The organism is Streptomyces sp. NPDC051561 (assembly GCF_044454195.1).
Lineage (GTDB): Bacteria > Actinomycetota > Actinomycetes > Streptomycetales > Streptomycetaceae > Streptomyces.
In genome coordinates this window covers 57,672-115,342 of the sequence record NZ_JBITDM010000005.1, presented here as the reverse complement: position 1 = coordinate 115,342, position 57,671 = coordinate 57,672, and the positions used below count along the sequence as shown (strand labels likewise).

Genomic DNA, 57,671 nt, shown 5'->3' with positions numbered 1-57,671 from the left:
GTGGGGGAGCACAAGACCTTCGGCTCGGAGGAGAACGAGGCGGTGGTGCTGGCCGCCGACGGGGCCGAGACCCCGGTGCCTTACGGGCCGAAGGAAACTCTCGCCGAGGTCGTGTGGGACTTGGTCGTCCCTCGACTCGGCTAGAACCCCCAGCAGGACAATTCGGCTCGCCAGGGGTTCGAAACACCGTGAAATCGGGGTATTCGAACCCAGGTGCGGCTTGATTTCGGTGCCGTGCCGGGTAGTGCCGCCGGTCACACCACTCCCATTCGGCGAGACACGTGGTCCATCAGCCAGGCACGACAGATAAAGTGGTGGCGGATCGACGCCGGGCGCAGCTCCCGGCCGGTCCGCCAATGATCAGCCAGCAGCCGCTGCAACCCCAGGGAGCGTTGTGTCCCGTCGTCTGTTCACCTCGGAGTCTGTGACCGAGGGCCACCCCGACAAGATCGCTGACCAGATCAGCGACACGATTCTCGACGCGCTCCTCCGGGAGGACCCGACTTCCCGGGTCGCCGTGGAGACCCTGATCACGACGGGCCTCGTGCACGTCGCCGGTGAGGTCACCACCAAGGCGTACGCGCCGATCGCTCAGCTCGTGCGCGACAAGATCCTTGAGATCGGCTACGACTCCTCGAAGAAGGGCTTCGACGGCGCTTCCTGCGGCGTCTCGGTGTCCATCGGCGCGCAGTCCCCGGACATCGCGCAGGGTGTCGACACCGCGTACGAGAAGCGGGTCGAGGGCGACGAGGACGAGCTCGACAAGCAGGGCGCGGGCGACCAGGGCCTGATGTTCGGCTACGCCTGCGACGAGACCCCGGAGCTGATGCCGCTCCCGATCCACGTCGCGCACCGGCTCTCGCGCCGACTGTCCGAGGTTCGCAAGAACGGGACGATCCCCTACCTGCGCCCCGACGGCAAGACCCAGGTCACCATCGAGTACGACGGCGACAAGGCCGTCCGTCTCGACACCGTCGTGGTCTCCTCGCAGCACGCGAGCGACATCGATCTGGAGTCGCTGCTCGCCCCGGACATCCGCGAGTTCGTGGTGGAGCACGTCTTGGCGCAGCTCGTCGAGGACGGCATCAAGCTCGACACCGAGGGCTACCGCCTGCTGGTCAACCCGACCGGACGCTTCGAGATCGGCGGCCCGATGGGCGACGCCGGCCTCACCGGCCGCAAGATCATCATCGACACCTACGGCGGCATGGCCCGCCACGGCGGCGGCGCCTTCTCGGGCAAGGACCCGTCCAAGGTGGACCGCTCCGCCGCGTACGCGATGCGCTGGGTCGCCAAGAACGTCGTGGCCGCAGGTCTCGCCGCGCGCTGCGAGGTCCAGGTCGCGTACGCGATCGGCAAGGCCGAGCCGGTCGGTCTCTTCGTCGAGACCTTCGGCACGGCCACCATCGACACGGACAAGATCGAGAACGCCATCGCCGAGGTCTTCGACCTCCGCCCGGCCGCGATCATCCGCGACCTCGACCTGCTGCGCCCGATCTACGCCCAGACGGCCGCCTACGGCCACTTCGGCCGCGAGCTGCCCGACTTCACGTGGGAGCGCACGGACCGCGTGGACGCGCTGAAGAAGGCCGCGGGTCTCTAAGGCGTAGTGCTCTCCCGTCAGACGTACTGCCCGCTCGTCGGGCGTGCTGCGTGTGGCTGGGCCCCGGATCGCTCGAAGCGGTCCGGGGCCCATTTTTTGTGCCGTCCCAAATGCGTATGCCACGCAATTGCCTTGGTCCGGTCCGGAGTCGAGGGCCTAGGGTGGCTGGGGTCCGGTGCGGGAGCGAGCGGATACTTCCCGGGCGAACACGCCCTCGCGGGTTCGAATCCCGCCCTCGGGTCCCTTGGTACGGGGGCCGGTGTGGCCGAGTGGTCTATGGCAGAGGCGCCCCTTCGGGCGTTCGTGATCCGCTCGCCGATTTGATCTCGGACGTACGACCGGAGGTGCCACCGCGGCCGGAAGCGCCGCGGTGCACCACCGCCACCGCGGTCAGACCGAGCGCCAGCCCCGCGACGGTCTGGGCGCCGAAGGGCTCGCCGAAGGCGACGGCACCCCAGACGGCGGTGACCGGGGCCATCAGGAACATCAGGGTGTTGACCCTGGTGACGCCGGACCGGTGCAGCACCACCCAGTACAGGCCGTAGCCGCCGAAGGTGGACAGGACCACGAGCCAGGCGGTCGCCACCCAGAAGGGCGTCTCGGCGGGCGGCGCCGCCGCCCCCGAAGCGAGGGCGAGCGCGGTGAAGACGACGGCGCTGGTGGTGCAGTGGACGGTCATCGACACCATCGGCGGCACCCGCCGGCGCGAGCGGCTCTCCAGGAAGGTGGCAGCCACCAGCGACAGCATGCCGAGGAACGGGACCAGATAGGCCCACCACGCGGGTCCGCTCCCCGCACCGGCGTCGGCCAGCGTGACCAGCAGCACTCCTGCGGTCCCCAGCGCCAGCCCGAACCACTGGCTCCGCGAGACGAACAGACCGAGCAGCGGCCCCGCGAGGGCTCCGGCGACCAGGGGCTGCACACCGTCGATGAGGGCCGTGGTGCCGCTGGAGACGCCGAGCTGGATGGCGGAGTAGACGGTGAGCAGATAGCCGCTCTGGGACAGCGCGCCGATCAGTGCCTGACGTGCCACTTCGCGTGCCGTGAGGCCCCGCCAGGTCCTGCGGGCCAGCGCGGCCACGGCCAGCAGCGCGACGGCCAGCGGCAGGAAACGCCACATCAGGACGGTCACCGCGGGCGCGCTTCCCGCACCGAGCTTGGCGCCGATGAACCCGGAACTCCAGCAGAGCACGAAGCCCGCCGCGAGGGCGAGGTCGGTGAGAGCGCGTCCTGACGGTCCCGGCAGCCTGGGTATACCGATCTGTATAGCCATGGCGTTGACTATACAGATCGGTTTACTGTGGGGGCATGAATCCTGTGAAGAAGCCGCAACCTCTCACCCAGCGGAAGCGCGTCACGATGACACCCGCCGCCGTACGGGTGCTGGAGGCCGCCGGGCGGCTCTTCTACGCCAACGGCATCCACGCGGTCGGGGTGGACCGCATCGCCGCCGAGGCGGGAGTCACCAAGAAGACGCTCTACGACCGGTTCGGCTCCAAGGAGCAACTGGTGGTGGAGTATCTGGCGGAGCGCGACGAGCGGTGGCAGGCCTTCCTGGCGGCGCGGTGGGACGCCGTGCCCAAGGAGCCGACGGCCCGTGTCCTGGCCGTGTTCGACGCCTCCCACGCGTGGGCCACGGAGGTCGGCTCCAGGGGGTGCAGCATGATCAACGCCCATGCGGAGATCAACGACCCCGCCCACCCCGCGTACCCGGTACTCGTCGGGCAGAAGGCGTGGATGCTCGACCTGTTCACCGGGCTCGCCGAGGAGTGGGCGCCGGGGCGGGGTGCGGAACTCGGCCGGACGTTGCTGCTCCTGCACGAAGGGGCGCTGGTCGCGCACGGCATGAAGATGTTCGCGGAGCCGGTGCTGCACGCCAGGGAGCAGGCGCGGGCGGTCCTCGCGGTGGCGGGCGGGGCGGGGTGAAGCGGGCTGCGGCCACCGTGCGCTGTCAGTGGGGTCTGGTAGGTATGAGGCTGTGAGCAGCGACGATGAGCAGGGCCGGGAGCCCGCGGGGCAGGAACCGGAGCAGCTTGCGTTGCTCCGGGACATGGTGCGTGAGGCGAAGGTACCGAAGGCCAAGCCGCGAACCTGGCGAGGGGCGCCGCTGGCCAGGGAGCTGCCGGTGGCCAGGGTCATGGTGAACAAGGGCGTGCTGCACCTCGACCGCTACTTCGACTACGCGGTGACCGAGGAACTGGACGCGCAGGCGCAGCCGGGGGTACGGGTACGGGTGCGGTTCGGCGCCGGCGCGCACCGGGTGCGGGACGGGCGGCGCGAGGGCGGTGGGCTGATCGACGGGTTCATCGTCGAGCGGGTGGCGGAGTCGGACTATCAGGGGGCGCTGGCGGCGCTGGCGCAAGTGGTGTCCCCGGAGCCGGTGTTGAGCCCGGAGCTGCTGGGGCTGGCGCGGGCGGTGGCGGACCGGTACGCGGGGAGCCTCGCCGATGTGCTGCAACTGGCGATTCCGCCCCGCAACGCGCGGGCGGAGAAGAAGGCGTTTCCTCCCGCGCTGCCGGCGCCTGCCGTGCCCGAGGCGGGGAGTTGGGGGAGGTACGAGCAGGGGGCCGCCTTCCTGGAGTCGCTGGCCCGGGGTGGGTCGCCGCGGGCCGTGTGGACCGCTCTGCCGGGACCGATGTGGGCGCGGGAGATCGCGCGGGCGGTGGGGGCGACGCTGGCCTCCGGGCGGGGGGCGCTGGTCGTGGTGCCCGACGGACGGAGTGTGGAGCGGGTGGACAGGGCGCTCGGTGAGGTGCTGGGGGAGGGGCGGCATGCGGTGCTGACCGCCGACGCCGGTCCGGAGAAGAGGTACCGGGAGTGGCTGGCGGTGCGGCGGGGGGCGGTGCGGGCCGCGGTGGGCACGAGGGCCGCCATGTTCGCGCCGGTCCGGGACCTCGGTCTGGTGGTGGTGTGGGACGACGGCGACTCCAACCTCAGTGAGCAGCACGCGCCGTTGCCGCACGCCCGGGAGGTGCTGGAGCTGCGGGCCACCCAGGACAAGTGCGGGTTTCTGCTGGGGAGTACGAGCTGCACGGTCGAGGCCGCGCAGCTCGTCGCGAGCGGGTGGGCGCGGCCGCTGGTGGCGCCGCGTGAGCAGGTACGGCTGGCGGCGCCCCTCGTACGGACCGTGGGCGACCAGGAGCTGGCGCGGGACGAGGCGGCGCGGGCCGCCCGGCTGCCCAGTCTGGCCTGGCAGACCGTGCGGCAGGGGCTGAAGAGCGGGCCGGTGCTGGTGCAGGTGCCGCGCCGGGGGTATGTGCCGAGGTTGGCGTGCGAGAGGTGCCGGACGCCGGCCCGGTGCAAGCACTGTGCGGGGCCTCTGGAGGCGCCCGACGCACGGGATCTGCACTGCGGGTGGTGCGGGCGGACGGACGAGCGGTGGGTCTGCACGGAGTGCGGCTTCAACCGGCTGCGGGCACAGATCGTGGGGGCGCGGCGGACGGCGGAGGAACTGGGACGGGCGTTTCCGGCGGTGCCGGTGCGGACCTCAGGGCGTGACCACGTGCTGGATGTGGTGCCGGGGGAGCCCGCGCTGGTGGTGAGTACGCCGGGGGCGGAGCCGGTGGCTGAGGGCGGCTACGCGGCGGCGTTGCTGCTCGACGGCTGGGCGATGCTCGGGCGGCCCGATCTGCGGGCCGGGGAGGACGCGCTGCGGCGGTGGATCGCGGCCGCGTCGCTGGTGCGTGGGCAGGAGGCGGGCGGCACGGTGGTGATCGTGGCGGAGCCGACGTTGCGTCCGGTGCAGGCGCTGGTGCGGTGGGACCCGGTCGGCAATGCGCAGCGGGAGTTGGCGGAGCGGGCCGAGCTGGGCTTTCCGCCGGTGTCACGGATGGCTTCGGTGAGTGGGCGGGAGGGGGAGGTGGAGGAGTTCCTGGGGATGACGGAACTTCCGGCGGAGGCGGAGGTGTTGGGGCCGATTCCGTTGCCGGTGGCGGATGCGGGGCGGCCTCGGCGGGCGCAGGATACGCCGGTGGGGGAGCGGTGGGAGAGGGCTTTGGTGCGGGTGCCGCCGGGGCGGGGGGCGGCGTTGGCGGCGGCGCTGAAGGTGGCGCAGGCGGGGAGGATGGCGCGGGGGGGCGGTGGGGGTGAGGGGGTACGGATTCGGGTGGATCCGCCGGATATTGGTTAGGGGGCGGCCCCGCCGCCCAAGGGGGCTATCAGGAGTGAGAGGGCGGGCGGGGCCGTCGCCCAGGGGGGATACAAAGGTGAGCGGGGGTTCTGGGCAGCGGGGCGCCCCCTGGCGGGGCAGGGGGCGCTGGGGGCGGAGTGGGTCAGCCGTTGCGGGGGCTTGGGAAGGAGGCGGGGCGCGATTCTTCGCGGAGGGACTGGCTGGAGGCCGTGGGCTGGGGCGGCATGGAGCGGGCGGCAGGGACCGCGGGGAGGATGCCGGGCATCGTCCGGGTGGTGGCCGGGGCCGTCGCTGTCGCGGTGGTTCCGGTGGTGGAGGATGCCGGGGCGGGGACCGCGGACGGCAGAGCGGGGGAGTGGGGTCCGGCGGGTGACGGGATCGTGGGGTCCGCGGCGTTGTGGTCCGGGGTGGTCGCGGCCGTGGACTGGGCCACTGCCCGGCGGGCGCCGTAACGGCGGTGCACCGCCTGCTTGGTGACCCCGAGCGCCGAGCCCACCGCGTCCCACGAGAAACCGAGCGAGCGGTCGAAGTCCACCGCGGCGGTCACCAGGGTCTCGACGCTGTCCCGCAGTTCCTGCGCGAGGCGGACGGTCGGAGCGGGGGCCCGTCCGTACACGACGAAGCCCGTGGAAGGTCCTGAGCGGCGCGGGCGGTACACATTGCCCAGCTGGGCGGTGAGGGTACGCAGCGCGTCCACCTGCCGGCGGACCCGCTCGATGTCCCGTACCAACAGGTGCAGGCTGGCCCGCGCTTGGGCGTCGTGGGTTGCGTGGTCGGCCATGAAGAAGCCTCTCGAACCGGCGTGGATGAAGAAGGACGAAGAAGGACGGGGCCGTCAGGTTGACGACCCGTTTCGGTCAATCTCTTTTGACCAACGCGCCACCCGGTGTTGTGGTCACGCTCCAGGGGCGTGTCCGCATATGCGCGGGGCGCACGGACATCCGTACGCCCCCTCGGGCACGCAACGGCCCGCGCCCATAGACTGGTGCGCTGCCCGATTCCGTACCCGAGAGGCCCGTATCTTCATGAAGCTCGTCTTCGCCGGTACCCCCGAGGTCGCCGTGCCCGCCCTGGACGCCCTGATCGCCTCCCGGCACGAGGTCGTCGCCGTGGTGACCCGCCCCGACGCTCCGGCCGGACGCGGTCGCAGGCTGGTCGCCAGCCCGGTGGCGGAGCGGGCCGAGGAAGCCGGGATCGAGGTGCTCAAGCCGGTGAAGCCGCGCGACGAGGAGTTCCTGGCGCGGTTGCGGGAGATCGGGCCCGACTGCTGTCCGGTGGTCGCGTACGGCGCGCTGCTGCCCAAGGTGGCGTTGGACGTGCCCGCGCACGGGTGGGTCAACCTGCACTTCTCGCTGCTGCCCGCGTGGCGCGGGGCCGCCCCCGTGCAGCACTCGGTGATGGCGGGGGACGAGGTGACCGGTGCGTCGACCTTCCTGATCGAGCAGGGGCTGGACTCGGGGCCCGTGTACGGGGTCGTCACCGAGGACGTACGTCCCACCGACACCAGCGGTGACCTGCTGACCCGGCTCGCCTTCGCCGGGTCCGGGCTGCTCGTGGCGACCATGGACGGCATTGAGGACGGCACCCTGAAGGCGGTGCCGCAGCCCGCCGAGGGGATCACCCTGGCCCCGAAGATCACCGTCGAGGACGCCCGGATCGACTGGCACGCGCCCGCGCTCCGGGTGGACCGGGTGGTGCGGGGCTGCACACCCGCGCCCGGTGCCTGGACGGTCTTCCGCGGTGAGCGGCTGAAGCTGGTGCAGGCGGGCCTGGCCGCGGATCGGACCGAGCTGGCGCCCGGCGAGCTGGCGGCCGGTAAGAACGACGTCCATGTCGGCACCGGTTCGCACGCCGTGGAGCTGCTCTGGGTGCAGCCGCAGGGCAAGAAGCCGATGAAGGCCGCGGACTGGGCGCGTGGGGTGCGGATCGCTCCGAATGAGCGGGTCGGCGCGTAGCGACGTCAGGCAGGGCGGTGGTGGGAGACGGGTGGGCGAGCGGCTGACCAAGGCGGACGTACGCTGAGAGGGTTCGACCCTTTCGACAAGCGGAGCACCTTTTGAGCGACCAGAAGCCCCGGCAGAACGCCCCGAAGTCCGGGAACGGCGGCCCGAAGTCAGGGAACGGCGGCCGGAGCGGCCAGGCCCGCAAGCCCTACAAGCCGCACCGCAAGCCCCAGAAGGACCCCGTCCGCTTCCTCGCCTTCGAGGCGCTGCGCGCCGTCGACGAGCGGGACGCGTACGCCAACCTGGTGCTGCCCCCGCTGCTGAAGAAGGCCCGCGAGAAGAACGCGGAGTTCGACAACCGCGACGCCGCACTCGCCACCGAGCTGGTCTACGGCACGCTGCGCAGGCAGGGCACCTACGACTCGGTCATCGCGGCCTGCATCGACCGGCCGCTGCGCGAGGTGGACCCGCCGGTGCTCGATGTGCTGGCGCTCGGCGCGCACCAGTTGCTCGGTACCCGCATCCCGACCCACGCCGCCGTCTCGGCGAGCGTGGAGCTGGCGCGGGTGGTACTCGGTGAGGGGCGGGCCAAGTTCGTCAACGCCGTACTGCGGAAGATCTCCAAGCAGGATCTCGAAGCCTGGGTGGAGCAGGTCGCGCCGCCGTACGAGGACGATGCCGAGCAGCACCTCGCGGTCGTCCACTCGCACCCGCGCTGGGTCGTCTCGGCGCTGTGGGACGCGCTGGGCGGCGGCCGGGGCGGCATCGAGGACCTGCTGGAGGCCGACAACGAGCGGCCCGAGGTGACCCTGGTCGCCCGGCCGGGACGCTCCACCACCGACGAACTGCTCGATGTGCTCGGCGAGGAGTCCGGGCTGCCGGGCCGCTGGTCGCCGTATGCCGTACGGATGGCGGAGGGCGGCGAGCCGGGGGCGCTGGAGGCGGTCCGGGACGGACGTGCCGGTGTGCAGGACGAGGGCAGCCAGCTGGTGGCCCTCGCCCTCGCGAACGCCCCCGTGGACGGGCCCGACGAGCGGTGGCTCGACGGCTGTGCGGGTCCCGGCGGCAAGGCGGCGCTGCTCGCCGCACTCGCCTCCGAGCGGGGCGCCGCGCTGCTGGCCTCGGAGAAACTGCCCCACCGGGCGCGGCTGGTGGAGCAGGCGCTCGCCGGGAACCCCGGGCCCTACCAGGTCATCGCCGCCGACGGCACCCGCCCGCCGTGGCTGCCCGGCACCTTCGACCGGGTCCTGATGGACGTGCCGTGCTCGGGTCTGGGCGCACTGCGCCGCCGCCCCGAGTCGCGGTGGCGGCGTCGCCCGGAGGACCTGGAGGGCTTTGCTCCGCTCCAGCGGGAGCTGCTGCGACAGGCGTTGAAGGCGGTACGGGTCGGTGGCGTCGTCGGTTACGCGACCTGCTCGCCGCACCTGGCCGAGACGCGGGTCGTCGTGGACGACGTGATCAGGGGCAAGGGCGCCGGCAACGAGCCTTTCGAGGTGGAGTGGCTCGACGCGAGGCCGCTGATGCCCGGGGTCTCGGCGCTGGGTGACGGCCCCGACGTACAGCTGTGGCCGCATGTGCACGGCACCGACGCGATGTATCTGGCGCTGCTGCGACGCACGGCCTGAGCCGGGGCGGGACGCCCGTGGGGCGGGGCAGTTGACCGGGGGCGCCGCCCCCGGGTCCCCGCTCCTCGGGCCGCCCGCACAGGAGAACCGCATCCCGGTCGGGGAACTGCCCCGGTACATGGCAGGCTTGGGGCATGGCAGCGCAGATCAATCCCAGCATCCTGTCCGCGGACTTCGCCCGGCTCGCCGACGAGGCCAAGGCCGTCGAGGGCGCCGACTGGCTCCATGTCGACGTCATGGACAACCACTTCGTGCCGAACCTGACGCTCGGGGTGCCGATCGTCGAGTCGCTGAGCAGGGCCACGGATATTCCGCTGGACTGCCACCTGATGATCGAGGACCCGGACCGCTGGGCGCCGCAGTTCGTGGAGGCCGGCGCCGGGTCGGTGACCTTCCACGCCGAGGCGGCCGCCGCTCCGGTGCGTACCGCCCGGGAAATCCGTGCCAAGGGCGCCCGTGCCTCCATGGCGCTCAAGCCGGCGACGCCCATCGAGCCGTACGAGGACCTGCTGCCCGAGCTGGACATGCTGCTGATCATGACGGTTGAGCCGGGCTTCGGCGGACAGTCGTTCCTGGACATCATGCTGCCGAAGATCCGCCGGACCCGGCAGCTGATCTCCAAGCACGGTCTGGAGCTGTGGCTCCAGGTGGACGGCGGAGTCTCCGCCTCCACCATCGAGCGGTGCGCGGAGGCGGGTGCGGACGTCTTCGTCGCGGGCTCCGCCGTCTACAACACCGACGACCCGGCCGCCGCTGTCCGTATGCTGCGCAACCAGGCCGACGAGGCGACCGGTAAGGCACCCTGGGCCTGCGCCCACTGACTGGTCGCACCGGTTCCCTTGCCGCAGCGATACGGCGACGGTAATAAGAAGGCAAAATGAACGGGGCCCCTCAGGGCTGATCAAGGTACGTCGCATCTGACAGGATGAACGACGAACCATTGTGTGAACGTGAAACAGAGGTAAGGAGATCGCGGTGTCTGCGATGTCAGCGGGCCGGTCGGCCATGCGGATGGGACCCGCTGAGCTGGTGCAGGCGGCGGCCATGGCCCGCCGTTTCTACTTGGAGGGCAAGTCCAAGATCCAGATCGCCGAGGAGTTCGGTGTGAGCCGCTTCAAGGTGGCCCGGGTCCTGGAGACCGCCCTGGAACGCGATCTCGTACGGATCGAGATCCGTGTCCCGGCCGAACTGGACGCGGAGCGTTCCGACGCCCTGCGCGCCCGGTACGGGCTGCGGCACGCGGTGGTCGTGGAGTCCCCGGCGGACGCCGCCGACGACGCCCCGGATCCGGAGAACCTGGGCGAGGTCGCCGCGGATCTCCTCGGTGAACTGGTCAACGAGGGCGATGTGCTGGGCCTGGCCTGGGGCCGGTCCACGATCCACATGGCCGCCGCCCTGCACCACCTGCCGCCGTGCACGGTCGTGCAGCTCACCGGTGTGTACGACGCGGGCACCGCCGAGCGCGGCTCCGTCGAGGCGGTCCGCAGGGCGGCCCAGGTCTCCGGCGGCGAGGCGCACCCCATCTACGCCCCGATGCTGCTGCCCGACCCGGCGACGGCCGCCGCCCTGCGCAACCAGACCGGGATCGCACGCGCCTTCGAGTACTTTGACAAGGTGACCGTGGCGTGTGTGTCCATCGGTTCCTGGGAGCCGGGTATCTCGACCGTTCACGACATGCTCACCGACGAGGAGCGCGCGCACTACGCCTCGCTCGGCGTCGCCGCCGAGACCTCCGCGCACCTCTTCGACTCGGAGGGCCGCCGGGTCGGCCGCGACCTCGGCGAGCGCTGCATCACCGTCGAGGCGGACCGGCTCCGGCGCATACCCGAGGTGGTCGCCATCGCGGGCGGGCTGCGCAAGGCCGCGGCGATCGACGCGGTGCTCCGCTCCGGCCTGGTGACCAGCCTGGTCACGGACACGGCCGCCGCGGACTACCTGCTGAGCGCGGGCGGGACGCCGCCGCGTCCGGCGCTGGACCGGGCGGACCCGGACGACTGAGCCTTTGTGCGTACGACAAAGGGGGCGCTTGGCTTGATGCCGGGCGCCCCCTTTGGAGCATCCGCCCACTCCACCTCGTCCGCCCTGGAGGATCCGCCCAGCGCGCAAAACCGGACACTCGTGGGATAATCGAGTACGTGCGTTTTCCCCCGGGCTGAAATGCCCCGGGGCCAACACCGAACGACTGGATGTTCCGCGCGTGCGTTTCCTCAACGATCTCAAGCCGCCGTACGACCTCACGTACGACGACGTCTTCATGGTGCCGAGCCGCTCCGCGGTCGGTTCCCGCCAGGGTGTGGACCTCTCCGCCCCCGACGGCACCGGCACCACGATCCCGCTGGTCGTCGCCAACATGACCGCCATCGCCGGCCGCCGCATGGCCGAGACGATGGCCCGCCGCGGCGGCCTCGTCGTCATCCCGCAGGACATCCCGATCGAGGTCGTCACCGAGGTCGTGGGCTGGGTCAAGACCCGCCACCTCGTCCTCGACACACCGATCGTGCTGGCCCCGACCCAGACCGTCGCCGAAGCGCTCTCGCTGCTGCCCAAGCGCGCGCACAACGCCGGTGTGGTGGTCGACGCGGACCAGAAGCCGGTCGGCGTCGTCACCGACCAGGACCTGGCCGGCGTCGACCGCTTCACCCAGCTCTCCGAGGTCATGTCCAAGGACCTGGTGCTGCTCGACGCGGACATCGACCCGCGCGAGGCCTTCAACAAGCTGGACGCCGCCAACCGCCGCTACGCCCCCGCCGTGGACAAGGACGGCCGCCTGGCCGGCATCCTGACCCGCAAGGGCGCCCTGCGCGCGACCCTCTACACCCCCGCCACCGACGCCAACGGCCGTCTGCGTATCGCGGCCGCCGTCGGCATCAACGGCGATGTCGCAGGCAAGGCCAAGCAGCTGCTCGACGCGGGCGTCGACACCCTCGTGGTGGACACCGCGCACGGCCACCAGGAGTCGATGATCGCCGCGGTCAGGGCCGTGCGCGCGCTCGACCCGCAGGTCCCGATCGTGGCCGGCAACATCGTCGCCGCCGAGGGCGTCAAGGACCTCATCGAGGCGGGCGCCGACATCATCAAGGTCGGTGTGGGCCCCGGCGCCATGTGCACCACCCGGATGATGACCGGCGTCGGCCGGCCGCAGTTCTCCGCCGTCATGGAGTGCGCCGCCGAGGCCAGGAAGCACGGCAAGCACGTCTGGGCCGACGGCGGTGTCCGCCACCCGCGCGACGTGGCGATGGCGCTGGCCGCCGGTGCGTCCAACGTGATGGTCGGTTCCTGGTTCGCCGGTACGTACGAGAGCCCCGGCGACCTCCAGCAGTCGGCCGACGGCCGCTGGTACAAGGAGTCGTTCGGCATGGCGTCCGCGCGCGCGGTCAAGAACCGCACCAGCGAGGAGTCGGCGTACGACCGCGCCCGCAAGGCGATCTTCGAGGAGGGCATCTCCACCTCGCGGATGTTCCTGGACCCGTCGCGTCCGGGCGTCGAGGACCTGATCGACTCGATCATCGCGGGCGTCCGTTCCTCCTGCACCTACGCCGGTGCGGCCTCCCTGGAGGAGTTCGCCGAGAAGGCGATCGTCGGTGTGCAGAGCGCCGCCGGTTACGCGGAGGGCAAGCCGCTGCACGCCAGCTGGAGCTAGTACGGAGTGATCCTCCGGGTTCAACCGGCAAGGCCCGCCTCCCCGTTGGGGAGGCGGGCCTTCGGCGTTCCGGGGTGCCCGATAGCCTGCCCGGACGGTGTTCGACGGGGAGGGACAGTCATGATCCGGGTGTTGCTGGCGGACGACGAGGCGATGATCAGGGCCGGGGTGCGCGCCATCCTGGGATCCGCGGACGACATCGAGGTCGTCGCCGAGGCCGCGGACGGGCACGAGGCGGTCGAGCTGGCGATCAAGCACCGGCCGGACGTCTGTCTGCTCGACATCAGGATGCCCAGGGCGGACGGGCTCCGGGCCGCCGAGGAGCTGCGGCGGCTGCTGCCCGGCACGGCGGTGATGATGCTGACCACCTTCTCCGAGGACGCGTACATCGCGAGCGCGCTCGGATCGGGCGCGGCCGGGTTCGTCCTGAAGTCCGGTGACCCCCGGGAGCTGATCGCCGGGGTGCAGGCCGTCGCCGAAGGCGGCGCGTACCTCTCGCCGACCGTCGCCCGGCGCGTCATCACCCACCTCGGTACCGGCCGACTGGGCAAGGAGGCGTCCGCCCGCGCCCGGATCGAGCAGCTGAGCGCGCGGGAGCGCGAAGTGCTCGCGCTGGTCGGGGCCGGACTCTCCAACGCCGACATCGCCCGCCAACTGCACGTCGTCGAGGGCACGGTGAAGGCGTACGTCAGCCAGATCCTGGCCCGGCTCGACTTCAGGAACCGGGTCCAGGCGGCGATCCTCGCGTACGAGGCGGGGCTCGTCCCGGGGGAGTGAGGGGCCGCGTCGCACCGGCGGGAGGCCGGCACGGAAGGGCGCCACAGGGGGTTTGGGGTGGATTGCCCGGGGGAGGTGTCAGTGGATCGGTGCTGTCGAGGTGGTGTTGAATAAATTTGCAGCGCGTGGACGCGAATGGCGGGCCTGCCTTCGGGTACACGCGCCCTTGCGCTGATACACCGATGAAGGGGAGGACACCGTGTCCATGGCGACCGCAGTCCCGACTGGCACCACGCGTGGAATGTCCGTGGTCGCACCCGCGGAGCAGGAACTTCCGCACGTGGAAAGTCCGTCGGAGGTAGCCCCGAAGGATGCCCGTGAGCTGTCGAGGATCTTCTTCGCCAGGCTCGCCGTCCTGGAGGAGGGCACGCATGAGTACCAGTACGCCCGCAACACGCTGATCGAGCTCAATCTGGCCCTGGTGAAGTACGCGGCCACCCGGTTCCGCAACCGCTCCGACCAGATGGAAGACATCGTGCAGGTCGGCACGATCGGTCTGATCAAGGCCATCGACAGGTTCGAGCTGACCCGCGAGGTCGAGTTCGCCACCTTCGCCATGCCGTGCATCGTGGGCGAGATCAAGCGGTTCTTCCGGGACACCAGCTGGTCCGTGCATGTGCCGCGTCGGCTCCAGGAGTTGCGGATAGACCTGGCCAAGGCTTCCGACGTGCTCTTCCAGCAGTTCGACCGGGCACCGACCACCGCGGAGCTGGCCGCCTATCTGGACATGGAGCCGGAGGAGATCGTCGAAGGACTGGTCGCCTCCAACGGCTACACCGCGGGCTCCATCGACATCCCGCTCGACGACGGCGCCGACTCCGGTTCGCAGACCCTCGCCGACCGGCTCGGTGACACCGACGCCGACCTGGAGATCGTGGAGAACGTCCAGGCACTCAAGCCGCTCATCGAGGAACTCGACGAGCGCGACAAGCAGATCCTGAGCATGCGCTACGGCGCGGAGATGACGCAGTCGCAGATCGGGGCCGAGCTGGGGGTCTCCCAGATGCAGGTCTCCCGGCTGCTGACGCGCATCACCAAGAGGCTGCGGGAGGGGCTGCTCACCCAGGAGTGAGCGGGCGCCGCGCGCAAGTGAATGAGTAGTTCAAGTGAATGAGTGGTTCCGGAGCCTGGCCACCCCTGGGAGGGTGACCGGGCTCCGGCACGTGGTACCGCCCCGGGCGGCAGGATGTGCCTGGCAGACGTACGGCGTCAGCAGGCAGGACGTACGGACCCGGCAGCCCCGTTCGGGGCCTGTGTCTAAACCCCGGCCGGGCGCAGCCATGTCGCGCTGACCCGCTTGCCCTCCGGCAGCCGGTGTACTTCCACCTGGCCCGCCAGGCGCATCACCATGTGCCAGCCGAAACCGCCACCGCCGGAGAAGTCCGGCTCGCGTGCCACCGGGGGATCAGGGCTGGAGTCGTCCATCTCGATCACCAGCCGCCCCTGTCCGGCGCGCAGTCGCAGCCGCCACCAGCCGGAGGTGTGCCGGACGGCGTTGGTCACCAGCTCGCTGACCACCAGCAGCACCGCGTCGAAATCGGCCCAGGGGCAGTGCTGGGTCAGATAGGCGGCGGCGGTCTCCCGGGCGGATGCGCTGTCCCCCTGCGCTCCTCGCGGTGAATCCAAGACAACCACGGGCGGCTCCTTAGTCATCAACCGCTCGCATACCCCGATGTCAGCAACTCATTTCCCCTGCGACCCCCTCAGTTGTGAGCGCGTGCGGTGAAGGCAGACTCCGGGTCCGGGAAGGCGCGGAACACCGCGTCGAGCCCGGTGATCCGGAATATCTTCGCCACCATCGGACCCACCCCACTGACCACGATGTCCGCGCCCGCCGCCTGCGCCACCTTGCGCGCGATGATCAGCATCGTGATGCCCGTGGAGTCGAAGAAGGTCAGCCCGGAAAGCTCCAGAACGAGCAGCTTGCCCGGGGAGAGGGCCAGGTGGACCAGGACCGAGCGCAGCTGCGGCGAGTTGTCGAAGTCGAGGTCGCCGCCGATGGTCACCACCAGCCCGTCGGGCAACTCCCGGACGCTGACGGTCAGTTCACGGTCACTGTCCCAGGACTTGTCACCACTGGATTTGTCACGGTTCATGCGCTGTCCTCGCGGGTGCGGCGTACGGTCAGGGCCACCGTGTCGTCCGGATGCAGGATCACGGTGTGCATATCGGCGGCGATGGCGCCGGGGATCTTCTCTATCGGCAGATGGCGGTGGCGTCCGGCCGCTTCCTGGAGCCTGCGCTCCCCCTCGCGGGGGTCCCGTCTGCTCTCGGTCAGGCCGTCGGTGTAGAGCACCAGCAGATCGCCGGGTGCCAGTTCCTCGTACAGCAGGCGCTCGCTGCCCGGCAGCGGATAGCCGATGCCGCGCCCGCGCACGTCCAGGAACTCCGTGGAGCCGTCCTCCCGTACCACCAGGGCAGGCGGATGGGAGCCGTTGGCGAGAGTCAGGCCCCCGCCCGACGGGTTGATCCGGGCGAGGAGCACCGTCGCCATCAGCTCGCGGTCGAAGGGCAGCAGGATCTCGTCGGTGCGCTCCACGATCGAGTCCAGCGGGTGGCCTTCGAGGGCCAGTGTCCGTACGGCGTGGGTGACGTTGAGGGCGCTGCGGGTGCTGGTGACGCCATGGCCCAGGGCGTCGACCAGGGTGATGTGCACCCGGCCGTCGGGCAGCAGGAACCAGTCGTAGAGGTCGCCGCCGGTCGGGGCGTCGGTGCCGGCCGGCTCGTAGTGCACCGCCATCTCCAGGCCGTCGACCCGGACCGGCGGCGGCCGCAGGGCGTCCTCCAGCTCGCGCAGCATCTGGCCGTGCGCGCGCCTCAACTGCTCGTCCCGCTCCTCCAGTTGGACATAGAGGGCGAGTACGCCGCTGTTGGTCTCGGCCAGCTCGTGCTTGAGCCGCTTGTGGTCCTCGGCGAGCCTGTCGGCGCGGGCGACGGCGGCGCGCAGCTCCTCCTCCAGGAGGTCGGCGACACCGGGGGCGCCGGTCGTCGGGACCGGGGCGCGGGGCGGCGGCTCGGCGGACTGGGGCAGGTGCCAGACCGCCGCCGCGCCCGGCATCCGGTGGGCGGGCAGCGGGAGATCCTTCAGCGACGGCGGGCGGGGGGCCAGCGGGGTGCGCAGCCGGACAGTGAGTGCGGTGCGCCCGCTGTCCGGGTCGGCCTCCCGGCTGACGTGCAGCGACACCGACCGCCCCGCCCCCAGCTCCCCCGCGGCCACCTGGGACACCGCGAGCGCCAGCCGGGCCCGCAGCTCGACCGGCAGTCGCAGCTGGTGCGCCAGGCGGCGCAGGGTGCTGCGCAACCCGAGGAGGGAGTGGTGGGTGGTGCTGTGCGGGATCATGCGTCTCTTCTCGGGATTCCGTGCGGGCCCGCCGGGGTGGGGCCGGGTGCTGCGGTGGCCGGGCCGGATGATGCCGGAGCCGGGGAGCCGGTGGCGAGCACGGTCGCGTCGTCGCGGCTGCGCCGGAAGTCGTGGGCGAGCGAGGCCACCAGGAGCGGCGGCGGCAGCCGCAGCAGGAACGGGGCCGCGTCGTGCGTCCAGCGGTTGTCGATGCCGTCGCTGTGCAGCACCAGCGTGGAGCCGGGGGGTACCGCGACGCGCTGGACGCGTGGCAGCGGCATGTTCCAGCCGACCACCCCGGGCACCCCCGTCAGCCGCGAGCGCACCCCGTCGAAGCCGACCACCTGGGTGCGCACATTGCCGATCGAACAGTGCTCGGCGTCCCCGCCGGGCCGCAGCCGCAGCAGCCCCACCGCGGCGCCCCGGGTGTGTCGCAGTGCCCGGTGCAGCGCGGTCATCAGGGTGGGCAGCGGCAGCGAGGGGTCCCGGTGGAAGGCCCGCAGCGCTGCCTCGGTGGCCTCGGCGGCGGGCGGTCCGTGCCCGAGGCCGTCCACCACCAGCACGGTCCGCTGCCCCGTCTCCGTATCGGAAACGGCCCAGCCGTCGCCGCAGCGCTCCTCGCTCTCCACCGGCAGACAGAGCGCCGCCAGGTCGGGACCGGGGGCGGGCCGGGCGCCCGGGGCGGTGATGCGGGCGCAGATCAGGGTGCCCAGGCCCGGCCTGGTGCGCAGGGTGAACTCGGAGGCGATCCGCCGGACCGCGCCGAGCCCCGAGCCGAGGGTGCCGGTGGTGGTGAAGCCGTCGGTGAGGGCGGCGCCCAGGTCGGGGATGCCGGGGCCCCGGTCCGCGGCCAGAATCTCCAGGCCCGCGCGCAGCGGCAGCGGCTGTACGAACACCGAGCCCTCCTGCGCGTGCTTGGCGATGTTGCTCGCCAGCTCGCTGGCCAGGACCGCCGCCCGGTCGGGCAGGGACCCCGGCAGCGCACTGTCCAGGGCGATCCGCCTCGCGGTGGCCGCCGCGAGATGGACCGCGCTGTAGTGGTCGATCCGGACGCGCGTGGAGACGGGCGGGCACATGCCCGGCCGGTCCGCGCGGGAGGGTTCCGGTGCGGCGGACATCAGCGGACGTTCCAGCGGGTGGCGACGATGGTGGTGCCCCGGCCGGTCGCGTCCGGGCTTGTGGTGCTGCGCACCGAGAACTCGTGCATCAGCCGCCGCGCCCCGCCGAGCCCGTGGCCGAGCCCCGCCCCGGTGGTGAAACCGTCCGTCAGCGCCGTGTCCAGGTCCGGGATGCCGGGCCCTTCGTCGCTCACGGTCAGCCGCAGCCCGCGCTTGCCGCCCTGCCGCACCTGCTCGATGGCCAGGCTGCCGCCACCCCCGTGGATATAGGCGTTGCGGGCCAGTTCGCTGGCGGCCGTGACGATCCGGGTCTGGTCGACCAGACCGAAACCGGCCTCGACGGTGGCGGCCCGCACCGCGTGGCGGATCGTCAGCAGGTCCTCCTCGGTGACGACGGCATATCTCCCGACGGCCTTCGGGGGCGACTCCTGCCGCGCGGCGAACTCCGTCGTGTGGGTCAGCTTTTCATCGTAGAGAGTCACGGGGGGCCTCCGCAGCGGGCCGGGGCATTCGCTGCCAGCCCAGCGTGAGCAGACCCTGCTCCGCGTTGAGGGCCGTCTCCACTCCGGTCAGTTGCAGACCGAGCTCGACCAGGGTGATCGCCACCGCGGGCCGCATGCCCGCCACGATCACCCGGGCGCCCAACAGTCGCGCCATGGTGGTGAGTTCCATCAGGGTGCGGGCCACGAACGAGTCGATGATCTCCAGCCGGGAGATGTCGATCAGGACGCCCCGGGCCGCGTCGCTGACGATCCGGGTGGTCAGCTCGTCGGTGAAGGCGAGTGCGGCCTTGTCGTCCAGCTCGTTCAGCAGACCCGTCACCAGGACATCGCCGAGCCGCAGGATCGGCACCCCGGTCTGCTGCGGAATCCGGGGCATGCCCGGAGCGTCGTTCATGGGCGTCATGGCCCCGCCGGGGCGTGGCTGTCGGAGACCGATGGCTGGTCGGTGAGGCGGACCGCGGCGGCCAGCGCGTCGGCCAGGGTCGCCCGGGTCAGAATCGTGGACAGGTCGATGCCCAGCTGGGCGATGGTCTGTGCGATCGGCGGGCGGATGCCGGAGATCACACAGTCCGCGCCCATCAGCCGTACCGCGTTGACCGTGTGCATCAGGTGCTGGGCGACGGCGGTGTCGACGGCCGGGACCCCGGTGATGTCGATGATCGCGACCTTCGCCTCGTGGTCCTGGATGCCCTGCAGCAGGTTCTCCATCACCACCTGGGTGCGCGCGGTGTCCAGGGTGCCGATCAGTGGCACCGCGAGGACGTGGTGCCACAGCCTGACCACCGGGGTGGACAGTTCCATCAGCTGACGGGACTGCCGCTGGATGATCTCCTCGCGCCCCTCGACGTACGTCTCGAAGGAGAGCGCGCCGGCCGCGTCCAGCAGCCGGTTCACCAGCACCGCGGCGGAAAACAGCTCGGCGGTGTCCTTGGTGGTGTGCTGCATCGCCTCAAGCAGTGCCTCCTTGAGCGAGAGCACCGCCAGGGAGGTCGCGGTGGGGGTGGCGCCCGCGCGGGCCCGGCGCAGCGACAGCTCGATGACCGTCCTGCGCAGCTCGTGCTGGGAGGTCACCAGCCGTTCCACGGGTACGTCGCTCGCCAGCCCGGCGCTGAGGGCGGAGATCAGCAGATCCGCCTCCTCGCGCAGCTCGAACTCACTCATGTCCGCGCCGAGGGTGGACCGGTCCAACTGGAGCCGCACCCATCGGTCCGCGATCTCCTGTTCCCGCTCCCGCAGGGCGTCCAGAAGGCTGTCGCGCACGGTTGTCTCGCTGGTACTCACACACACCTCTCGCTGTCGGCGTCGGCCTGCCGGTTGACACAGCCCGCCTCGCCCCGGTTACCCCGCCCGGCGCAACCCATGCGTTGCATCTCCCCCAGCTGCTCGGGGCCGCCCCGCTTCCCTCCGCGACAGCAGTTCCCCCATCGCCGTCGCGACCGCGTCCGCGAGGACCGCATGCCCCTCGTCATTGGGGTGCAGTCCGTCCGCGAGGTGCTCGGGGCCGAGCAGTCCGTGCCCCGGCAGCAGCGCCAGCCGCTCGTCGCCTGCCGCGATCCGCTCCCGTACGACGTCCTCCAGCGCGTCCCGCAGTTCGGCGAGCGTAGCCCCGAGCGGGTTCGGGGCCTGCTCGGCCGCGGGTCGCAGCACGGGGGAGAGGACGAGCAGCGGGGTGCGCGGATGACCTTGCCGTACGAGGGCGAGGAAGGCCCGCGCCGTCTCGGTCAGCAGCGGCGGTGTGAAGGGGGTGCACCCCCAGCAGTTGGTGCCGAAGGCGAGGGTGAGGGCCTCGGCGGGGACACGGGCGAGGTGCTGGGCCACGGCCAGCTCACCGCGTCCGGCGCCCGCGTGGCCGAGGTTCACCGTGTCCAGGCCGAGAGCGCGTCCGGCCGCCGCGGGCCAGGCGTGCGCGGGCCGGGTGGACCACCATCCCTCGGTGATGGAGTCGCCGTGCACCAGCCAGCGGGGGCGCGGCGGGGCGGGCTCTATACGACCGCCCAGGCCGCGTATGCCAAGGAAGTGCGGAGACTGCGACTCGGGTGGATAGACCGTGAACGGGCCCTGGGCGGGCGGGAGTTCGAGACGTACCACCGACTCGTCGGCCGGATCGGCCAGCACCTCGGCCCACTGCCGGCCGTCCGCCCACAGCCCGAACGCGTGCGGTACGTCGCCGGGCTCGGCCCGGTAGTGCAGCTCGACCGCGTCCGCCCCGTACGCGACGAACTCCAGCCGCACGCCCACCGGCACCCCCGCCCGCTCCAGCACGTCCCACGGCAGCCGGTCCAGGTCGCCGGGATCGGCCCGCACGGGCTGCCCGTCCTCGTCACGCCACGCCACTCCACGCAGAAAGTGCCCCGGATCCAGCCAGGTCATCGACGCCTCCCTCGGTCCGCCGGCGGCAGCGGCCGGTCACTGGACAGCCTGCCCGGCCCGGAGGGTGGACATGAGCCGAACGGCTGTAAGGGCAGACCTGGCGGACGAGTTGACGTACCGGACAAAAAGGAAATCGAAAGTAGGGGCGCAATAAAGAGTCGCGCACGTCGGATGTACGCAATGATCATCCGTCGATGCGCAAGGTTGCTGCATTACGAGTGGGAACGGACACCTCATAGGCTTCACCGCTGTACGTGGAGTGGCGGCGACCGCCTGCTCGGCGGTTCCCGGGCTCCGGCTGCTTCGTCATGCCTGCGAGACCTGTGCCCCGCCGTGGTCGCCGCCGCCCGTTGAGGCAGCGATAAGGAGCCACCCCCGTGTTGGATCAAGGCGCAGCGCCACCCGTCGTCCCACCGTCCCCCCGCAGGACCGGTGGGTCCCCGCTGTTCCGCCTCAAGCCGGTCGAGCGGCTGGTCAACGAGGGTGGCAAGGGTGAGGGCGGCTCGCTCAGGCGCTCGCTCTCGATGTGGCAGCTGACCATGATCAGCATCGGTGCCACCCTGGGCACCGGAATCTTCGTCGTCCTTGGCGAAGCAGTTCCCAAGGCCGGCCCCGCCGTCACGATCTCCTTCGTGATCGCCGGTCTCACCGCGCTCTTCTCGGCCCTCTCGTACGCCGAACTGGCAGGCAGCATCCCGGTTTCCGGGTCCTCCTACTCGTATGCGTACGCAACGATGGGTGAGCTCGTCGCCTGGATCTGCGGCTGGTGCCTGGTCCTGGAGTACGGCGTCTCGGTCGCGGCGGTGGCCGTCGGCTGGGGCGAGTACCTCAATGAATTCCTCGACGGGACGATCGGCGTCACCATCCCCGACGCCCTGTCCGCCCCGCCCGGCGACGGCGGCATATTCAACCTCCCCGCGCTCGTCGTGGTGCTGCTCGCGATGGCCTTCCTGCTCGGTGGAGCGCGTGAGTCCGCCCGCGCCAACACGATCATGGTCGCGGTGAAGATCGGCGCCCTGCTGCTCTTCTGCGTGATCGGCTTCCTCGGCTTCAAGTCCGGCAACTACGCCGACTTCATGCCGCTGGGCACGGCGGGCGTCAGCGCCGCCGGTGCCTCCCTCTTCTTCTCGTACATCGGCTTCGACGCCGCCTCCACCGCCGGTGAGGAAGCGAAGAACCCGCAGCGCGACCTGCCGCGCGCGATCATGCTCTCGCTGATCATCGTGACCACGCTGTACGTCCTGGTCGCGGCCGTCGCCGTCGGCGCCCGCAACTGGAAGGGCTTCGAGGGTTCGGAGGCCGCGCTCGCCGGGATCATGAAGGACGTCACCGGGCAGGCCTTCTGGGGCACCCTGCTCGCCGCCGGCGCCGTCATCGCGATCGCCAGCGTGGTGCTGACCGTGCTGTACGGCCAGACCCGCGTCCTGTTCGCGATGTCCCGCGACGGCCTGGTGCCGAAGGTCTTCGCCAAGGTCAGCCCGAAGACCCGGACACCCCGGGTGAACACGGTCATCGTGTCGCTGTTCTGCGGCATCCTGGCCGCCGCGATCCCGCTCGGCAACCTGGTCGACGCCACCAGCATCGGCACGCTCTTCGCCTTCGGCCTGGTCAATATCGCGGTGGTGATCCTGCGCTACACCCGCCGCGACCTGAAGCGGACCTTCCGGGTGCCGCTCGGCCCGGTCTTCCCGATCCTCGGCTTCGTCTTCTGCGTCTACAACATGTTCGGGCTCGGCTCCGCGACCTGGGTGGTCTTCGGAATCTGGATGGCCGCCGGACTCGTGTTCTACTTCGGATACGGCATGCGCCACTCCCAGCTGGCGAAGGGCGCGCCGGAGAAGACCTCCGTAGACGCGTAGAAATGTGATCCACCCGCAGTGCGACTGAACGATCTCGACGAGCGCATCGTCCATGCCCTGGCGGAGGACGCCCGGCGTTCGTACGCCGACATCGGTTCCCTGGTCGGCCTGTCCGCCCCCGCGGTCAAGCGGCGGGTGGACCGGCTGCGGGCGGAAGGCGCCATCACCGGGTTCACCGTGCGGGTGGACCCGGCGGCGCTGGGCTGGGAGACCGAGGGCTTCATCGAGATCTACTGCCGGCGCAACACCTCGCCCGAGGCGATCAACCGAGGGCTGGAGCGGTACCCCGAGATCGCGTCCGCCTCCACCGTCACCGGGGAGGCGGACGCGATCGTCCAGGTCTTCGCCTCCGACATGCGCCACTTCGAGCGGGTGCTGGAGCGGATCGCGGGGGAGCCGTTCGTGGAGCGGACGAAGTCGGTACTGGTGCTCTCGCCGCTGCTGCGGAGGTTCTCGTCCGGATCACCGGCCTAGGAAGCGCCCACCCCGAAGCCCCCTGCGCGACGTCAGGCGCGGGGGGCTCCGCGCTGTCCGGGGCGGGTGGGGGAGCGGGGCGCGGCTGCCCCGCGGACGCAGCCCCGGCCCCCGCACAACAAATCGCCACCGACACCCCTTCTGACGCAACGGATACGCACTCGGTGCGCAACGCTCGCGCCTTGTCGGGGGTGAGGACCGGCCCGTACCGTCATTACGTCCTCCCCCACCCTTCGCACACCGCCCGAGGTCAGCCATGCCGTCGTCGACGCCGCCGCTCCGTACCGCCCTGCTCCAGAGCTCCGGGCGTCCCGGTTCCGTGGCCGCGAATCTGAAGGCGCTCGACGAGGCGGCCGCCCGGGCGGCGGACGCCGGGGCCGGGCTGCTGGTCTGCCCGGAGATGTTCCTGACCGGATACGCGATCGGCGAGGACGTCCACCGGCTGGCCGAGAGTGCGGACGGGGACGCCGCCGACGCGGTCGCGGACATCGCCGTACGGCACGGGCTCGCGGTCGTCTACGGCTACCCGGAGCGCGACGACGACAAGGTCTACAACTCCGCCCAGCTGATCGACTCCACCGGCACCCGCCTCGCCAACTACCGCAAGACCCACCTCTTCGGTGGCTTCGAGCAGGACAGCTTCACCCCCGGTGAAGTGCCGGTCGTGCAGGCGGAGCTGGGCGGACTGCGGATCGGGCTGATGATCTGCTACGACGTGGAGTTCCCGGAGAACGTACGGGCGCACGCGCTGGCGGGCACCGATCTGCTGCTGGTCCCGACCGCCCAGATGCACCCCTTCCAGTTCGTCGCCGAGGCGGTCGTCCCGGTGCGCGCCTGGGAGAACCAGATGTACGTCGCGTACGTCAACCGGACCGGCCCGGAGGGCGAGTTCGAGTTCGTCGGGCTGAGCTGCCTGGCGAGCCCCGACGGCGCCACCCGGCTGCGTGCCGGACGCGGCGAGGAACTGCTGGTCGGCGAGGTGGACGGCGCACTGCTGCGTGCCTCGCGCGAGACCAATCCGTATCTGCGCGACCGACGCCCGGGGCTGTACGCCTCCCTGGTCTGATCCCGGGCCCTCCCTGGTCCGACCCCAGGCCCCCTGGTCCGACCACCCCCTCACTTCGCCCTGCCCAGCTAGGAGTCCGTACCCCATGACGTCCACGGTGCCCACCGCCGTCCAGCACACCGACGCGCAGCCGCCGATCACCATGTTCGGTCCGGACTTCCCGTACGCGTACGACGACTTCCTGGCCCACCCGGCGGGCCTCGGCCAGATACCCGCGACCGAACAGGGCAGCGAGGTCGCCGTCATCGGTGGCGGGCTGTCCGGCATCGTCGCGGCGTACGAGCTGATGAAGATGGGCCTCAAGCCCGTCGTGTACGAGGCCGACCAGATCGGCGGCCGGCTGCGGACCGTCGGCTTCGACGGACCCGAGACCGAGGGGCTGACGGCGGAGATGGGCGCGATGCGCTTCCCGCCGTCCTCGACCGCGCTCCAGCACTACATCGACCTGGTGGGGCTGAAGACGAGCCCGTTCCCCAACCCGCTCGCCCCGGAGACCCCCTCGACGGTCGTCGACCTCAAGGGTGAGTCGCACTACGCGGAGACGGTGGACGACCTCCCGCAGGTCTACCGGGACGTGGCCGCCGCCTGGAACGCCTGTCTGGAGGAGGGCGCCGACTTCTCCGACATGAACCAGGCGATGCGCGAGCGCGACGTGCCGCGCATCCGTGAGATCTGGGCCGAGCTCGTCGAGAAGCTCGACAACCAGACCTTCTACGGGTTCCTCTGCGAGTCCAAGGCCTTCAAGTCCTTCCGGCACCGCGAGATCTTCGGCCAGGTCGGCTTCGGCACGGGCGGCTGGGACACCGACTTCCCGAACTCCATCCTGGAGATCCTGCGCGTCGTCTACACCGAGGCCGACGACCACCACCGGGGCATCGACGGCGGCAGCCAGCAGCTTCCGCTGCGCCTCTGGGAGCGCGAGCCCGAGAAGATCGTCCACTGGGCGCAGAGCACCTCGCTGGCCAAGCTGCACGGGGGCGAGCCCAGGCCCGCCGTGACCCGGCTGCACCGGACGGCCAAGAACGGGATCACCGTCACCGACGCCTCCGGCGACATCCGCACCTACCGGGCGGCGATCTTCACCGCCCAGTCCTGGCTGCTGCTCTCCAAGATCTCCTGCGACGACTCGCTGTTCCCCATCGACCACTGGACGGCGATGGAGCGGACCCACTACATGGAGTCCTCCAAGCTCTTCGTGCCGGTGGACCGGCCGTTCTGGCTGGACAAGGCCGTCGACGACAGGGGGAACCCGACCGGGCGGGACGTGATGTCGATGACGCTCACCGACCGGATGACCCGGGGCACGTACCTCCTGGACGACGGCCCGGACAAGCCGGCCACCATCTGCCTCTCGTACACCTGGTGCGACGACAGCCTGAAGTGGCTGCCGCTGACCGCGAACGAGCGGATGGAGGTCATGCTCAAGTCGCTCGGCGAGATCTACCCGAAGGTCGACATCCGGAAGCACATCATCGGCAACCCGGTGACCGTGTCCTGGGAGAACGAGCCCTACTTCATGGGCGCCTTCAAGGCCAACCTGCCGGGCCACTACCGCTACCAGCGGCGCCTGTTCACCCACTTCATGCAGGACCGCCTCCCCGAGGACAAGCGCGGCATCTTCCTCGCGGGCGACGACATCTCCTGGACGGCGGGCTGGGCCGAGGGCGCGATCCAGACCGCGCTGAACGCGGTCTGGGGTGTGATGCACCACTTCGGCGGCGCCACCGACGGCACCAACCCTGGCCCGGGCGACGTGTACGACGAGATCGCGCCGGTGGAGCTGCCGGAGGACTGAGGGCCCGAGTCCGCACCCCCACCGCGGGGCGGACAATGGCCTTCAGCGCAGGGGAGTCAGCAGACACCGGCCCACCAGGCCGACCCCCGCGTCCATGCGCTGCGCGAACTCCTGCGAGAGATCCGGGAGTTCGCGCAGTCCCCAGAGGACCCGGGCCGCCGACCAGGCCGCGTCCCTGGCCCGCTCCAGACTCCAGGTGCCCACCAGATGGGTCAGCGGGTCGGCGATCTCCAGCAGGTCCGGGCCCGGCATCAGGTCCTCGCGGATCCGCTCCTCCAGTGCCGCCAGGGTGTCCCCGACCCGGTCGAACTCGCCCTCCAGGGCGGCGGGTTCGCACCCCAGTGCCGCAGCGGTGTCGACCACCGCGAGCGCCAGGTCGTGCCCGATGTGCGCGTTGATTCCCGCGAGCGCGAACTGCAGCGGCCGTACGCCCGGATGGCGCCGGTACTGGAACAGCGGGCGCCAGCAGGCGGGCGTACGGCGACCCGCGGCGGCCGCGTCCACGGCGCCCAGATATCGTTCCGCGAAGAGCACACCCAGCGTGGCCGCGGCGCGCGGGCGGGGAAACCGCCCGCCGTCGATCTGCCGGCCGAGTTCCTCGGTCACGGTCAGATAGACCCGGTTGAAGACCGCCACCCCGTCAGTGGGGGGCCACTCGTAGCGAACGTTGCGCATCCGTTCCACCACGGAGCGCACGGACGACGGCGGGGTGAGCAGTTCGGCGGGCCGTGTACGGTCCCTTTGAACTGCGAAGTGCTCGATCTGTGCCATGGGGGCAGCGTCCCAGTCATAGGCTTTGCACGATGCAGCCGGGCCGGGGCTTCCCCAGAACGAGGGAACGAGAGCCCCCGGAACCCGGGGGGAAGGGGGGAGAGACACGGTGTCAGGCATAACCGGCCCACGCCGGAACCGCCGCGTCGAAGGCAGACGTGGCGACAGCACCATGACGGGTGCTGAGAGCGCCGGGAGCGAGGCGGACCAGGTGGTCGGCCCGGACTCGGGTGCCGCTTCGGGTTCCAGACGGGCGGCGCGGGCAGCCCGTCGACCGGGCAGCGGCCCGGGCGGCCGTGAAAAGCGGGTGAACGCTGCCACCCTGCGCGGTGCGATGGCCGTGGTCGCCTCGGCCGTGGTGGCCGTCGGCACGGTCACCGGAGTGGTCTCCGCGACCTCCGGCGACAAGGACCGCACCACCGCGAGCCCCGAGGTGACGAGGACGCCGCAGATGCCACCGCTGCCCGCGGCGCCCAGCCCGTCACCCACCACCGCCTCACCGTCGCCGACCGCAACCGCCACCGCGACGAAGAAGCCGGCCCCCAAGCCGCCCCCCAAGAAGAAGCCCGCACCGCCCAGGAATCAGAGCGCACCGGTCTCCGGCAGCCTCTACCTGCACCCGGAGTCCCAGGTTCTGGACTGGGTACGGGCGAACCGGGGCGACCCGCGGCACGCGCTCATCCAGTCGAAGATCGCCGCGCAGCCGGCCGCCGTGTGGTTCGCCGAGTTCAATCCGTCGACCATCACCAGCAGGGTCAGGGCGGTGACCGCCGGTGCGGCGGCAGCGGGCCGGGTGCCCGTCGTCGTCCCGTACGCGATCCCCGAGCGGGACTGCGGCGGCGCCTCGCAGGGCGGTGCGCCGGACTACGGGTCGTACGACAGCTGGATCAAGAAGTTCGCGGCCGGGCTCGGCAGCGGGGACGCCATCGTCATTCTGGAGCCCGACTCGATCGCCCTCACCGAGTGCCTCTCGGCGGGCCAGCGGGCCACCCGCTTCGCCGCGCTCTCCCGCGCCGGGCAGGCCATCCACGCGGCCAACCCGCGCGCCCGCGTCTACTTCGACGGGGGCCACTCCGGCTGGCACAGCCCCGGCAAGATGGCGGGCTATCTGCGCCAGGCCAACGCCGCGACCAGCAGCGACGGCATCTTCACCAATGTGTCGAACTTCCACCGCACCTCCGACGAGGTCGCCTACGCGCGCGGGGTGCTCGCGGCGCTGGGCGGGCCGTCCTCACTGGGCGCGGTCATCGACACCAGCCGCAACGGCAACGGCGCCCCGGCCGCGGGCCAGTGGTGCGACCCGTCGGGCCGTGCGCTCGGCCGCCCGCCGACGACCAACACCGGTGAGTCGCGCATCGACGCGTATCTCTGGGTCAAGCTGCCGGGCGAGTCCGACGGCTGCAAGGGGTCCGCGGGCAGCTTCACACCGGACTACGCGGTGGATCTGGCCAACGGCTGAGCAGCGGGTTCAAGGAAACAGCTGAGCAGCGGGGTTCAAGGAAACAGCGGACAGGAGAAAGCGCCCGGTGGGCCCGAAACCTCGGGTCCACCGGGCGCTTTCGTACCGGCGACTAGCTCTTGTCGTACGAAGAGGTACCCGAGTCCAGCAGCGGCTCCCGCTCCGGCGACGCCTCCTTCATGTGCGCCGGCGCCAGCGCCCGCAGCACGTGGTAGCCGGTGATCACCACGATGGTGCCCAGCGCGATCCCGCTCAGCTCGAAGCTGTCGGTGACCTTCAGGCTGACTCCGCCGACGCCGATGATGATGCCCGCGGCGGCCGGTACCAGGTTCAGCGGATTGCGCAGGTCCACCTTGGCGTTGATCCAGATCTGCGCGCCGAGCAGGCCGATCATGCCGTACAGGATGACGGTGATGCCGCCGAGCACGCCGCCCGGAATGGCCGCCACGACCGCCCCGAACTTGGGGCACAGACCGAAGAGCAGGGCGAAGCAGGCGGCAGCCCAGTAGGCCGCCGTCGAGTAGACGCGGGTCGCGGCCATTACGCCGATGTTCTCGGAGTACGTGGTGTTGGGCGGGCCGCCCACCGCGGTGGACAGCATCGAGGCGGCGCCGTCGGCGGCGATGGCGGTGCCCAGCTTGTCGTCGAGGTTGTCACCGGTCATCTCACCGACGGCCTTGACGTGCCCGGCGTTCTCCGCGATCAGCGCGATCACCACGGGCAGGGCGACCAGGATCGCCGACCACTCGAAGCTCGGTCCGTGGAAGGACGGCAGGCCGATCCAGTCCGCCTTGGCGACGCCGGAGAGGTCGAGCCGCCAGTGCTCGGCGGCCGGACCGCCGCCCACCGAGGAGTTGATCTTCCCGAAGACCAGGTCGAAGATCCAGGAGATCGCGTAGCCGAAGATCAGCCCGAGGAAGATCGCGATGCGCGAGAGGAATCCGCGCAGCGCCACCACGGCCAATCCGGTGAACAGCATCACCAGCAGCGCCGTCCACTGGTCCTGCGGCCAGTATGTCGACGCCGTGACCGGCGCCAGGTTGAAGCCGATCAGCATCACGACCGCACCGGTCACCACCGGCGGCATCGCCGCATGGATGATCCGCGCGCCGAACCGCTGCACCGCCAGACCCGCCAGGAACAGCGCCGCACCGACCACGAACACCGCGCCGGTGATGGTCGCGCTGTCGCCGCCGCTCGCCCGGATCGCGGCGGCCACCCCCACGAAGGACAGTGAGCAGCCCAGATAGCTGGGCACCTTGCCCTTGGTGGCCAGCAGGAAGATGACGGTCGCGACACCCGACATCATGATGGCCAGGTTCGGGTCGAGACCCATCAGCACGGGGGCGACGAAGCTGGCCCCGAACATCGCCACCACGTGCTGCGCGCCCAGCCCCGCGGTGCGCGGCCACGACAGTCGTTCGTCGGGGCGGACGACGGCTCCGGGCGCCGGAGTGCGCCCGTCACCGTGCAAGGTCCAGCGGACGCCGAGGCCCATGGGTACTCCTGTTCAGCTCTGCTTGTGATCGGAATCGACCGAAGCAAATGGTATGGCTGAAAAGCAGTGCTCACTCCCCGGCTCGCTCCCGGCGCACCTTCGGCTCACTTGCCGACGGGCGAAGCTCCCCGCTCCGGGGCCGGAGCGTCCTGACGCCCCGCCCCGCGCAGCACCTGAGCACCCACCACGAGCCCGAACGCCAGCACCGTCACCAGCCCGAACGACACCACCAGCGAGGTGGCGTCCGCCACCGCACCGATCGCGGACGGCGCGATCAGGCCGGAGGTGTACGTGATGGTGGCGACGCCCGCGATGGCCTGGCTGGGGTTGGGACCGCTGCGACCGGCCGCCGCGAAGGCCAGCGGTACGACGACCGCGACCCCGAGCCCGATCAGCGCGAACCCGGTCAGCGCCAGTGGCACCCCGGGTGCCACGACCACCAGCACCCCGCCGACGGTCGCCGCCACACCGCCCACGCGCACGGTCGGCACCGGACCGAACCGGTCCACCACCCGGTCGCCCATGAGCCGCGCCACCGCCATGGTCAGCGCGAACGCCGTGGTGGACGCCGCAGCCAGACCCGGATCGGTGTTCAGCACGTCCCGCAGATAGACCGCCGACCAGTCCAGGCTGGCCCCCTCGGCGAACACCGCGCAGAAGCCCACCGCGCCGATGATCAGCGCCGACTTGGGCGGCAGCGTGAAGCGCGGCGGAGCCTCCGCCTCCGGGGCGCTGTGCAGATCCAGTACGCCCTGGCAGGCGACCAGCCCGATCACCGTCAGCACGACGGCCGCGAGCAGATGGTGCAGGCGGGCGTCGCTGCCCATGTGCGCGGCGAGCGTGCCGCCCGCCGAACCGATCAGCGCACCCAGACTCCACATGCCGTGCAGGCTGGACATGATCGACCTGTCGAGCCGGGTCTCCACCTCGACGCCGAGCGCGTTCATCGCCACGTCCGACATGCCGGCCGTCGCGCCGTACACGAAGAGCACCGCGCACAGTGACCAGATGTTCGGCGCCAGCGAGGGCAGGGTGAGGGCCAGTGTCCAGAGCATCAGCAGACCGCGCAGTGCGGTGCGGGCGCCGAAGCGGTGACTGATCGCCCCGGCCAGCGGCATCGCGACGGACGCGCCGATCGCGGGGAAGGCGAGGGCCAGGCCCAGTTGGCCCGCGCTGATCGAGGCGTGGTCCTGGATCCACGGGATGCGGGTGGCGAAACTGCCGGTCACCGCCCCGTGGACACAGAAGACGGCCGCGATGGCGTACCGCGCCTGCTTCAGCCGTTGCGTGGTGAACTCCATGTCTCCCCTAGCGTCCCTGCGTTCTCGGTTTCTTCGGTCGGTACCGGCATGGGTGTCGATCCGTATCGCGCAGTAAACTATCAGGAAGCCTGCCTGATAAATAGATCTGAAAGGATCCGGTCATGCCCGCCTCTCCGAGCACCGCCCGCGCCATCAACGACCGGCGCGCCCTGCAACTGCTCCAGGAGGAGGGCCCGTTGACCGCGGGACAGCTCAAGACCCTCACCGGCCTCTCCCGCCCCTCCGTCGCCGACCTGGTCGAGCGCCTCCAGAACGCCGGACTGGTCGCCGTCGTCGGAGAGTCCGGCACCGAGCGCCGGGGGCCCAACGCCCGGGTGTACGGAATCGTCGCCGAGCGCGCCTACCTGGCCGCCCTCGACGTCCGCACCGGCAGCGTCGGCGTGGGCGTCGCCGACCTGCTCGGCCGCACCCTCGCCGAGGCGACCCTGCCCATCGCCGGCGACGTACCCACCGAGGCGGCCGTGGAAGCGGCGGTCGCCCTCCTCGAACGCACCGCCCGTACCGCGGGCGCCGTCACCCTGCACAGCGTCGGCATCGGAGCCCCCGGCCTGATCGACCCCGCCACCAGCGAGCTGCGCGACAGCTCGGGGCTGCCCGCCTGGCACCGCAGACTCGTCGCCGTACTCCAGGAACGGCTGCCCGCCGCCGTCCTCGTCGAGAACGAGACAAACCTCGCCGCCGTCGCCGAACAGCGCCTCGGCGCCGCCCGGGGCCACGACACCTTCGTCTACCTCTGGCTGGGCGAGGGGGTCGGCGCGGCCGTCGTCCTGGACGGGAAGCTGCGCAGGGGTGCGTCCGGAGGCGCGGGCGAGATCGGTTTCCTGCCGGTACCCGGCACCGCCGGGCTGCCCTCGGCCACCGGCTGCGACGGAGGCTTCCACTCCCTCGTCGGCGGCGCCGCGGTCTGCGAACTCGCCGCGACACACGGCCTGGTGGCCGCCCAGGACGCCACTGCCGCCCGGCGGGACGATCCCGCAGCTGCCGTCACCCCTGCCCGGCAGGACGGCCCCGCCGTCATCACCGCCGCCCTGGAGGCCGGCGAGCGGGCCGAACCCTTCCTCGACGCCCTCGCCGAGCGCCTCGCCCTCGGAGCGGCCTCCGTGGTGGCGGTGCTCGACCCCGGCTGCATCGTCCTCGGCGGCGACATGGGCCTGGCCGGCGGCAAGACCCTGGCCGCCCGCGTCGAGGCCCGGCTCGCGGAACTGTCACCGCTGCACACGGAGGTACGGGCCGGCGAGCTCGGCGGCGGCGCGGTGCTCGACGGGGCGCTGCTGATCGCCCGTGAGGCGGCCCAGGACGAGCTCTTCGCCCCGGCGACGTAACGCACGCACTGCGCCCCGGCCCTCCACCGGACGTAACGCACTGCGCCCCGGCCCTCCACAGTGTGGACAGCCGGGGCGGAGCGAAGCGGGCGGCGTCAGCAGGCGCCGAGGTCCTGCCAGACGCCCCATTCGCCGGTGGTGCCGGGCTCGGCGCCCTGCGTCCACCACTTGGCCTTCCACTGGTGCGCCTTGTGCGACACGGTCGCTCCGCTGTTGTACGCGGTGGCCGCGGCGTAGCCGGGCGCGGTGCACGCACCCGGGGTCGGCGTCGGCGTCGGGTCGGGACCGGGGCCCGGGCCCGTGCCCGGCTCGACGGTCTCGATGCCGCGTGCCAGGTCACCGGCGAGCGCGTAGCTGGTGCCGCCGATGTTCACCGTCCAGTTCCACGGGGTGGAGACCGGCAGGTAGTAGTTGAACGACAGCTCGACCGAGGCGCCGGGCGCCAGGGCCTGCCAGGCCGGGAGCTTCAGCGAGGCCCGGTGGAAGTCGCCCTTCAGGCCGCCGACGTTGCTGCCGGTGTGGTCGCTGCTGATCACCTTCGTGCCGAAGCCCGACTGGTCGGAGGCGTTGGCCGGAGCCGCCGTCGAGTAGTCGAACTGGAACTCGGTACCGCCCGGCAGCGCCGTCTTCGTGTTGTTGGTGATCTTCAGCTTCGGCGTGATCGGGTAGTTGGAGTCGCCGAGCTTGAACTCACCGAACTCCACCCCGATGTTCACCGCCTTCTTCGGCAGCGCCTTGTTGGAGACCGTCGCGCCGTACGGCTTGGCCGCCTTGAACTTGTCGTACATCAGCGAGGTCAGCGTGGACCCGGTCTCGTACTGGCCCTTGGCCGCGTTCCAGCCGTAGTCGCCGGCCAGCTCCCAGATCATCGTGCCGCCGATGCCCCGGTCCACCACGTAGTCGGCCTTGGTGCCGACGGACTGGTCGTCCTCGGTGGACAGGAAGACCTTCTTCTCGGCGTTCCACAGCCACGGCGCGACCAGCGAGGAGTCGTACTTGCGGACATAGGTGCCGGTCAGCTTGGTGCCCGCGGGGAAGCCGTACTTGGTGGTGTAGTCGCCGACGATCCCCTTCTCCAGGTTCTTCGCGTGCCACATCGGGTTGGAGCCCGCCGGGGACTCCTTGCCGTTGTCGTCCTTGTCGTGCCAGAGGTTGTCGATGCCGACCGCCCCGTCACCGCACTTGGTCAGACCCGACCCGGCGGGGCAGCTGGTGGCCGAAGCCTTGCCCCACAGTCCGTCGGTTCCGCCCTGCACGTTCTTGTGGCCGCGGGTGTAGTAGGGCAGGCCCACATTGATGCGTCCCGAGGGCATCGAGCCGCGGAAGTAGTGGTACGCCCAGTCGGTGTTGAGGTAGCCGATCCCGCCGTACTGCGCGCTGCCGTAGACATTGGCGCCGGCCAGTTCGCCGTCCTTGCCGTTGTCGTAGAGCGCGGCGTTCGGGCCGACGTGCTCGTTCCAGGCGCCGTGCAGGTCGTAGGACATGATGTTGACGTAGTCCAGGTACTTCTGGACCTGGAAGGTCTCCATGCCGCGCAGCAGATAGCCGGAGGAGGGGGCGGCCACGGTCAGCAGGTAGTGCTTGCCGTCGGTGGCGCCGGCCCGGTCCAGCTTCTCCCGCAGGCTCTTCATCAGGGCCGCGTAGCCCTTGACCAGCCCGGCCCGGCGGGCGTTCGCCAGCTGCCAGTCGAGCGGGTTGCCCGCGTCCTTCATGGTGGTCGGGTACTCGTAGTCGATGTCGACGCCGTTGAAGCCGTACTTCTTGATGAACGCCACGGTGGAGTCGGCGAAGGTGTCGATGCCGGCCTGGTTGACCGAGCCGTCGGCGTTGGTGGCCATCGAGTAGAAGCCGCCGGAGTTGACCCGCTTCCCGTCGTCCCCGAAGTAGCCGCCGGTCTCGGCCCAACCGCCCACCGAGACCAGGGTCTTGACGTCCGGGTGCTGCTTCTTGAACTTGTTCAGCAGGTTGAAGTGGCCCTTGTAGGGGAGCGCGGGGTCCATCTCGGCGCCCGCGACGCCCGGCCAGGTCATGCCGGTGGAGGCGTTCTTCTCGCCGTCCGCGCCGACCGAGATCTTGTTGTCGCCGCCGATGTGCGCGAAGGCGTAGTTGAGGTGGGTGACCTTGTCCCAGGGAATGTCGGACGCCAGGTAGGACGGCAGACCGTCCTTGCCGGTGCGCCAGCCGGTGAAGTAACCGATGATGCGGCGCTGGTGGTCGGCGCCCATCTTCTCGCGGCCCTCGGTGTCGTAGACCGAGCAGTACGGGACGTCCACGCCCGGAGTCTTGTAGAGCCCGTCGGGCCGACAGGACTCGTTGTCCACGGCGGCGGGGGCGGCAGGCGCGTCCGCGAGCGGCGCTGCCTGGGCGGAGAGGGTGCCGCCGAGGAGAGCGGCGAGAGCGGCGGTCGCGGTGCCTGCCAGCAGCGCCGCGCGGCGGGGCCGTGCGGAGCGCACGGTTCCGATGCCGTTTCCGGCGCCGGTCGATCTTGTACGAGTGGGGGACAGCACGTCAGGTCCTCCTGTGGAGGCTCGGGCGTCACACGACGGAACGGGGGATGGGGCCGTGCATGCCCGGGGTGTGCGCACACCGTCGGGCTGTCTCCTGGGAGGTGACGCAGACGTTAAGAGGACTAGACCAGCTGGGTCAATAGGTCCGGACCAAGTCCTGTGAGTCAGCCCACAAGTCGTTGCGGACCACGCCCGCGATCAGGCGTGGCACACTGGCCGTGTACCAGCAGCAGCGCACTCCGGGGTCGGTGTAATTCCGAACCGGCGGTTATAGTCCGCGACCCGGTCACCTCCAGTGACCGGTTGACCAGGTGTAATTCCTGGACCGACGGTGAAAGTCCGGATGGGAGGCAGTGCGCGGCGGGCCGTCACAGGTCGATGAGGTACGCCGCCGTCGGCGGGGCAGTTCCCGGGATTTCCACGGGACACCCCTCTTTCTCTGGCTCGGCGTCCCCCTTGTCGTACCCCGTGACTCGTGCCCGCTTCATCTGTCGTCATCGACAGGCCCCGGAGTCCGTGCCCCAAGTGGCAGGAGGACCCGGTGGCAACCGCCGCAGCCGAAACGACGCCCCACGACGCATGTGACGCGTGGGCCATGCGCCGTGCCATCGAGCTCGCCGCGCGCGGACTCGGCGCCACCAGCCCCAACCCGGTCGTCGGCTGCGTCATCACCGACCCCACCGGCACCGTCGTGGGCGAGGGTTTCCACCAGCGCGCGGGTGGCCCGCACGCCGAGGTGCACGCCCTGCGCGACGCGGGCGAGAAGGCCAGGGGCGGTACCGCGTACGTCACCCTGGAACCCTGCAACCACACCGGTCGCACCGGCCCCTGCGCCCAGGCCCTCCTCGATGCCGGAATCACCCGGGTCGTCCACGCGGTGGCCGACCCCAATCCCCAGGCCAAGGGTGGCGCGGACACCCTCCGCGCGGCCGGCGTCCAGGTCGAGCAGGGCCTCCTCGAAGCCGAGGCCACCGCCGGGAACGCCGCCTGGCTCACCTCCGTCGCCCTGAAGCGGCCCTACGTCCTGTGGAAGTACGCGGCCACCCTCGACGGGCGCATCGCCGCGGCCGACGGCACCAGCCGCTGGATCACCTCCGCCGAGTCCCGCGCCGATGTCCACCGGCTGCGCGCCGAGGCGGACGCGGTGGTGGTCGGCTCCGGCACCCTGCGCGCCGACGACCCGCACCTCGCCGTGCGCGGCATCGCGGGCGCCGTCCAGCCGCTGCGCGTCGTGCTGGACACCCACGCCACCGTCGCACCGGGCGCCCGGGTGCTGGACGGCGCGGCGCCCACCCTGATCGCCGTCGCCGAGGACGCGCACAGCGACCTCCCCGACGTCGTACGCCTGCCGCGCACCGGCGCCGGGCTCCACATCCCGTCCCTGCTCGCCGAGTTGTACGCACGCGGAGTGCGCTCCGTGCTCCTCGAAGGCGGGCCCACCCTCGCCGGGGCCTTCGTCGCGGCCGGCGCCGTGGACAAGGTCATCGGCTATCTCGCCCCGGTACTGCTCGGCGCGGGCCCCGCCGCGCTCGCCGACGCCGGAATCAGCACTCTCGCCGAGGCGTTGCGACTCGATGTGACCGAGACGGTCCGCATCGGCCCCGACCTGCGCGTCACCGCTGTCCCCAAGGCTGCCGTTCGCACGGCCGCCGTCCCCGCCCCCGCCGTCCCCACTGCCTCCAAGGAGCGCTGAGCGTGTTCACCGGAATCGTCGAAGAACTGGGTGAGATCACCGCCGTCGAGAACCTCGGCGACTCCTCCCGCTTCCGCCTGCGCGGCCCCCTGGTCACCGAGGACGCCAAGCACGGCGACTCGATCGCGGTCAACGGCGTCTGTCTCACCGTGGTGGACACCGCCGACGGCGAGTTCACCGCCGATGTGATGGCCGAGACCCTCAGCCGTTCCAGCCTGGGCGCCCTGGCCGTCGGCTCCCGGGTCAACCTGGAGCGCCCGATGGCGCTGGGCGGACGCCTCGGCGGCCACCTGGTCCAGGGCCATGTGGATGGAACCGGCACCGTCGTCGACCGCACGCCCTCCGAGCACTGGGAGATCGTCAAGGTCGCCCTCCCGGAAGGGCTTTCGCGGTACGTCGTCGAGAAGGGCTCCATCACCGTCGACGGCGTCAGCCTCACCGTGGTCGACGCGGGCGACGACTACTTCACCATCAGCCTCATCCCGACCACCCTCGCGCTGACCACCCTCGGCATCAAGCAGGCCGGCGACCCGGTCAACCTTGAGGTCGACGTACTCGCGAAGTACGTCGAGCGGCTGCTCGGAGACAAGAACGCCGACCGGGCCTCCGACCGGACCGCCGCCGGGACCACCGACAACAGCACCGCCCAGAACTCCGGCAAGGAGACCGTGAAGTGAGCGCCTTCGACTGGCTCAACTCCGAAGCCTTCACGGCCTTCGGCCAGCACATCCTCTGGTCCGACATGATCGGCAACACCGTCGGCCTGATAGCCCTGGCCCTCGGCTGGCGGCGCTCCATCTGGACCTGGCCCGCCCAGCTCCTCTCCGGTCTGATCCTGGTCGCCGCCTACGCGTCCGTGCACCTCAGCGGCGGTGTCGGCAAGCAGCTCCTGGTCATCGGCGTCGCCCTCTGGGGCTGGCGGCAGTGGCAGCGCGGCAAGCAGCAGGCACAGGACGGGACCATCGCCGTCCGCTTCGCCACCTGGCGCGAGCGCGGCATGCTGCTCGGCGGCGCTGCCCTCGGCACCCTCGCGGTGGGCGGCCTCTTCACCCTCTACCCGTCGCTGTCCTGGAGCCCGTGGGCCGACGCGTACATCTTCGTCGGCACGCTCGCCGCGATGGTGGCGCAGGCACGCGGACTGGTCGAGTTCTGGTTCGCCTGGCTGCTGGTCGACCTGGTGGGCGTACCGCTCGCCTTCACCAGCGGACTCGCCTTCTCCGGTTTTGTGTACGTCATCTACCTCGGCCTGGTCCTGTGGGGCATGCGGGACTGGTGGATCCGTTCCCGCCGTACCACCGCGCCCCGCCTCGAAGGAGCCACGGTATGACCACCGCCCCGCCCCGCCCCGGCGGCAGCCCGGCCCCCGCGTCGGCCCCCGCCCCGTACGACACTCCGGAGGCACTGGTGCAGCACGCCCCGCAGGACGACCGCGAGGACCTGGCTCTCGACCCCGTCGAGCAGGCCATTCGCGACATCGCGGCAGGCCGGCCCATCGTCGTCGTCGACGACGAGAACCGGGAGAACGAGGGCGACCTGATCGTCGCCGCCGAGAAGATCACCCCCGAGATCGTCGCGTTCATGATGAGCGAGTGCCGAGGTCTGATCTGCGCCCCGATGGAGGGCCCGGAGCTGGAGCGGCTCGCGCTGCCGCAGATGGTCGAGCACAACACCGAGTCGATGCGCACCGCGTTCACCGTCTCGGTCGACGCGAGCGCGGAGCACGGCGTGACCACCGGGATCTCCGCCTGGGACCGGGCGGCGACGCTGCGGCTGCTCGCCTCCGGCGACAGCACCCCCGGGGACTTCGTCCGCCCCGGCCACATCTTCCCGCTGCGGGCCCGCCCCGGAGGCGTACTGGCTCGCAACGGCCACACCGAGGCCGCCGTCGACCTGGCCCGACTGGCAGGGCTGCGCCCGGCCGGAGCCATCGTGGAGATCGCCGACGCGGACGGGGTGATGCTGCGGCTGCCCGAGCTGATCCCCTTCGCCCGCAAGCACGGCCTGACGATCATCTCCATCGAGGATCTGGTCGCCCACCGCCGCGCCGGCGAGGAAGCCGTCGTGGAGGAGGTCCCCGCGCCGACCGTGGTTCGTGAGGCCGAGGTCCAACTCCCCACCACCTTCGGCGAGTTCACCGCGTACGGTTATCGGGCCGCCGACGGCGTCGAGCACGTCGCCCTCGTCCACGGTGACATCGGCGACGGCGAGGACGTCCTGGTCAGGGTCCACTCCGAGTGCCTCACCGGCGACATCTTCCACTCCCAGCGCTGTGACTGCGGCCCCCAGCTGGATGCCTCGATGCACCGTGTCACCGAGGCCGGACGGGGCGTCGTCGTCTACCTTCGCGGTCATGAGGGCCGGGGCATCGGGCTGCTGTCCAAGCTGCGCGCGTACGAACTCCAGGAACGCGGCGTCGACACTCTCGACGCCAACCTCGAACTCGGCCTCCCGGCCGACGCCCGCGACTACGCGGCCGGCGCCCGGATCCTGGCCGACCTCGGCGTCCGCAGCCTGAGGCTGATGACGAACAACCCGGACAAGATCACCGCGCTGGTCCAGCACGGCCTCACCGTCAGCGGACGCGTGGCCATGCCGATACAGGCCGGCGAGCACAACCTGCGGTATCTGCGCACCAAGCGCGACCGGATGGGCCACGACCTGCCCTGGCTGGACGGCGCCACCGTCCCCACCTGCGGCAACCAGTGAGAGCCCGTGTCTGAAACCCCGGCCGGGGTTTCCGACACGGGCTCCAACCACCGACCCCGAGCAAGCAACCGGTCAGCACCGACCGAAAGCAAGGAGAACGACGAACGTGAGCGGCAAGGGCGCACCCGAACTGAGCGTGAAGAACTGCAACGACCTGCGGGTGGCGGTAATCGCGGCCCAGTGGCACGAAAAGATCATGGACGGACTCGTCGACGGTGCCCTGCGCGCCCTGCACGAGCTGGGCATCGACGAACCCACCCTGCTGAGGGTTCCCGGCTCCTACGAGCTGCCGGTGGTCGCCAAGGTCCTCGCGGGCCGCGGCTACGACGCGATCGTCGCCCTCGGAGTCGTCATCCGGGGCGGCACCCCCCACTTCGAGTACGTGTGCCAGGGCGTCACCATGGGCCTCACCCAGGTCTCCGTCGACACCGGCGTCCCGATCGGTTTCGGCGTACTCACCTGCGACACCGAGGAGCAGGCGCTCGACCGCGCGGGCCTGGTCGGCTCCGCCGAGGACAAGGGCCACGAGGCGGTCACCGCCGCCGTCGCCACCGCGACCACACTGCGCACGGTCGCCGAACCCTGGCGCTGAGTGCCTTGGGGGGACCCCGTACTCTAAGGACCATCATGGCCAACAAGACTTTCGAAGAGCTTTTCACCGAGCTCCAGCAGAAGGCCGCCAACGGCGACCCCACCACCTCCCGCACCGCCGAGCTGGTGGACAAGGGCGTGCATGCCATCGGCAAGAAGGTCGTCGAGGAGGCCGCCGAAGTCTGGATGGCCGCCGAGTACGAGGGCAAGGAAGCCGCCGCCGAGGAGATCTCGCAGCTGCTCTACCACGTCCAGGTGATGATGGTCGCGCGCGGGATCTCGCTCGACGACGTCTACGCCCACCTCTGACACGACCGCCTCCGGCACGCCCACCTCTGGGCACACCGCTCGTCCCGCCCGCTTTTCCCTTCGCGACAAAGGAAGCCGACCTCATGCTGCGCATTGCCATCCCGAACAAGGGCTCCCTCTCCGGACCTGCGTCGGCGATGCTCCATGAGGCCGGCTACCAGCAGCGCAAGGAGTCCAAGGAACTCGTCCTGGTGGACCCGGTGAACGAGGTGGAGTTCTTCTATCTCCGCCCCAAGGACATCGCGATCTACGTCTCGGCCGGCCGCCTCGACATCGGCATCACCGGCGAGGACCTTCTGATCGACTCCGGCGCCGGCGCCGAGCCGATCCTCCCGCTCGGCTTCGCCCGCTCCACCTTCCGCTTCGCCGCCAAGCCCGGCACCGCCACCTCGCTGGAGGACCTGGCGGGCAAGACGATCGCCACCTCGTACGAGGGCATCGTCGCCAAGTTCCTCGCCGAGCGCGGCATCGAGGCATCCGTGGTCCACCTGGACGGCGCCGTCGAGACCGCCATCGAACTGGGCGTCGCCCAGGTCATCGCGGACGTCGTGGAGACCGGCACCTCGCTGCGCAACGCGGGCCTGGAGGTCTTCGGCGAACCGATCATGACCTCCGAGGCCGTCGTCATCCGCCGCAACGGCGCCGACGCCGAGGACCCGAAGGTCCAGCAGTTCCTGCGCCGCCTCCAGGGCGTCCTGGTGGCCCGGTCCTACGTGATGATGGACTACGACTGCCGGGTCGAGCACCTGGAGAAGGCCGTCGCCCTCACTCCCGGCCTGGAGTCCCCGACGATCTCCCCGCTGCACCACGAGGGCTGGGTCGCGGTCCGCTCCATGGTCGCCGCCAAGGAGGCGCAGCGCATCATGGACGACCTGTACGCGCTGGGCGCGAGGGCGATCCTCACGACGGCGATCCACGCCTGCCGTCTCTGAGAGCCCGAGCCCGACCCGTCCCTCTTCACTTCTCGTACGTCGCCGAAGGATGCCGTCCGCCGTGTCGCAGCCCGAACTCCCCGCCCTTCCGGTCACCTTCAGGCCCCACCGCACCCGGGTGGTCCTGCTGACGATCGGGGCGCTGATGTTCGCGACGGTCTCGGCGGTCGGCCTGACGCTCGACATGCTCAGCGGGGGAGAGCGGGCGAGCTTCGTCTTCACCGGCGCGCTGCTCTTCGGCGTGCTGATCCTGCTCAGCCGCCCCAAGGTCGTCGCGGACGAGACCGGTGTCACCGTGGTGAACCTCACCACCAGGCGACGGCTGGAATGGGCGGAGATCCTCCAGGTCAACCTGCGCCCCGGGGACGCCTGGGTGTTTCTGAACCTCAGCGACGGCACCAGCCTGCCCGCCCTCGGCATCCAGCCCGGTATCGCCAGGGAACAGGCCATCCGGGACGCCCGCGCCCTGCGTGCGCTGGTCGAGGCGCACGGGACGCACAGCGACTGACCCGCCGTAGCACCGACCACCTGATGACCCGCCCGCCGTCGATACTCACCGGCTGAGCCCCTGCCCCTCACAGGGCAGTCCTGTTTACTCTGAGGGGTGGGGCGCCGAGCGCGCCCCGCCCCGCTCAATCGGCCATGACGGCTTGCGGGGTCGTACCTTCGACCCAAGGAGTGACTCCCTCCAGCAATGGACGGATCGTCCGGCAGTACCTGCGCCGCCCCCTCGCTTCCTGAGGCGGCGGCATGACCATCCCGCTTCTGCTGCTCGCAGCGGCATTCCTCCTGATCCTCGCCAACGGGTTCTTCGTGGCGGCCGAGTTCGGCCTCGTCACGGTGGACCGGCCCGACGCCGAACGTGCCGCCGCAGCAGGCGACAAGCGCGCCGGCCGGGTCGTGAAGTCCCTGCGCGAGCTGTCGTTCCAGCTCTCCGGCACCCAGCTCGGCATCACCATCACCTCACTGGTCGTCGGCATGCTCGCCGAGCCCGCCCTGGCGGCGCTCCTGCACGGGCCGCTGACCGCCACCGGAATCCCGGCGGGCGCCGTCTCCGGCATCAGCGTCGTCATCGGCATGCTGCTGGCCTCCGCCGTGCAGATGGTGATCGGCGAACTGGTGCCCAAGAACTGGGCGGTCTCCAAGCCGCTCCAGGTGGCCCGCTTCGTGGCAGGCCCGCAGCACCGGTTCTCGGCGCTGTTCCGGCCGGTGATCGCCGCTCTCAACACGACGGCGAACCGTCTGGTACGGATGCTGGGCGTCGAACCCACCGACGAACTGGCGTCCGCCCGCACCCCCGGTGAACTGGTCTCCCTGGCCCGCCACTCGGCGCTTGCCGGGGCACTGGAACAGGACACGGCCGACCTCTTCGTACGGACCCTCTCGCTCGGCCACCTCACCGCGCAGCATGTGATGACGCCGCGCGTGAAGGTCAGTTCGCTCCAGTCGTCCGCGACCGCCGCCGACGTCCTCAACCTCACCCGGGCGACCGGGCTTTCGCGCTTCCCCGTCTACCGGGAGCGGATCGACGAGATCGTCGGCATGGTGCACCTCAAAGACGCACTCGCCGTGCCGGTGCACGAGCGCATCCGGGTACCGGTCGGCAGGATCGCCGTACCGCCACTCCTGGTACCCGAGACGCTGCCCGTGCAGCCGCTCCTGGAGCGGCTGCGCAGCGAGCAGCCGATAGCGGTCGTGGTCGACGAGTACGGCGGCACCGCCGGGGTCGTCACCCTGGAGGACATCGTCGAGGAACTCGTCGGCGAGGTCCGCGACGAGCACGACGCCGAGGGCTCCGACCGGCCGGAACTGGCCGCCGTCGCCCCCGCCGAGGACGGCAGCCCCAGCTGGGAGGCGGACGGCAGCTGCCGGGTCCTCACCCTGCGCCGGATAGGACTCGACGTACCCGACGGGCCCTACGAGACCGTCGCGGGCCTGGTGGCCGATCTGCTCGGCCGGATCCCGGCCCCCGGCGACCGGGCCGAACTGCCCGGCTGGAAGCTGTCCGTACGACAGGTGGACCGCTACCGCGCGGAGCGGGTGCGGCTGGTCCGCACCCCCACGGTCGCCTCCGGTGGCACGCAGCCCGAGGGCAACCCCGGCGGCAGGCATTCCGTCGGCAGGCAGTCGGTCGGTAAGCAGTCCGCCGGTAAGCAGCTCACGGAGGCGGCTCGATGAGCGCTCTGCAACTTCTCTTCGCGCTGCTCCTGGTGCTCGCCAACGGTTTCTTCGTCGGTGCCGAGTTCGCTCTGGTCTCGGTACGCCGAAGCCAGATCGAGCCCCTGGCCGCCAAGGGATCGGCGCGGGCCAAGCAGGTCATGTACGGCCTGGAGCATCTGCCGCAGATGATGGCGGCGGCCCAGTTCGGCATCACCGTCTGCTCGTTGACGCTGGGCGCGGTCGCCGAGCCGACGGTGGCGCACCTGCTGGAGCCGCTCTTCCACGCGGCCCATGTGCCCGAAGGGCTGATCCACCCGCTCGGCTATGCGATCGCGCTGGCCTTCGTGGTCTCGCTCCACCTGGTCATCGGCGAGATGGTGCCGAAGAACCTGGCGATGGCGGCGCCGGAGAGGACCGCGCTGTGGTTCAGCCCGGGGCTCGTCGCTTTCGCCCGGCTGTGCAGGCCGGTCACGGCGGCGCTGGGGTGGTGTGCGCGGATGGTGCTCCGGGCCTTCCGGGTGGAGCCGCGCGAAGAGGTCGAGTCGGTCTTCACCAGTGAGCAGCTCAACCGGCTGGTCGAGGACTCCGGGCAGGCCGGGCTGTTGAAGCCGGGGGAGCAGGAACGGCTGGAGGACGCGCTGGAGCTGGGCAGCCGCCCGGTGACGGATGTGCTGCTGCGGCGGGCCTCGTTGGTGACGGTTGATCCGTCGGTCACCCCACGGCAGATCGAGGAACTCACCGTCCGCACCGGGTTCTCGCGCTTCCCGGTGTGTGCGCCGGGGCCCGCCGGAGCCTTCATGGGGTACGTCCACGTCAAGGACGTACTCGACCTGGACGAGTCGGAGCGGGCGGTGCCGCAGCAGGTGTGGCGGCCGATGACGACGCTCCGGGCCGAGCTTCCGCTGGACGACGCACTGTCGGTGATGCGCAGGGCGGCGACGCACCTGGCGCAGGTGGCGGACGCGAGTGGGCGGGTGCTGGGGCTGGTGGCGCTGGAGGATGTGCTGGAGATGCTGGTGGGGGAGGTCCGGGACCCGTCGCACCGGGAGGTGCCGGCGTCGGCGTCGGGCGCTGCGTCGGCGGTGCGGTGGGGACAGCCCCGGGAGGAGAGGGAGGCGGGGAGGTTGCTGGCGGGGTAGGGGGCGCATGCCGTGGCTTGTGGGGCGGGGCTGTGTGGGCCGGGCGGGGCGGTGTGGCCGGGCGGGGTGCTACAGACCCCCGCCCCCAGGTGAATCCGTCGGCCCCGCCCCCGGGCCCCTCCCCACCGGCCCCCGTCCGGACAGCACCTCTCCGTACGCCTGCATCAGGTCCGGCAGCCGCAGGGTCGACAAGTCGTCCCGGGTCGGGGTGGAGGCGTACCCCGACAGCCTCAGGTCCCGGTACGCGCAGCTCTTCTCGTACAGGGTGCGGAGGAACCGTCCGTTGCCCAGCTCGTCGATCCACCCCTGCTCGACCACATGCCCGCTGATGCTGCGGAGCTCCTCCAGCGACTCCTCGTCCCAGGCGTCGCCGTTCTCCCCGGCGAGCACCTCACCGATGCTGGTGAGTTCGAGCGGGCGGTAGCTCGGGAAGTCGACGCGGGTGGTGAAGCGGGAGGACAGGCCGGGGTTGGCGGCCAGCAGCCGGTCCATGCCCTCCGGGTAGCCCGCGAGGATGACCACCAAGTGGTCGCGGTTGTCCTCGGCGCGCTTGAGGAGGACCTGGAGCGCCTCGTCGCCGTACGCGTCACCCTTGCTGTAGCCGGAGTTGGCGAGGCTGTAGGCCTCGTCCACGAACAGCACCCCGCCCATCGCCGAGTCGATCAGCTCGTTCGCCTTGACCGCCGTCTGGCCGAGGAACTCGCCCACCAGATCCGCGCGCTGGGCCTCCACCAGATGGTCCCCGCCGAGCAGACCGAGCGCGTAGAAGACCCGGCCCAGGATGCGGGCCACCGTCGTCTTGCCCGTACCGGAAGGGCCCGAGAAGACAAAGTGACGTTTCGGCGGTTGCACCGGCAGACCCTGCCCGGCCCGCAGCCTGGCCATGTTCAACTGGGCCGAGAGTGCCCGGACCTGGCGCTTCACCGGCTCCATGCCGACCATCCGGTCCAGCTCCCCGAGCGCCTGCTCCAGGAGCGCGGGGTCGGAGGGCCCGGCAGGGAAGGGCGGCAGGCCGGCGGGCAGCGGGGGGCCGGCCTTCTCCCGTACCCCCATCGGCGTTCCCGGCGGCACGGAACCGCCGAACGGCAACTGGCCGTCGCCGCTCACCCGCAGGTCCCCGCTGTCCAGGGCCTCCGGCTCGCCCAGCGATTCCAGGGATTCCTGGCCGAGCCCGGCCCCCGCCAGCGACACCGACGCCAGATCGGCCGCCGCCTCGTCGTACCCGTCGAGGCCGTCGCCCTCGGAGATCGCGGCGAGTCGTGCGGCGGTGTCCATGAAGGCCGGGTCGACGCGGTGCACCGCACGGTAGAGGGGAAGGGCGGCGGCGCTGCGGCCGGTGCCCTCGTGCGCCCGGGCCAGCCAGTAGCGCAGCTCCTTGCGCTGGGGCTGTTCGCTGCGGCAGCGCATCAGGGAGGCGGAGAGCAGCGGCTCGGCCTGGCCGAACATCTCCAGGCGGACCCGGGCCATCCCGCCGAAGAGACCGGACTCGATGCCGAGCAGCGGGTCGTCGACGAGGGAGTCCGTGTGGCGGACCAACTGCTCCCAGTCCTTGACCAGATAGGCCCGGCACGCGTGCAGGAAGCGCACCTGCTGGTCGGTGTCCACCGGCGGCAGACCGGCCAACGCCCGGTCCAGTTCCGGGACATGGCGCCCGTCGAGCCAGTGCGAGGCGTGCGCGAGCAGCAGGTCGCGCGGGCTTTCGAGGACCGGCTGCACCCACCAGCCCAGCCAGTACCAGGAGTTGAGCGTCCGGCGGTGCCGGGCGCGCTGCTCGCCGAAACGCTCCCGATGGCGGTGCATGCGTAACAGCGCCGTCGTGGTGTCGATGCGCAGGGCGTGCAGGCCGAGCCAGCCGTCCGCCATGCCTGGGTCCAGCCGTACCGCCGCCCGGAACTCTTCCTCCGCCTGCGGGTACGCCCCCATCGTGTAGGCGTCCACGCCGCGCAGCCAGGCGAGGTCGGCCGGGGCGTGCGTGCCCTGCGTGCCGAAGTCCATCACGTCCCCCACAGACCGTGCCCCCCGTGATGTGCGCCGGGCGTTTGCCAGTGACCCAATGCCATTGGCACTTGCCCGAACCGCCGTGTCCCGGACGGGAATTGACCACACCGAAGGGCATCGTACCTGGGCAGGGGGCGGCAAAATAAGGGCGGCGCAGGCCCCGCACGGATGGTGACCCTGAGTGAGTGAACCGGGTCTACGCGCGCTCCGCAGGGGCCCTGGAGGGCAGAACGAAGCCCCCGATCACGGGGGAACAACCGGGGGCTTCGTGTCTGCGGGCGGCTTCGGAAAGCCGCACATTGAGAACGTAAGACCTGTACGCCCCCTGGGTCAAGCGGAGTTGGAGCACTCGCGGGGGCGGTTTTTCGCCCGTTCCGCAGGGTCGGGGCGGGCGACTACGGAAGGTGACGAAGTGGTTCTCTCACGCGGTCGCGGAGGTCCCCTGACGCCACTCGTATCCCTCGCGCAACTGCCGTACCAGGGTGTCCGCGAACGGACGGGACGGGTCCGCCGAGAAATGTCGCCGCTCCGCCTCGGTCCAGCCGTCCCAGAACGCGGACTGCTCCGCTCCGTCCCGCTCCCGGCCGCGCCGCCACGAGCTTTCGGCGTCCATGTCCATCCAGAGGAGGTGCGAGAGGAGGGGGCGCAGGGCGCGCCGACCCGCGCCGACGCCCTCGACGAGGACGACGGGTGCGGGAGGAAGTGTGTACGTCGTGGGGCCGGAACGGCGCAGCACCCAGTCGTACGGGGCGTACCGCGCACGCTCGCCGCGCGACAGCGGTTCGAGCACCTGGGCGGTCAGCCGCCCGGTCCAGTCGAACAGCTCGTCGTGGGTGGCCAGATCGTCGAGGTGCAGTACGGGGGCTCCGCCGAGCGCGTCGGCCAGCCGGGCGGCGAAGGTGCTCTTGCCGGAGCCCGCGTGCCCGTCCACGGCGATCAGCCGGACCGGACCGCAGGAGGGGGAGAGGTCACGGAGCCGGGCGGCGAGCGGGGCGAGAGAGGTGTGAGGGGCGAGGTGGTTCACCCGGCCCAGCTTAGGAGCCCTTCCGTCCGCGTGCCGCCGCAGGTGACCGGGGTGCCGGTCGCAGTATGGGGCGGACCTTGGGTGCGAGCCGCCGCTGTGGGGTAGCCATAGCTGCTGCCTGCTGCCTGCTGCCTGCTGCCTGCTGCCTGCTGCCTGCTGCCTGCTGCCGGCGGCTCGTTGCCCGCTGTTCGAACGGACCGTGCCCACCTCGTCCCCCTGGGGGTTCCCGATCATGGCCAGACCCGATCCGTCCGCTTCCGTGCCGTCATCTGCTGCCGTACCGCCGTCCGCGCCGCGCAGGACGGTGCTGGCCGCCGCGCTGGTGGCGGCGGCCGGCGCGGCCGTGCCCGCCGCGCACGCCGCCGACGCTGCTGCTCCCGGTGGGTCCGCTCCTGCCCCCGCCCCCCGTCCCGAGGAGGCCCGTACCGTCGACAACCACTTCTGGACCAGCTACACCGACTGGCGCTCCGGCACCGGCCCCGGCACCCGTGCGGTCGGCGGGCGCCGTCCCGGCCTGGTCATCGGCGTACCGGACGGGCTGACGACGTATCGCGACCCGCACACCGGGCGCACCGGCAGCTACGAGTACGCGGTCTGGACCTCGCCGCTGCACCGCAGCCGTGTCCCCGCCACCGAGATCGTCGCCTCCTGGAACGTGGACACCCCGCCCGGCACCTGGCTGGCCGTCGAACTGAGGGCGGCGTACGCCGACGGTTCGCGCACCCCCTGGTACGTGATGGGCCGCTGGGCCGCAGGGGACGCCGACATCAGGCGAACCTCCGTCGACGACCAGGCCGACGGCCGCAGCGGCGTCTCCACGGACACCCTCGGCGTCACCGACCCGGCGTCCGGCGTCCGGCTGACCGGCTATCAGCTGCGGGTGACCCTCTGCCGGCCGCCGGGCTCCGGCCTTTCGCCGACGGTGTGGCGACTCGGGGCGATGGCCTCCGACGTGCCTGACCGCTTCACCGTTCCGGCGTCGAAGCCGTGCCGCGCGGTCGAGCTGCGGGTGCCGCGCCACTCGCAGGAGATCCATGTGGGGCAGTACCCGGAGTACGACAACGGGGGAGAGGCCTGGTGCAGCCCGACCTCCTCCCAGATGGTCCTGGAGTACTGGGGGCGCCGGCCCACTCCCGAGCAGCTGGCGTGGGTCGACCCGTCGTACGAGGACCCCCAGGTCTGCCATGCCGCCCGGCAGACGTACGACTACCAGTACGCGGGCTGCGGGAACTGGCCCTTCAACGCCGCGTACGCCGCGACGTACCGGGACATGAACGCGGTCGTCACCCGGCTGGGATCGTTGAACGATCTGGCGATTCTCCTGTCGGCCGGTATCCCTGTCATCACGTCCCAGTCCTTCCTCAAGGAGGAACTGACGGGCGCCGGCTACGGCACCTCGGGCCACCTGATGACGGTCATCGGCTTCACGCCCTCGGGCGATGTGATCGCAAACGATCCGGCGGCCCCCACCAACAGCGCCGTACGCAGGGTTTACCGGCGGCGTGAGTGGGAGAACGTGTGGCTCCGCACCAAGCGGAAGAACGCGAGCGGGAAAGTGGTGTCCGGCACCGGGGGCGTCTGTTACGTGTACTGGCCGACGGGTCCCACGGGCGACCAGCGGCGCGCTCTGAGGGGGTTGGGGCTGCTCTGAGGTCCGGAGGCCCGCAGGGAGGGCCGGCGGGAAGAGGGCAGGAAAGAGCAGGAATGAGGCCCCCGCAGCGTGATCATCATCCGCTCGGGGGCCTTGCCAGACTCTCTGTGTTTACGTAAACATGAGGATATCGGCAAGGGCTTTCCGCTGATGCGCCTCCCACTTCGCCTCTCCTTGAGCACCAGGAGCAACCTCTTATGCCCGTTCTTCAGATCGACGACGGCGGATTCAGACTCGACGGCGAACCCTTCCGGATCCTGTCCGGCGGGCTGCACTACTTCCGTGTCCACCCGGGGCAGTGGGCCGACCGGCTCCGCAAGGCCCGCCTCATGGGCCTCAACACCGTGGAGACGTACGTCCCCTGGAATCTCCACCAGCCCCGGCCGGATCAGTTCCGCATGGACGGCGCCCTCGATCTGCCCGCGTTCCTCGACCTGGCGGCGGCGGAGGGGCTGTATGTGCTGCTCCGCCCCGCGCCCTACATCTGCGCCGAGTGGGAAGGCGGCGGCCTCCCTTCCTGGCTGCTGAACGAGCCGGACATCCAGCTGCGCTCCCGCGACCCCCGTTTCCTCGCCGCCGTCGACGACTTCTTCGCGCGGCTGCTGCCACCCCTGCTGCCGCGACTCGCCACGAACGGCGGCCCGGTGATCGCCGTACAGGTGGAGAACGAATACGGGGCGTACGGCGAGGACACCGCCTATCTGGAGTACCTGGCGGACGCGTTGCGCCGGTGCGGCGTCGACGTACCACTGTTCACCTGCGACCAGCCGGCCGATCTGGAGCGCGGACGGCTGCCGGGGCAGCTCGCGACCGCCAACTTCGGCAGCCGTACCGCGCAGAACCTCGCCGCTCTGCGCGCCCACCAGCCGAACGGCCCGCTGCTCTCGACCGAGTTCTGGATCGGCTGGTTCGACCGCTGGGGCGGCCCCCATGTGGTCAGGGACCCGGAGCAGGCCGCACAGGAACTGGACGAACTGCTGGCCAACGGCGCCTCGGTGAACTTCTACATGTTCCACGGCGGCACCAACTTCGGCTTCACCAACGGCGCCAACGACAAGGGCACCTACCGGCCCACCGTCACCTCCTACGACTACGACGCCCCCCTGGACGAGGCGGGCGACCCGACGGAGAAGTTCACGGCCTTCCGCAGGGTCATCGGCAAGTACGCGCCGGTCCCCGCGGAGCCGGTGCCCGACCGTGCGCCCAAGCTCGCCCTGGAGCCGGTGACGCTGGCGGAAAGCAGCGGACTGCTGGACAGCGCCGTGCTGCTCGGCGAGCCGGTCCGCTCCGCGCAACCGCTGACGATGGAGCAGCTCGGGCAGGACTTCGGATTCGTCCTGTACGAGACCGGGCTCCCGGCGCAGGGCCCCGCACTCCTGGAGATCGAGCAGATACGGGACCGGGCCCAGGTGTTCCTCGACGGCCGCCCCGCCGGCGTGCTGGAGCGCGAGAACCACGAGCACGCCCTGGCCCTTGACGTGCCCCGCGCGGGCGCCGTGCTCTCGGTGCTCGTGGAGAACCAGGGCCGGGTCAACTACGGGCAGGGCATTCACGACCGCAAGGGCCTGCTGGGTGAGGTCCTGCTGGACGGCGCCCCGCTCGCCGGCTGGACCTGCCGTCCGCTGCCGCTGACCGGGCTGGGCGATCTGGTGTTCAGCGACACCGCCGTGCCGAGGGTCGGTCCTGCCTTCCACCGCGGCAGCTTCGAGCTGACCTCGGTCGCGGACACCTACCTCCACCTCGACGGCTGGACCAAGGGCAACGCCTGGATCAACGGCTTCGCGCTCGGCCGGTACTGGTCGCGGGGGCCGCAGCGCTCCCTCTACGTACCCGCCCCGGTCCTGCGCGAGGGTGCCAACGAGATCGTCGTGCTCGAACTCCACAGCGCGCACCGCGCCCGCACCGTCGCCTTCCGGGGGGCGGCGGACCTCGGCCCGACCGAGGAGTAGCGGGCCGCGACAGACGGCAGGGCACCGGCGCGAGTGCCGGTGCCCTGCCGCGGTGTCCTCCTGGTCAGGATGTGCGGCGCCCTCCCGGTCGGGCGGTGCTGCGGAAGGTCCAGGACTGGTTGGCGCCCGTGGTGGGCCGGTAGACGCCGACGGGGTCGCCGTCGGTCGTCGACTCGCCCGTCACGTCGAGGAGTTTGCCGGTGGCGCGGTTGACCAGGGTGGTGCGTCCGTCACCGCCGGTCGAGCGGATCCACTGCTGTCCGGTCGAGTCGCCGGTCGTCGCGAGGGTGAGGGTGTCACCCGATACGGACAGTGCCTTGCCGGACGTCGAGTGGGTGATCCGGTAGGCGGCGGTGCTGCCCCAGTCGGTGGTGTCGAGCTTGCTGAGGGTCCACTGTTGGGCGGGGTCGGCCGGGTCGGCGGCGCGCTGGACGGGGGCGAGGGCGGCGTCCACGGCCAGGGCCAGCCCGCTGTGGTCGTTGACCAGTTGGCGGGGGCCGCCGAGTGGGGCGGTGGTGGCCGAGGGGTCGACCCCGGCGGTTCCCGGCAGCACGAATGTGGTCACCGATCCCGCCCCGACCGTGGCTTTCAGGGACTTGCCCGTCGTGGTCACATCGCCCTCGCGCCGGAGATCCTTGGTGGCGTCGGTGGTGTGGCGCTGGACGGGACCGGCGCCGACAGTGCCGAAGCCTGCCAGGTCGAGGGTGAGGTCCTGCTCCTCGCCGGTCGGATTGGTGTGGACGACGACGGTGCCCAGGCCGTCCGGGCTCAGTGCGGCCAGGGTGTTCGGGTCGTCGGTGTTGATGACGCGGGCGCCAGGGCGTACAAAACGGCTGTAGTTGGCCATCGCCCAGTACTTCTTGTTCTTGCGCAGCGGCTCGGTCGCCGCGTCCGCCGGGGTGAAGTCGGTCTGGATCAGGCCCCAGTTGGAGTTCTCGTGGGCCGGGGTCATGTTCTCGTAGTCCTCGACGGCCTGCCACAGCACCCAGGCCCGCGGTTCCAACTCCCGGATGTCGTCGTTGATGCGGCGGGTCAGGTCGAAGGCGGGACTCATGTCGGTGAAGCTCTGCGGCACGCTGCCGCCGACATCGACCTCGGACATCCACAGCGGGATGCTCTCGCCCTTGGCGATGTCGCGGGCCCCGGTGCGGCCGTTCGTACCGTACGTGTGCGTGTTGAGCCGTCCGACCGAGCTGCGCACGGCAGGGGCGTAGGTCTCCCAGTTGGTCCTGAAGAGCTGGGGGTTGGTCTCGTCCATCGCCGCTATCGGGAGTCTGCTGCCCTTCGCGTCGAGAGCCGAGCGCAGGGTGGCGACCATGCGCGCCTGCGCGTCCGGGTCCCAGTGCGAGCCTTCCTGGCGGCCACCGGCGCGCCAGTAGTCGGTGTGCGGCTCGTTGACGGGGGAGAGGGAGTCGAAGGTGACGCCGGTGGACTGCTGTACGCGCTGGACGGAGCCGGCGAGGTAGGCGGCGAACTTGCCGTACTGGTCGGGGCGGAGATTGTTCTGCCAGGCGTTGGTGGCGCCCGAGGTCAGGCCGCTCTCGGTCATGAAGTACGGGGCCGAGTTGGAGAACGCCTCGAAGGTGGCGGCGCCGCGTGCCTTGGCGGCGGTGAGCCACCAGCGCTGGTTGGCGTCGGCGTCCGGATTCCAGTGGGTGGGGTCGTCCGGGTTCCACCAGTCGGGGCTCTGTGGGCCCGGACGGTTCCAGTGGCCGGGGACGGCCGCGCCGGGGCGCATGTAGGGGGCGGTCTCCGGGCTGTCGCCGCCGCCGATGTTGTAGCGGGCGATGGTGAAGCCGAGGCCGTCCGCACTGTAGAGGGCGTCGGCGAGCTTGTCGCGCTGGGAGTCGGGCCAGCCGCCGGTGACATTGGCGAACCAGGCGAGTGCGGTTCCCCAGCCCTGGAAGGCGGGTTGCTGGTAGCTGGGGTCCAGGCGGACGTTCAGGGGGGCGGGGGCCGACCGTGCGGCGGGGGCCGACTGCGGGGTGGGGGCCGACTGGGCAGCGGAGGCGGTGGGTGCCGTGAGTGCGGGCAGGCTCAGGGTGGCGAGGCAGGCGCCGGCGAGTGCTGCGGCGGCGGGGCGGTTGCGGGGGGATCGGCGGGGGGTGGATCGGTGATGCGGTCGGGGCTCGGTGCGTGGGTGGGGGTAGGGGTGGGCCACGTAACTCTCCCGGTTCGGTGGGGGCGGTGGTGGAGGTGCGGGGGCCGGTCAGGCGGCCGGGCGCTGCCACTGCTGGTTCTCACCAAAGTTGCAGGTCCACTGGATGAGCGCGACGCCGTCGTGGGTGGCCTGGTTGGTGACGTCGAGGCACTTGTCGCTGTGCTGGGCGACGAGCTGCACCGCCGTACCGGCCGGCACCGCCTTCCACCGCTGTGCGGCTGAACCGTCGCAGGTGTACTGGACGACGGCCGCGCCCTCGGCGGTCGAACCGTCCTTGGAAGAGAGGCACTTGCCACTGTGCCGGAGCACGATCTGGACCGTGCCCCCGCCCATGTCCTTGAGCCAGAACCGCTGGTTCACACTGCCTGCGTTGCAGGTCCACTGGACGAGCCGGGCGCCGTCCGCGGTGGACCAGTCGGCGCCGTCGGCACACTTGCCGCTCTTCACCGACGTGAGCGTCTCCCAGGTACCCGGCCCCTGCACGGTGCCCGCGGCGGTGTCGAGGGTGAGCTGCGGGAAGTAGTCCATGGTCATGGTGGTCGCGGTGGGGAACTCCAGCGGCAGCCACACGTACTGGGAGTCGTTGACCTTGCCCCCCGTCGAGTTGCCCCAGCGGTCGCCCATGTACAGGTACGAGGTGCCGGAACTCCCCTGCACGGGCAGGACGAAGGCGGTCTGCGAGCCGTACGCCGTGCCGTCGCCGATGTTCTGCGGCTCGCTCCAGGTGCCGGTGACGCTGCTGGCCGTGCCGTACTTCTGCTGGTTGGGGGACCAGCCGGTGGCGCCGGAGGTCAGCAGGAAGTAGACGCCGTTCCGCTTGAACATGGCCGGCGCCTCGCGCGACTGGCCCGCCCAGAGCTTCTGGACCTGCGACTGGACGGCCGTGTAGTCCGCGGTGAGCCGGTAGACGTGCAGGTCGGCGTTCTCGTTGGCCGCCGAGATCATGTAGCCGGCGCCGTCGTCGTCGACGAAGGTGGTGATGTCGCGCGACATGTGGTCCAGCGGGCGGAAGCTGCCCCGCCAGGTGTAGTCGCCGTCCACCGTGGAGGAGACGGCGACCGCGGCCCGCGCCTCGGAGTAGTCGGCGGAGTTCTCCTTGTGCATCCACATCACGAACTGGCCGGTGGCCTTGTTGAACATGACCTTGGGCCGCTCGATATTGGCGGAGGCCAGCTCGGGATCGCTCTCCCGGGTCAGCACGTGCTTGCGGAACTCCCAGTTCTTGAGGTCCGTCGAGCGGTAGGCGGAGACGTACCGAAAGCTGTTGTCGTCGTTGCGGTTCTCGCCGAACCAGTAGTAGTACGCGCCGACCTTGACCACCCCGCCGCCATGGGCGTGCACGGGGTTGCCGTGGGGGTCGGTGAACTGGGTGGCGTTGGGGACGGTGACGGGCGCCGCCTGGGCGGTGCCGGCACCGCCCAGGAGGGTCAGGAGGAGGGCGGACACGAGGGCGAGGAGCGCCGCCGTGCCGCGGGATGTGAGTCGCATGATGCGTACCTCTGGCTGTCGTCCGGGCTGGGGATCGCCGTGCGCGAGCGGCGGAAGGCCATGCATGGTCACGTGAACACCGACGCCTGTTTGCGTAAACCTGCGTGCATGTTTGCGTAAACATGGATGCTGGAGAGAGTTTGGAAGTGGCCGTGGGGCCTGTCAAGCGTTTGCGCAAGAACCCGAGTTGGCGATCCGCCCGGTGACACGAGCCCGCTCGCGGGGGTACGGCGCGTGGCCCTTCGGGGGCGGGCCCTCCGGGGCGACCGGGAACGGTCGCTCGCCCGGAGGAATCCCGGAAGCCCGGAGGAATCCCGGAAGTGCTACGCCCTGCGCGGGGAGGGCTGGTATGCAGCCGTGCTGTCGCGGACGACGAGCCGGGTCGGCACCAGCCGCGTACCGTCCGCGACGTTCTCGCCGCGCAGTTCGCGCAGGGCGACATCCACGCACAGTTCCCCGACCTTCGCGAAGTCCTGGTGGACCGTCGTCAGGGGCGGAATGAAGGAGGCGGCCTCCGGGATGTCGTCAAAGCCGACCACGCTCACATCCTCGGGCACCCGCTTCCCGCTGTCGTGCATCGCCCGCAGTACCCCGAGCGCCATCTGGTCGTTCGCCACGAACACCGCCGTGCACTCCGGCTCCCGGGCCAGCCGCAGCCCGGCCTCATAGCCGGATTCCGGGCTCCAGTCGCCACGCAGGAGCGGCGGCGGCTCGATGCCCTCCTCGCGCAGCGCGGCCTCCCAGGCGTCCGCGCGACGGGTGGCCGCGAAGGACTCCTCGGGTCCGGCGAGATGCCAGACCGCGTGGTGCTCCAGGTCGAGCAGATGGCGTACGGCGGCCCGCGCGCCCTCGTGCTGATCGGTGTCCACCACCGGGAACCGGTCGCTGGCGTCGGAGTCCACCACGACCACCTTCACGTGCGGCGGCAGGATCAGCGACCCGGTGTCGAGCAGGTGCACCTCCATGATCAGCACGACCGCGTCCACAGCGAGTTCGTCGAGCCGGGTGAACGCCCCGGTGACGCTGTCCCTGGTCGGCGCGTCGAGCGGAATCAGGGTGACCGCGTACCCCGCGCGGGAGGCGTTGGTCGCGATCGCTTCCAGGGTCCGCACGTTTCCGGTGCTGGACAGGCTCGTGGTGATGACCCCCAGGGTGCGGAAGTCACCGCGCTTGAGCGCGCGGGCCGCACTGTTGGGCCGGTAGCCCAGCTCCTTCATGGCGTCCAGCACCCTGCGCCGGGTCGCCTCGATGACGGCGGAATCCCCGTTGGAGACCCGGGAAACCGTCTGCGAGGAGACGCCGGCGGCCCGCGCCACATCGGCCATCGACACCCGGGCCCTACGCCCCCGCGCACCGGCCTCGTGGGCAGTCGTCGTCGACGCGGCTCTGTCCTTGTTCGTCACCGAATTCCCTCTCATTCGTCCCCGCCCCATGCTTGACGCTCCCCAGCCGGAGTGTCACCATCACGCTACCGATGATTACGTAAACATTCCTCATCGGGTCAGCCGCATCCGCCCGGTTCTCCCGGCCGTGAGGCTTCTCCCTGCTCGTGCAGACCGGTCGGTCACCGAATCAAGGACCCCCACCATGACGCTTCCGCCGACACCGGCGAAGACAACTCCCGCGCCACGCCCGCGAGTTCCGTTCAGTCTCCGCAGGGAGTCCCTCGTCGGGTGGGGGTTCGCCGGTCCGTTCGTCGCCGTCTTCGCGCTCGTCTTCCTGGCTCCGATCGGGTACGCGCTGTACCTCAGTCTCTTCCGGGACCGGCTCATCGGCGGAACGTCCTTCGTGGGTATCGACAACTACCGTCAGGCGCTTGCCGATCCGCAGTTCTGGGAGGGCCTGGTCAGGGTCGCACTCTTCCTGGCCGTCCAAGTGCCGATCATGCTGGGTATCGCCCTGCTGGTGGCGCTCGCGATCGACAGCGGCCGACTGTACGGAAAGGCGTTCTTCCGCGTCTCGATCTTCCTGCCGTACGCGGTCCCCGCCGTGGTCGCCAGCCTCATGTGGGGTTTCGTATACGGCACTCGGTTCGGGCTGGTCGGCAACATCAACGATGCCCTCGGCATCACCCTGCCCGACCCGTTGTCCCCCGAGCTCGTACTGGCCTCCATCGGCAACATCGTGACCTGGGAATTCGTCGGCTACAACATGCTGATCTTCTACGCCGCGCTCAAGGCGGTGCCCCGCTCGCTCTACGAAGCGGCCGCGATCGACGGCGCGGGGGAGTGGCGGATCATGCGCTCCGTCAAACTGCCCGCCATCCGCGGCGCCCTGGTCATCGCGACCATCTTCTCCATCATCGGCAGCTTCCAGCTCTTCAACGAGCCGAGCATCCTGCAGAAGCTCGCCCCCAACGCGATCACCAGCGACTTCACCCCCAACCTCTACACCTACTCGCTGTCCTTCTCCGGCCAGCAGCACAACTACGCGGCGACCGTCGCTCTCGTGATGGGTGTCTTCACCGCGATCATCGCGTACACGGTCCAGCTGCGCGGCATGCGGAAGGGCTGAGCACATGACGCACCTGACCACGGAACGCGACGGCACCGAGCCGAACCCCGTGCCGTCCGCCGGGCGGACGACCATCACCCCCGCCCGCATCTCCCGCCGCACGCCCCGGCCACCCACCCGCCGCCGGAGCTTCCGGACCCCGCTGGACCCCAAGCGCAGCATCCCGCTGACCCTGGTGACCGGAGTCGTCCTGGTCTACACCCTGCTCCCGCTGGTCTGGCTGTTCATCAACGCC

At 71.0% G+C, this 57,671-nt stretch carries 50 protein-coding genes and 1 riboswitch (2 of these 51 cut by a window edge); of the genes, 31 read left to right on the top strand and 19 right to left on the bottom strand.

Features of this window, described 5'->3' with window-relative positions:
- Together coaBC and metK are read left to right on the top strand one after the other, a co-directional pair.
- Positions 1–144, top strand: the 3' portion of a protein-coding gene (coaBC, locus tag ACIA73_RS13945) for a bifunctional phosphopantothenoylcysteine decarboxylase/phosphopantothenate--cysteine ligase CoaBC (protein WP_399438694.1). Its footprint begins 1,086 nt before the window's first position; the window shows 144 of its 1,230 coding nt (coding positions 1,087–1,230); the start codon falls outside the window, past its left edge; the stop codon is at positions 142–144.
- A gap of 250 nt (positions 145–394) precedes the next feature.
- Positions 395–1,603, top strand: coding sequence for a methionine adenosyltransferase (gene metK, locus ACIA73_RS13940; protein ID WP_399438693.1), 1,209 nt, complete (start codon positions 395–397; stop codon positions 1,601–1,603).
- Between the two features lie 274 nt (positions 1,604–1,877).
- Here the strand turns inward: metK and ACIA73_RS13935 are convergent, their stop codons facing one another.
- Positions 1,878–2,876 carry a DMT family transporter gene (locus ACIA73_RS13935; RefSeq protein WP_399438692.1) on the bottom strand — a complete coding sequence of 333 codons (999 nt, stop codon included), beginning with the start codon at positions 2,874–2,876 and terminating at the stop codon, positions 1,878–1,880.
- 35 nt (positions 2,877–2,911) lie between these two features.
- Between ACIA73_RS13935 and ACIA73_RS13930 the strand changes: the two genes are divergently transcribed.
- Positions 2,912–3,529, top strand: coding sequence for a TetR/AcrR family transcriptional regulator (locus ACIA73_RS13930; protein ID WP_399438691.1), 618 nt, complete (start codon positions 2,912–2,914; stop codon positions 3,527–3,529).
- 52 nt (positions 3,530–3,581) lie between these two features.
- A complete protein-coding gene (locus ACIA73_RS13925; RefSeq protein WP_399438690.1) occupies positions 3,582–5,732 on the top strand; it encodes a primosomal protein N' in 2,151 nt (716 codons plus the stop codon).
- 142 nt (positions 5,733–5,874) lie between these two features.
- Here ACIA73_RS13925 and ACIA73_RS13920 read toward each other — a convergent pair whose 3' ends face one another.
- Entirely contained in the window at positions 5,875–6,513 is a 639-nt protein-coding gene (locus ACIA73_RS13920; protein ID WP_399438689.1) for a hypothetical protein, read from the bottom strand.
- 244 nt (positions 6,514–6,757) lie between these two features.
- On the opposite strand from ACIA73_RS13920, the gene fmt reads away from it, so the two are divergent.
- The 7 genes from fmt to ACIA73_RS13885 all read left to right on the top strand — a co-directional run bounded on the left by fmt (position 6,758) and on the right by ACIA73_RS13885 (position 14,789).
- Positions 6,758–7,687: a methionyl-tRNA formyltransferase gene (fmt, locus tag ACIA73_RS13915; RefSeq protein ID WP_399438688.1), complete on the top strand. Its 930-nt coding sequence runs from the start codon at positions 6,758–6,760 to the stop codon at positions 7,685–7,687.
- 101 nt (positions 7,688–7,788) lie between these two features.
- The gene (locus ACIA73_RS13910; protein ID WP_399438687.1) at positions 7,789–9,300 is read left to right on the top strand and encodes an RsmB/NOP family class I SAM-dependent RNA methyltransferase; all 1,512 of its coding nucleotides are present in this window, start codon (positions 7,789–7,791) and stop codon (positions 9,298–9,300) included.
- A gap of 134 nt (positions 9,301–9,434) precedes the next feature.
- Positions 9,435–10,121: a ribulose-phosphate 3-epimerase gene (gene rpe, locus ACIA73_RS13905; protein WP_399438686.1), complete on the top strand. Its 687-nt coding sequence runs from the start codon at positions 9,435–9,437 to the stop codon at positions 10,119–10,121.
- Positions 10,122–10,284: 163 nt separating this feature from the next.
- Positions 10,285–11,298, top strand: coding sequence for a sugar-binding transcriptional regulator (locus ACIA73_RS13900; RefSeq protein WP_399439030.1), 1,014 nt, complete (start codon positions 10,285–10,287; stop codon positions 11,296–11,298).
- A 199-nt stretch (positions 11,299–11,497) separates the two neighbouring features.
- Positions 11,498–12,940 carry a GuaB1 family IMP dehydrogenase-related protein gene (locus ACIA73_RS13895; protein ID WP_399438685.1) on the top strand — a complete coding sequence of 481 codons (1,443 nt, stop codon included), beginning with the start codon at positions 11,498–11,500 and terminating at the stop codon, positions 12,938–12,940.
- 120 nt (positions 12,941–13,060) lie between these two features.
- Positions 13,061–13,717: a response regulator gene (locus ACIA73_RS13890; RefSeq protein ID WP_399438684.1), complete on the top strand. Its 657-nt coding sequence runs from the start codon at positions 13,061–13,063 to the stop codon at positions 13,715–13,717.
- A 199-nt stretch (positions 13,718–13,916) separates the two neighbouring features.
- A complete protein-coding gene (locus tag ACIA73_RS13885) occupies positions 13,917–14,789 on the top strand; it encodes an RNA polymerase sigma factor SigF (protein WP_399438683.1) in 873 nt (290 codons plus the stop codon).
- Positions 14,790–14,974: 185 nt separating this feature from the next.
- Here the strand turns inward: ACIA73_RS13885 and ACIA73_RS13880 are convergent, their stop codons facing one another.
- From ACIA73_RS13880 to ACIA73_RS13845, 8 genes are all read right to left on the bottom strand, one after another.
- Complete coding sequence (locus ACIA73_RS13880; RefSeq protein WP_399438682.1) at positions 14,975–15,352, bottom strand: ATP-binding protein; 378 nt, start codon at positions 15,350–15,352, stop codon at positions 14,975–14,977.
- Positions 15,353–15,420: 68 nt separating this feature from the next.
- A complete protein-coding gene (locus ACIA73_RS13875) occupies positions 15,421–15,813 on the bottom strand; it encodes an STAS domain-containing protein (RefSeq protein WP_399438681.1) in 393 nt (130 codons plus the stop codon).
- Positions 15,810–17,057, bottom strand: coding sequence for a PP2C family protein-serine/threonine phosphatase (locus ACIA73_RS13870; protein WP_399438680.1), 1,248 nt, complete (start codon positions 17,055–17,057; stop codon positions 15,810–15,812). The genes ACIA73_RS13875 and ACIA73_RS13870 overlap by 4 nt, the downstream gene beginning before the upstream one ends.
- Positions 17,054–18,175 (bottom strand): SpoIIE family protein phosphatase, encoded by a 1,122-nt coding sequence (locus tag ACIA73_RS13865; RefSeq protein WP_399438679.1) that lies wholly within the window; start codon positions 18,173–18,175, stop codon positions 17,054–17,056. The genes ACIA73_RS13870 and ACIA73_RS13865 overlap by 4 nt, the downstream gene beginning before the upstream one ends.
- On the bottom strand, positions 18,175–18,636 hold the full coding sequence (locus ACIA73_RS13860) for an anti-sigma regulatory factor (protein ID WP_399439029.1): 462 nt from the start codon (positions 18,634–18,636) through the stop codon (positions 18,175–18,177). Before ACIA73_RS13860 ends, ACIA73_RS13865 begins: the two co-directional genes overlap by 1 nt.
- 4 nt (positions 18,637–18,640) lie before the next feature.
- Positions 18,641–19,072 (bottom strand): STAS domain-containing protein, encoded by a 432-nt coding sequence (locus ACIA73_RS13855; RefSeq protein WP_399438678.1) that lies wholly within the window; start codon positions 19,070–19,072, stop codon positions 18,641–18,643.
- 5 nt (positions 19,073–19,077) lie between these two features.
- Complete coding sequence (locus ACIA73_RS13850) at positions 19,078–19,959, bottom strand: STAS domain-containing protein (RefSeq protein WP_399438677.1); 882 nt, start codon at positions 19,957–19,959, stop codon at positions 19,078–19,080.
- Positions 19,960–20,016: 57 nt separating this feature from the next.
- Positions 20,017–21,048: a GDSL-type esterase/lipase family protein gene (locus ACIA73_RS13845; protein ID WP_399438676.1), complete on the bottom strand. Its 1,032-nt coding sequence runs from the start codon at positions 21,046–21,048 to the stop codon at positions 20,017–20,019.
- A 377-nt stretch (positions 21,049–21,425) separates the two neighbouring features.
- Between ACIA73_RS13845 and ACIA73_RS13840 the strand changes: the two genes are divergently transcribed.
- The 4 genes from ACIA73_RS13840 (at position 21,426) to ACIA73_RS13825 (ending at position 26,242) form a co-directional block, all read left to right on the top strand.
- A complete protein-coding gene (locus tag ACIA73_RS13840; RefSeq protein ID WP_399438675.1) occupies positions 21,426–22,907 on the top strand; it encodes an amino acid permease in 1,482 nt (493 codons plus the stop codon).
- Positions 22,908–22,925: 18 nt separating this feature from the next.
- Positions 22,926–23,381 (top strand): Lrp/AsnC family transcriptional regulator, encoded by a 456-nt coding sequence (locus ACIA73_RS13835; protein WP_384355419.1) that lies wholly within the window; start codon positions 22,926–22,928, stop codon positions 23,379–23,381.
- Positions 23,382–23,637: 256 nt separating this feature from the next.
- Positions 23,638–24,447, top strand: coding sequence for a carbon-nitrogen hydrolase family protein (locus tag ACIA73_RS13830; RefSeq protein ID WP_399438674.1), 810 nt, complete (start codon positions 23,638–23,640; stop codon positions 24,445–24,447).
- A gap of 85 nt (positions 24,448–24,532) precedes the next feature.
- Positions 24,533–26,242: a flavin monoamine oxidase family protein gene (locus tag ACIA73_RS13825; protein WP_399438673.1), complete on the top strand. Its 1,710-nt coding sequence runs from the start codon at positions 24,533–24,535 to the stop codon at positions 26,240–26,242.
- A gap of 42 nt (positions 26,243–26,284) precedes the next feature.
- On the opposite strand, the gene ACIA73_RS13820 is transcribed toward ACIA73_RS13825, so the two are convergent.
- A complete protein-coding gene (locus ACIA73_RS13820) occupies positions 26,285–27,013 on the bottom strand; it encodes a DUF5995 family protein (protein WP_399438672.1) in 729 nt (242 codons plus the stop codon).
- 334 nt (positions 27,014–27,347) lie between these two features.
- Between ACIA73_RS13820 and ACIA73_RS13815 the strand changes: the two genes are divergently transcribed.
- On the top strand, positions 27,348–28,472 hold the full coding sequence (locus ACIA73_RS13815; RefSeq protein ID WP_399439028.1) for a glycoside hydrolase family 6 protein: 1,125 nt from the start codon (positions 27,348–27,350) through the stop codon (positions 28,470–28,472).
- Between the two features lie 112 nt (positions 28,473–28,584).
- Here the strand turns inward: ACIA73_RS13815 and ACIA73_RS13810 are convergent, their stop codons facing one another.
- Together ACIA73_RS13810 and ACIA73_RS13805 are read right to left on the bottom strand one after the other, a co-directional pair.
- Positions 28,585–29,970 (bottom strand): uracil-xanthine permease family protein, encoded by a 1,386-nt coding sequence (locus ACIA73_RS13810; RefSeq protein WP_399438670.1) that lies wholly within the window; start codon positions 29,968–29,970, stop codon positions 28,585–28,587.
- 104 nt (positions 29,971–30,074) lie between these two features.
- Entirely contained in the window at positions 30,075–31,271 is a 1,197-nt protein-coding gene (locus ACIA73_RS13805; RefSeq protein ID WP_399438668.1) for an MFS transporter, read from the bottom strand.
- Between the two features lie 122 nt (positions 31,272–31,393).
- Here ACIA73_RS13805 and ACIA73_RS13800 point away from each other — a divergent pair, with 122 nt between their 5' ends.
- Entirely contained in the window at positions 31,394–32,614 is a 1,221-nt protein-coding gene (locus ACIA73_RS13800) for an ROK family transcriptional regulator (RefSeq protein ID WP_399438666.1), read from the top strand.
- 95 nt (positions 32,615–32,709) lie between these two features.
- On the opposite strand, the gene ACIA73_RS13795 is transcribed toward ACIA73_RS13800, so the two are convergent.
- Positions 32,710–35,067: a chitinase C-terminal domain-containing protein gene (locus ACIA73_RS13795; RefSeq protein ID WP_399438665.1), complete on the bottom strand. Its 2,358-nt coding sequence runs from the start codon at positions 35,065–35,067 to the stop codon at positions 32,710–32,712.
- 284 nt (positions 35,068–35,351) lie between these two features.
- A riboswitch (FMN riboswitch) is annotated at positions 35,352–35,482 on the top strand.
- Between the two features lie 234 nt (positions 35,483–35,716).
- Here ACIA73_RS13795 and ribD point away from each other — a divergent pair.
- The 10 genes from ribD to ACIA73_RS13745 all read left to right on the top strand — a co-directional run bounded on the left by ribD (position 35,717) and on the right by ACIA73_RS13745 (position 44,651).
- A complete protein-coding gene (gene ribD, locus ACIA73_RS13790; protein WP_399439027.1) occupies positions 35,717–36,814 on the top strand; it encodes a bifunctional diaminohydroxyphosphoribosylaminopyrimidine deaminase/5-amino-6-(5-phosphoribosylamino)uracil reductase RibD in 1,098 nt (365 codons plus the stop codon).
- A gap of 2 nt (positions 36,815–36,816) precedes the next feature.
- Entirely contained in the window at positions 36,817–37,491 is a 675-nt protein-coding gene (locus ACIA73_RS13785; protein WP_399438664.1) for a riboflavin synthase, read from the top strand.
- Positions 37,488–38,141, top strand: a complete 654-nt coding sequence (locus ACIA73_RS13780; RefSeq protein WP_399438663.1) for a nicotinamide riboside transporter PnuC — start codon at positions 37,488–37,490, stop codon at positions 38,139–38,141. Before ACIA73_RS13785 ends, ACIA73_RS13780 begins: the two co-directional genes overlap by 4 nt.
- Positions 38,138–39,520, top strand: a complete 1,383-nt coding sequence (locus ACIA73_RS13775) for a bifunctional 3,4-dihydroxy-2-butanone-4-phosphate synthase/GTP cyclohydrolase II (RefSeq protein WP_399438662.1) — start codon at positions 38,138–38,140, stop codon at positions 39,518–39,520. Before ACIA73_RS13780 ends, ACIA73_RS13775 begins: the two co-directional genes overlap by 4 nt.
- Before the next feature lie 106 nt (positions 39,521–39,626).
- On the top strand, positions 39,627–40,112 hold the full coding sequence (ribH, locus tag ACIA73_RS13770) for a 6,7-dimethyl-8-ribityllumazine synthase (RefSeq protein WP_399438661.1): 486 nt from the start codon (positions 39,627–39,629) through the stop codon (positions 40,110–40,112).
- Between the two features lie 35 nt (positions 40,113–40,147).
- Positions 40,148–40,420: a phosphoribosyl-ATP diphosphatase gene (locus tag ACIA73_RS13765; protein WP_189827830.1), complete on the top strand. Its 273-nt coding sequence runs from the start codon at positions 40,148–40,150 to the stop codon at positions 40,418–40,420.
- Between the two features lie 83 nt (positions 40,421–40,503).
- Positions 40,504–41,352: an ATP phosphoribosyltransferase gene (gene hisG, locus ACIA73_RS13760; protein WP_399438660.1), complete on the top strand. Its 849-nt coding sequence runs from the start codon at positions 40,504–40,506 to the stop codon at positions 41,350–41,352.
- Positions 41,353–41,401: 49 nt separating this feature from the next.
- Positions 41,402–41,860 carry a PH domain-containing protein gene (locus tag ACIA73_RS13755; protein WP_399438659.1) on the top strand — a complete coding sequence of 153 codons (459 nt, stop codon included), beginning with the start codon at positions 41,402–41,404 and terminating at the stop codon, positions 41,858–41,860.
- 242 nt (positions 41,861–42,102) lie between these two features.
- Positions 42,103–43,530, top strand: a complete 1,428-nt coding sequence (locus tag ACIA73_RS13750; protein ID WP_399438658.1) for a hemolysin family protein — start codon at positions 42,103–42,105, stop codon at positions 43,528–43,530.
- Positions 43,527–44,651, top strand: coding sequence for a hemolysin family protein (locus tag ACIA73_RS13745; protein ID WP_399438657.1), 1,125 nt, complete (start codon positions 43,527–43,529; stop codon positions 44,649–44,651). The genes ACIA73_RS13750 and ACIA73_RS13745 overlap by 4 nt, the downstream gene beginning before the upstream one ends.
- 69 nt (positions 44,652–44,720) lie before the next feature.
- Here ACIA73_RS13745 and ACIA73_RS13740 read toward each other — a convergent pair whose 3' ends face one another.
- Together ACIA73_RS13740 and ACIA73_RS13735 are read right to left on the bottom strand one after the other, a co-directional pair.
- Positions 44,721–46,646 (bottom strand): AAA family ATPase, encoded by a 1,926-nt coding sequence (locus tag ACIA73_RS13740; protein ID WP_399438656.1) that lies wholly within the window; start codon positions 46,644–46,646, stop codon positions 44,721–44,723.
- A 424-nt stretch (positions 46,647–47,070) separates the two neighbouring features.
- Entirely contained in the window at positions 47,071–47,673 is a 603-nt protein-coding gene (locus ACIA73_RS13735) for a uridine kinase (protein ID WP_399438655.1), read from the bottom strand.
- A gap of 232 nt (positions 47,674–47,905) precedes the next feature.
- Here ACIA73_RS13735 and ACIA73_RS13730 point away from each other — a divergent pair, with 232 nt between their 5' ends.
- On the top strand, positions 47,906–49,324 hold the full coding sequence (locus ACIA73_RS13730; RefSeq protein ID WP_399438654.1) for a peptidase C39 family protein: 1,419 nt from the start codon (positions 47,906–47,908) through the stop codon (positions 49,322–49,324).
- A 197-nt stretch (positions 49,325–49,521) separates the two neighbouring features.
- Positions 49,522–51,273, top strand: coding sequence for a beta-galactosidase family protein (locus ACIA73_RS13725; protein WP_399438653.1), 1,752 nt, complete (start codon positions 49,522–49,524; stop codon positions 51,271–51,273).
- A 64-nt stretch (positions 51,274–51,337) separates the two neighbouring features.
- Here ACIA73_RS13725 and ACIA73_RS13720 read toward each other — a convergent pair whose 3' ends face one another.
- The 3 genes from ACIA73_RS13720 to ACIA73_RS13710 form a co-directional block, all read right to left on the bottom strand.
- Positions 51,338–53,434, bottom strand: a complete 2,097-nt coding sequence (locus tag ACIA73_RS13720) for a glycoside hydrolase (protein WP_399438652.1) — start codon at positions 53,432–53,434, stop codon at positions 51,338–51,340.
- A 48-nt stretch (positions 53,435–53,482) separates the two neighbouring features.
- Positions 53,483–54,922 (bottom strand): RICIN domain-containing protein, encoded by a 1,440-nt coding sequence (locus ACIA73_RS13715; protein WP_399438651.1) that lies wholly within the window; start codon positions 54,920–54,922, stop codon positions 53,483–53,485.
- Between the two features lie 323 nt (positions 54,923–55,245).
- Positions 55,246–56,247, bottom strand: a complete 1,002-nt coding sequence (locus ACIA73_RS13710; RefSeq protein WP_399439026.1) for a LacI family DNA-binding transcriptional regulator — start codon at positions 56,245–56,247, stop codon at positions 55,246–55,248.
- Positions 56,248–56,509: 262 nt separating this feature from the next.
- On the opposite strand from ACIA73_RS13710, the gene ACIA73_RS13705 reads away from it, so the two are divergent.
- Together ACIA73_RS13705 and ACIA73_RS13700 are read left to right on the top strand one after the other, a co-directional pair.
- Positions 56,510–57,436 (top strand): carbohydrate ABC transporter permease, encoded by a 927-nt coding sequence (locus ACIA73_RS13705; protein ID WP_399438650.1) that lies wholly within the window; start codon positions 56,510–56,512, stop codon positions 57,434–57,436.
- A 4-nt stretch (positions 57,437–57,440) separates the two neighbouring features.
- Positions 57,441–57,671: the beginning of a carbohydrate ABC transporter permease gene (locus ACIA73_RS13700; RefSeq protein WP_399438649.1), read on the top strand. Its footprint extends 753 nt past the window's final position; the window shows 231 of its 984 coding nt (coding positions 1–231); its start codon is at positions 57,441–57,443; its stop codon lies beyond the right edge, outside the window.

Coding starts and splice junctions, on each gene's coding strand:
- ACIA73_RS13935 (WP_399438692.1), bottom strand. CDS start 2,876: ATGGCTATACAGATCGGTATACCCAGGCTGCCGGGACCGTCAGGACGC.
- ACIA73_RS13930 (WP_399438691.1), top strand. CDS start 2,912: ATGAATCCTGTGAAGAAGCCGCAACCTCTCACCCAGCGGAAGCGCGTC.
- ACIA73_RS13920 (WP_399438689.1), bottom strand. CDS start 6,513: ATGGCCGACCACGCAACCCACGACGCCCAAGCGCGGGCCAGCCTGCAC.
- fmt (WP_399438688.1), top strand. CDS start 6,758: ATGAAGCTCGTCTTCGCCGGTACCCCCGAGGTCGCCGTGCCCGCCCTG.
- rpe (WP_399438686.1), top strand. CDS start 9,435: ATGGCAGCGCAGATCAATCCCAGCATCCTGTCCGCGGACTTCGCCCGG.
- ACIA73_RS13900 (WP_399439030.1), top strand. CDS start 10,285: ATGTCAGCGGGCCGGTCGGCCATGCGGATGGGACCCGCTGAGCTGGTG.
- ACIA73_RS13890 (WP_399438684.1), top strand. CDS start 13,061: ATGATCCGGGTGTTGCTGGCGGACGACGAGGCGATGATCAGGGCCGGG.
- ACIA73_RS13875 (WP_399438681.1), bottom strand. CDS start 15,813: ATGAACCGTGACAAATCCAGTGGTGACAAGTCCTGGGACAGTGACCGT.
- ACIA73_RS13870 (WP_399438680.1), bottom strand. CDS start 17,057: ATGATCCCGCACAGCACCACCCACCACTCCCTCCTCGGGTTGCGCAGC.
- ACIA73_RS13865 (WP_399438679.1), bottom strand. CDS start 18,175: ATGTCCGCCGCACCGGAACCCTCCCGCGCGGACCGGCCGGGCATGTGC.
- ACIA73_RS13855 (WP_399438678.1), bottom strand. CDS start 19,072: ATGAACGACGCTCCGGGCATGCCCCGGATTCCGCAGCAGACCGGGGTG.
- ACIA73_RS13845 (WP_399438676.1), bottom strand. CDS start 21,048: ATGACCTGGCTGGATCCGGGGCACTTTCTGCGTGGAGTGGCGTGGCGT.
- ACIA73_RS13830 (WP_399438674.1), top strand. CDS start 23,638: ATGCCGTCGTCGACGCCGCCGCTCCGTACCGCCCTGCTCCAGAGCTCC.
- ACIA73_RS13825 (WP_399438673.1), top strand. CDS start 24,533: ATGACGTCCACGGTGCCCACCGCCGTCCAGCACACCGACGCGCAGCCG.
- ACIA73_RS13820 (WP_399438672.1), bottom strand. CDS start 27,013: ATGGCACAGATCGAGCACTTCGCAGTTCAAAGGGACCGTACACGGCCC.
- ACIA73_RS13815 (WP_399439028.1), top strand. CDS start 27,348: ATGGCCGTGGTCGCCTCGGCCGTGGTGGCCGTCGGCACGGTCACCGGA.
- ACIA73_RS13810 (WP_399438670.1), bottom strand. CDS start 29,970: ATGGGCCTCGGCGTCCGCTGGACCTTGCACGGTGACGGGCGCACTCCG.
- ACIA73_RS13805 (WP_399438668.1), bottom strand. CDS start 31,271: ATGGAGTTCACCACGCAACGGCTGAAGCAGGCGCGGTACGCCATCGCG.
- ACIA73_RS13800 (WP_399438666.1), top strand. CDS start 31,394: ATGCCCGCCTCTCCGAGCACCGCCCGCGCCATCAACGACCGGCGCGCC.
- ribD (WP_399439027.1), top strand. CDS start 35,717: ATGCGCCGTGCCATCGAGCTCGCCGCGCGCGGACTCGGCGCCACCAGC.
- ACIA73_RS13775 (WP_399438662.1), top strand. CDS start 38,138: ATGACCACCGCCCCGCCCCGCCCCGGCGGCAGCCCGGCCCCCGCGTCG.
- ACIA73_RS13765 (WP_189827830.1), top strand. CDS start 40,148: ATGGCCAACAAGACTTTCGAAGAGCTTTTCACCGAGCTCCAGCAGAAG.
- hisG (WP_399438660.1), top strand. CDS start 40,504: ATGCTGCGCATTGCCATCCCGAACAAGGGCTCCCTCTCCGGACCTGCG.
- ACIA73_RS13755 (WP_399438659.1), top strand. CDS start 41,402: ATGCCGTCCGCCGTGTCGCAGCCCGAACTCCCCGCCCTTCCGGTCACC.
- ACIA73_RS13750 (WP_399438658.1), top strand. CDS start 42,103: ATGACCATCCCGCTTCTGCTGCTCGCAGCGGCATTCCTCCTGATCCTC.
- ACIA73_RS13745 (WP_399438657.1), top strand. CDS start 43,527: ATGAGCGCTCTGCAACTTCTCTTCGCGCTGCTCCTGGTGCTCGCCAAC.
- ACIA73_RS13740 (WP_399438656.1), bottom strand. CDS start 46,646: ATGGACTTCGGCACGCAGGGCACGCACGCCCCGGCCGACCTCGCCTGG.
- ACIA73_RS13730 (WP_399438654.1), top strand. CDS start 47,906: ATGGCCAGACCCGATCCGTCCGCTTCCGTGCCGTCATCTGCTGCCGTA.
- ACIA73_RS13725 (WP_399438653.1), top strand. CDS start 49,522: ATGCCCGTTCTTCAGATCGACGACGGCGGATTCAGACTCGACGGCGAA.
- ACIA73_RS13715 (WP_399438651.1), bottom strand. CDS start 54,922: ATGCGACTCACATCCCGCGGCACGGCGGCGCTCCTCGCCCTCGTGTCC.
- ACIA73_RS13710 (WP_399439026.1), bottom strand. CDS start 56,247: ATGGCCGATGTGGCGCGGGCCGCCGGCGTCTCCTCGCAGACGGTTTCC.
- ACIA73_RS13705 (WP_399438650.1), top strand. CDS start 56,510: ATGACGCTTCCGCCGACACCGGCGAAGACAACTCCCGCGCCACGCCCG.